Origin of the sequence: Eubacterium sp. 3_1_31 (genome assembly GCF_964249515.1) — a bacterium.
Taxonomy (GTDB): domain Bacteria; phylum Bacillota_I; class Bacilli_A; order Erysipelotrichales; family Erysipelotrichaceae; genus Longicatena; species Longicatena caecimuris.
Genome location: NZ_CAXUBY010000006.1, coordinates 1 through 56,836, shown reverse-complemented (window position 1 = coordinate 56,836; position 56,836 = coordinate 1). Strand labels below are relative to the sequence as shown.

Sequence of the window (56,836 nt, the reverse complement as noted above, 5' to 3'; positions counted from 1 at the left end):
GTTCTAAGTGAAACAAGTCCATGGCTTCTTTTGTATATTGAGAAACTTCTCCAATTTGAGCATAGCCATCTTGATTTTTTACCATGATCTGTCCTAAAGATGGCAAAGGTAAGACAGTATCTAAATTTGCTTTTTTAGCAGTTTCTACATCTTTTTGTTCTACGTTGAAAATAACGCGATTCCACTCTCCATAATGAGCAAAAGCTTGTCTTTGTTGTGTGCGTATATAGCTTAGGCAGCCATTTCCAATCAGTAACATACAGAATGTCAAAAAGAAGAGCGCGCTGCGATGAACTCTTCTTTTGGGATTATGCTTAATTTCGTCTTTAGCAAAGGTGCGATAAAAGGACATTGTTGTGTACGATTTCATGTATACATTATACACTGGTTAAAAATGTAAGATCATATTGTTAATGATTCTTAAGAAAAAATATAGTGTATTATGTTGCCTAATTATGACCTTTGAATGTCAGCTATCTTGAGCTATTTAATGTATTTTGTTATAGATAAGGAAAAGGAAAGTGAGGTAAGATGGGGAAGACACCGTTTCGTATACAGGGGAAGAGGTATACAGCGTACAATTATTTGAAGAAAATACGACAGTTAAGATAAAAGAGAAGATTACAGAAACAGCCGTTCTTACGTATTTGCATACAAAAAGTGATGCTAAAAGTTCATATGTAACGGTTAGCTTGAATTTTCTAAATGAAAACGGCGATGTTGTGCATGTTTATTACATCGTGTCACCAAAAAATGAGATAAAAGTTTATGAATAAAGGCTCGTTACGGAGCCTTTTCCTTATGTGTATTTGTAAAAGACACCTATATTTATGGTATACTAATAATATATATTAACAAAATAGCTTGAAGGTGATGAAATGAAGAAAATAGGATTGGGGATGAGTGCTGTAATTGTGGCAATTGGCTTATTTCTGTTTTGGCGATATGCTACATATGGACATTCTCAGGAACAGCCTGCCTCGAATGTACATATGCAACAGGTATTAGAAAAGTTTTATCAAAATCCGGGTAATTATAATTTCTTTGATAAAGATGGTAACAGCATGAATGCCTATATTATGAGTCGTGAAAAAGCCTTTCAATTACACCCGCAAGATGTCACAAAAGAAGTTGCACAAAAAGTCAATGATTATTCAGAAGAGGTCGTTCAAGAGCTTTTAGAATTACATAGTGATGAAGAATGGATACATGCCTTTCAAGAATATTATAAAAAACCATACATATATTCACTATATGATAAAAAAGGCGATTCTATGAAAGAATACGCCTTGAATCAAAAGGAAGCTTTTGAAAAATCCCCCCAAAAAACCATTCAGGATATTAAAAAACATATTAATGAAGTATATAAAATCGTAGAATAGTTTTATTTATCATCAATATAATGATGTATAAGGAGATAATCACGCAGAGAAGGCTCCCAGCTGGGACCAATCACTTCATCTGCGTGTTTTTTTAATTCTTCATGTCCATTGCCCATGACAACACCAATTCCTGCCTCTTGGATCATTTGCAAATCGTTCATAGAATCGCCAAAGGCCAAGTAAGCATGAGCCGGTAATTGCCAGTATTTCATCAGATGAGCGATACCTCTTGCTTTGTTTACGCTTGTCTTCATAAAATCCACACATGTTAAAGATGGATGCTGCACTTCTATGCCTTCAATACCATCAAACATATGCCAGTCAAAGCCAGGTTTTTCATAGGCACTTAACGCAACTAAAGGTTCATGATCCCACTCTCTCACAATAGGTACTTGACAATGAAATTGGTCAAACGCGGCTTTGGAATAGGCATTTAACGGTTTTGTCATAAACTCATATTTGCCATGAGAATTAATACATATATCATATTCCTTCCCTAAGGCAAAGATGCGCTCACATTGCGCTGCTGTAAAAATATCTTCAAAAATGATGTTCATTTGTTCATCATATACACTGACACCCGCACCACCAACATAGCCATCCCAGGGAAACAGTTGCAAGACTCCTAACTGCTCTGCCATTTCTTTTGCGCGTCCACTACATAAAGCTACCTTATAACCATTTGCTTTTAATTGTCTGATCGCATCCATCGTTTCCGGTAACACCTGATTGCTGTGATGGTCAAAAAAAGTACCATCAATATCAAAAAACACTGCTTTTATCTCCATCCTATCCCTCTTCTCATGGTTTTATTTTAGCATGTAAGCGATGCTTGTACAATTCTCATTTCAGCAGAAAATAGGGAGGAAATGCAATATGGTTGGAAAAAGAACAGAAAGCGTTTATCCATCTTCATAGCGAATTCATGCTGTTGCTACGCATCTTATAATTATTTTCTTATGCAAAGAAACGATTCTTTATCTGATGCAGATGGAAGCTGTTCATGATCGGTTAGCTATGCTTTTCGCTACACTTGCTTTTCCTGAATTCCTTCTTAAATACATTGCAATCAAACCATATTTCTCCTATAATTAAACCATGGAGGATGAATATGGTAAAAGGTTTGGTATTGTATGATTACGATGGTACGCTGGTAGATGAGCGTGATGCGATTTATGTACCAAGTAATATCACAAAAAAGACGATTTCCCGATTGCAGGATATGGGATATCTGTGTGTATTAGCCACAGGAAGAGCATTGAGTTATATCCCAAGCGGTGCGAAGGATTTGCATCTGGATGGTTATGTCACATGTAATGGGGCATATGTCACGGTGCATGGTAAAGTGATTCATAAAGTTATCTTTGAAGATGAGGAGCTTGCGGCATTGATTGCTTATATGGATGCGCATGGTATCAATTACATACTGGAAAGTAATGATTTCTGTTATGTAAAAGATTTAAAGGATCCAAGTTATCTGCATTTTATGGATAACTTTCAGCTTCCGGAAGACAATTTTGTCCAGTATAAGAATTTGCAGCAGGTGCATGGATGTATTTCTAAGATAACCTTAGCATTTGGCAATCGTTCATCCTTGCAAAAAAGCGAGCAGTTATTACGTCCGCATTATCAGATGAGCCTACATCGAAATTGTGACACCTTGGATATTGGGAAAAAAGCGGTGCATAAGGGTGTTGGCGCAAAAGCTATCATGGAGCATTATGGAATACCTTATGAGGCAACTTATGCTTTTGGTGATGGTGATAACGATGTGGAACTACTTGCCAGTGTGCGGTATGGCATAGCTATGCGCAAACACGATCCACTGCTGGATGATGTTGCTTATATGGTAACAGGCACAGTCAAAGAAGAAGGTATATTTGAAGCATTAAAGAAATTGGAGGTAATTTAATTATGGCAATGGTACGATTGCTCCCTGCATTTAAGGATTATTTATGGGGAGGCACAAAGTTAAAGGAAAACTACAACAAAAAAAGTGATTTAGACATTGTCGCTGAAAGCTGGGAACTTTCTACGCACAAGGATGGGCAAAGTATTGTCGACAGTGGTGAGGATCAAGGAATGCTGTTTGGCGATTATTTGCAGAAGTTGGGAAAAGAAGCACTTGGTACAAAAGGTGCGGCTTTTGAGAATTTCCCTATTTTAATTAAATTTATTGACGCAAAGGGGAACTTATCCATTCAGGTTCATCCAAATAATGAATACGCAATGCGCGTAGAAAAAGAATATGGGAAAACCGAAATGTGGTATATTCTGGATGCAGAAGAAGGGGCTTCCCTGTATTATGGAACAAATAAAGAAATCACAAAGGAAGAATTCCGTGAACGTATTGAAAATAATACATTACTAGATGTATTAAAGAGTGTCCCTGTACACAAGGGAGATGTATTCTTCATTGAGGCTGGTACCATTCATGCCATCGGTGAAGGTATCGTGATTTGTGAGATTCAGCAAAATTCAAATACGACCTATCGTGTATATGACTTTGGCCGTGTTGGTGCTGATGGAAAACCAAGAGAATTGCATATTGATAAAGCTATTGATGTATCAAATCTGACTCCATTAGAAAGTGATTTTAAGCCTTGTGGTGAAGTTAAGACATATGATGGCTATCAGGTAGCCATGATGGCATCCTGTGATTACTTTACGACTTATATTTATGAGGTAAAAAGTGAATGCAGTGTCAAGGTGGATGAAGAAAGCTTTGCTTCTTTCGTTATCGTTGATGGGGAAGGAACGATTGAAAGTGATGATACGATGCTGAGTATCCGCAAGGGAGACAGCATTTTCGCAACAGCTGGAACAGGCAGCGTAAGAGTAAAAGGAAATTGCCGTTTCATTCTGTCAAGAGTATAAGAGAGAAAGCCTTGCGCAGTTTTGCTCGCGTAAGGTTTTTTTTGAAAGGAGATTTGTATGGGTTATAAATTAATTGTTATGGATATGGATGGCACTTTGACAAACAGTAAGAAGGAAATATCTGAGGAAACCAGAACAGCTTTGATAGAAGCACAAAAACTTGGAGCTAGCATCGTGTTAGCCAGTGGGCGACCAACACCAGGTTTATATCGAGAGGCCAAGATTCTAGAAATGGATCGTTTCAAAGGGTATTTGTTAAGCTATAATGGTGCGCATGTCTGTGATTATCCCAATCAGCAGGTTATCTATAACAAGACCATAGATAAAAAGTATATTCTTCCAATTATCAATAATGCTAAAGCATTGAATCTGGGTATTATGGTGAATAAAGGTGAATATGTAGTTGTCGATGATTCGCATACTTATCAATTGGAATATGAGGCACATGCGACGAATATGAAAACAATGGTGGTAGATGATTTACGGACATTTGTTGATTTTGAGCCAAATAAATTTTTAATCAGTGCACCCCCTGAATATCTGAAGATGCAGTTTGCGGATTTTAAGCTGCCCTTTGGCGATCGCCTGAGTATTTATACATCTGCTCCTTTCTATATTGAAGTGGTATCGAATGGAATTGATAAAGGAAAGGCCCTGGCAGGAATTGCAGAACGTTTAGGAATTCAAAGAGAAGAAATCATCGCTTTTGGGGATGAGATGAATGATCTTACAATGCTGCAGTATGCCGGACATGGAGTAGCCATGGGGAATGCTGTAAAACCAATTAAATTGATTGCAAATGAAATTACGGCTAGTAATGATGAGGACGGAATTGCCAAGTCTTTGTACAAAGCTTTTCCTGAAATCAAACATCGTTAAGAATGAAAAAAAGCACGATTAGCGAAATCGTGTTTTTTTGTGGAATATGATTTTCTTTTCAATATGTGTAAGAAAAGAAGATTATCATCTGCTATGCAATGCGATAAACGAAGAGTGTACAATGGATAGAACTGATAAAGTAACAACAAGAAAAGGAGTTTGGGAAAGTGCTATGTAAAGTGATACATAATAATAGAGCATATCCAAAATGCTTTTAAAAGCGAGAAAACAGTGTGTACTACATAGGAACATCATAAAACAACATTCTTGCAGAAGGAAGCAATATATGCTTGGAATTGGCGGATATTATGCAAATTTGTGATTAATTTTGATTGATATAGATTGACATTGACTGAAATAGGCGATAAACTGTAGTTACTTAGGAGGTAATTAGGATATGTTAGCAGAAGAGCGATTTGCGGCAATACTACAGTTGCTACAGGAAAAGAAGACGGTAACAGTGAATGAACTGACGAAAACTTTGCATATATCAGAATCAACGATACGAAGAGATCTGGTGTCGTTGCATAAGATGAAAAAACTACGTAAGGTCCATGGAGGAGCAACCTTATTACAAAAGGAGTATGCACCGATAGAGAACGATGTCACACAGCGTTCCCAAGAACATATAGAGGAAAAAAGACGACTGGCACAATATGCCGCAACCTTAATAGAACCTCATGATTTTATTTATTTGGATGCTGGCAGTACGATCTTACATATGGCAGAATTTATAGAAGAAAAAGATGCTGTCTATGTGACGAATAGTTTATATCTAAGTGAACGTCTGGCAATCAAGGGGATGAAGGTTTTTATCTTAGCTGGGGAAATAAAAGCAAAGACCATGGCCGTTGTTGGTTTGGGTGCTGTCAGTGCCTTACAAAAATATAATTTTACAAAAGCGTTTTTAGGTACAAATGGCATTACCATTGAGAATGGTTTTACGACGCCGGATATGGAAGAATCTTATGTGAAATGTGAAGCGATGAAGCATGCTCAAAAATGCTATGTTTTAGCCGATGCATCAAAATTTAATCTTTGCACGGCAATGAGCACTGCCGATATCAGTGATGCAATCATCATCACTAGTAAAGGAATTCCTGATGAATATAAGGAAGAAACAGAAGTTATCGAGGTGGCAATATGATCTACACCGTTACTTTAAATCCATCAATTGATTATGTCATCACACTGGATGCCTTATGTAAGGGAGCAATCAACCGCACCAAGGAAGAAGATATTATCTATGGAGGGAAAGGAATTAACGTGTCGATGATGCTTGCACATTTAGGTATACCCTCCACTGCTTTAGGATTTTTTGCTGGTTTTACGGGAGAGGCGTTAAAAAAAGGTATTGAGCAGCAAGGAATCAGGACAGATTTTATTCCTATAGAAGATGGTTTTACCCGCATCAATGTCAAAATTCATGCGCAGGAGGAAAGTGAAATCAATGGACAGGGACCTCTTATTACCTCGGCCCATTTGCATCAGCTATATGCAAAGCTGGAACTCTTACAGCCAAATGATATCTTAGTATTATCAGGGAATTTACCAAAACAAGTGCCAGCAAATATTTATGCAGTGTTGATGGAGAAACTTCATGATAAGCAAATTGATGTAGTTGTGGATGCTTTTGGTGAACCTCTACGTCAGGCATTACCACAGCATCCATTCTTAATTAAGCCCAATCATCATGAATTACAAGAGCTGTTTCAGTTAGCGGACTTACAAGAACAAGACCTTGTCACATGTGCACGGCAATTACAAATGGAAGGAGCTAGAAATGTTATCATATCCATGGCAGATAAGGGGGCTATGTTGGTAAGTGAAACAAATGAAGTGTATCGTATAGCGAGTCCAAAGGGAAAAGTTGTTAATTCGGTAGGAGCTGGGGATTCCATGGTTGCAGGTTTTTTGTATGGTTGGTTAAAGGAAAAAACGTATGAAAAAGCTTTACGTTGGGGTGTTGCTTGTGGTAGTGCCAGTGCTTTTTGTAAAGGTATTGCCCAAAGAGCATTTGTGATGGAACAATATCAAAAAATGGAGGATGACTTGTTATGAATAGTAAAGAAAGAACTGCGTTTGCGGCATTAACCTTTATTAAGGATGGAATGCTCATTGGTTTAGGTGGGGGAACAACGATTGGAACATTGGCAAAATTTATCACAGAAAAACAATTGGCGGTAAAGGTTGTAACACCATCTTTTGAAACAGAAAAGCTTTGTGTTCGTTTAGGATTGCCACTGCTGCCGCTGCGTATGGTATCACATGTGGATGTCGCATTTGACGGTTGTGATGAAATTGACCGCCATTTGCATGCGTTAAAATCCGGTGGAGGCATTCATACAAGGGAAAAGCTGATTGCGCATATGGCAGATGAGTATATCCTTATGGCAACGGAAGACAAATTGAGTGATACCTTACGTTTTACATGTCCGATCGTTTTAGAGTTGTTAGAAGATAGCTATGCCTATGTGAAGCGCAGGGTTGAAGAATTAAAGGGAAGTTTTCATCCTCGAACAAGTGATGGAAAATACGGGCTGCTAATGAGTGATCATGGTAATGTATTAGCAGATGTGCGCTTTCCTAACGTACAAGACAGTGTGCAATTGAACCAAGAGCTAAAGAAAATTGCCGGTGTGATTGATACAAGTCTGTTAACAGAAGAAGTAACGAAAGCATTGATTGGCAAAGAGGATGGCTTTCTTTTGTTAGAGAAGGAGGTTTAAGTGATGAATTGGGGTATTTTAGGACAGGGTGTCATCGCTCATCAAATGGCACAGGCATTATTACAGGAACATGGGACTATCTATGCGGTTGCAGGACGTCATCCGAAAAAGGTAGAAGCGTTCGCAAAGCAATACACAATCGCGCACGCTTATACGATTGATGAAGTAATGCAAGATGAACATGTGGATATCGTCTATATTGCTACACCACATTCCAATCATTTTGAATATATCATGCAGGCACTTCAACATCATAAGCATGTCTTATGTGAAAAAGCTATTACAGTAAATGCACAACAACTTGAAGAGGCTATGGCTTTCGCAAAGAAACATCAGCTGATTCTGATGGAAGCGATGACTATTTTTCATATGCCGATCATGAAGAAAGAGAAAGAACGCATTGAGAGTGGAAAACTTGGAAAATTAAAAATGTTGCAGATAAATTTTGGCAGTTGTAAAGAATATGATATTACCAATCGATTCTTTGCGAAAGAGTTGGCAGGTGGAGCCTTATTGGATATCGGAACCTATGCAATAAGCCTTGCCCGTTATTTTCTGCATGCACAGCCGCATATCATTAAAACAGATATGCTTCCTTTTGAAACCGGAGTAGATGAGATGAGCGGTATCATCTTACGCAATAAAGAAGATGAAATGGCGATCATTACCTTAACAATGCGCGCAAAGCTTCCTAAACGCGCTGTTATAGCGGGTGAACTTGGTTACTTGGAGTTATGTGAATACCCTAGAGGAGATAAAGCGACGTGGAAAATGACACAAGATGGTCATGAAGAAATGATGAAGGATGGAGAAAGTGCATTGGCATTGTGTTATGAGATTCGTGATATGGAAGAGGCCGTAAGAACTGGGCAAAACGAAACTTTGCAGTTGAGCTATGATGTGACAAAGCTTTTATGGGAAGTAAGAAAACAATGGGGCATGATATATCCATTTGAATAACTACTGCATGAGCATGCTATGTAAGAAATCGTGGTGATGCGTATCATAAAGAAAATGATGTTTCCAATCCTGTAAAAAGTGTTACAATATTCATATAGGAAAAAGGAGATGGCGGTAATGAAGTACGCTGTTGTGTATTGTAGTCACACAGGAAATACAAAACGTGTGGCAGAGGCGATTGCGCAGGTTATTCCGGCAGAGGATATGCTTTATTTCGGAATTCCGGATATGGATGCGACAAAAGATGCGGATGTTATTTTTGCCGGATTCTGGACGGATAAAGGCAGCTGCCCAAGCGCATTGTTAGATTATTTTTCATCCTTGCATAATAAACAAATCGTGTTATTCGGTACATGTGGCTTTGGCGGCAGTGCAGAATACTATGATATGATCTTACAGCGAGTCAGTGCATTTATTGAAGATGATTGTACTTATGTGGATGGTTTTATGTGTCAGGGAAAAATGCCGATGGAATTAAGAGAACGCTATGAGCGAGCAAAAGAAGATCCAAAGAAAATAGAACGGATTCTCGATAATTTTGATATGGCACTATCACATCCAGATGAAAATGATCTGCGCCAGGCCAAAGCTTTTACACAAATAATTTTACGATCCATTGCATAAACGAAAACACAGGAAACCTTAAGGAGAGCTGTTTAGAAAGCATATCCATACAACAGGTTGCCTGTGTTTTTTAATTCAACTTGGGGAATACAAACAAAAGGTATTGGCAAAGACTGTGAATCTTCTTAGAAAATAAAAGTAAGCTAGCTTTTAGGATTATTCTTTATTTGTATGTGGTGATCATTCAACTGGTTTTAGAAAATCATTCTTTGCATACATGAAAATTATCCGGTAATTGCTCAACGGTGGTTGGCGCATTCATGAAAATCGTATCAAAGTCGGTTGTGTGTGCCCAGGTGGCTAAGGCTTGTACTTGCAGCTTGCTGGCATCGGCCAATATATGTGCTTTGCGACAGCGTTTTAATACAGCGGCTTTCACAGCACTGATATCTAAATCAACAGCCATGACTTCTTCACTTTCTAAATCAATGCCGCTTGCTGAGAAAAAAGCCTGATCGAAATGAAATCGATTAATATCTTCAATGGCTACAAAACCGACGCTCATATCATAATCGGGAATATAGTGACCGCCGATCAGAAATAATTCCCCTTTAAAACGTTTCGGCAATTTTCTTACCAAATAAGTACTGGCTGTTACCAATTTGATGTTTTTATCTTTCAGATAGGGCAGCATGGCAACTGGGGTTGTACCGGAATCAAGGTAAATACATTCACCATTCTTCACGATCTCAGCCGCTGCTTTTCCAATCAATTCTTTTTCAGCTAAATGAATGTTTTCTTTATTCATTACCGGTAAATCGGTACTGCTGCTTAAAGTCTGTGGTAATTCTTTACGAATCGCTCCACCGCGTTCACGCTGAATCAATCCCTGTCGCTCTAGCTCCATTAAATCACGGGTGATCGTAGATTTACTGGCGTTTAAAAATTCCATCAATTCACTAATGGTGACAAAAGATTGTTCTTCAATTACTTCCATAATGCGAAATAAACGTTCTTTGCTGAGCATAAGATCCCTGCTTTCTTTTCTTTATCATACGACACAAAGGAAGTTTTCGTCAATGGATGTCTTCAAAAGAAATCAAATTGATTCATTTTATTGGTAAATATGTGCGTATCAAGAACTTCTAACGTTTTGTATCCCTTTTATAATTCCTTGTTATCATGCTATACTATAGCTGAGATAGGAGGTTTTCTTATGGCATCAATGGAAGACTTGAAGAAACGTTTAAACTCCTCCAGCCAGTTTTTACAAAGCAACGATATGCATGTTGTTGAAGTAAAAGAAGGCTATGCTAAGGTGGAGATGATTATAGATGAACAGATTTTGAATGTTCATGGCTTTGTTCATGGCGGAGCATTGTATTCCTTAGCTGACACAGCTGCTGGAGCAGCTAGCTTTGCGACAGGGCGCGATAGTGTTACGCTTTCGGGTACCATCAATTATATAAAACCGGGAAAAGGTGGTAAGCTGATTGGCATCGCACAGGAAATATCTGCTGGAAGAACGACAGGTGTATATGAAGTGTTTATTTTTAATGATCAAGAAATCTTATTATCACGCGCAACATTTACGATGTTTTTCTTAGATGGGGAGCGCTATCGTAAGCAAAAATAAGGAAGTGTTGTTTCTATTCTTGAAAGGCTAATGCGCTTTTATACTAACAGATGGAATAGAATACTAACAATTAAGGATACAAACAGATGAAATGAAAATGATAAGGGGAAATGATATGAAGGTAATACTGCATGATTTAGCACAAGCGGAATGGAGCACGCTTGCTCTTCCTGTAGATAATAATACAAGAATCATCGATCATACCAAGGTCATCCATCCATGCGTGGGCTGCTTTGGTTGTTGGACGAAAACACCGGGGCAGTGTGTTATACAAGATGAATATCAAAAAATAGGTGCTCTTTTTGGTAACACAGACGAGTTGATGATTATTAGCCGATGTTCGTTTGGCAGCTATAGTTCTTTTATAAAAAATGTTATAGATCGCTCTATCGCATATTTTCTTCCTTTTTTCGAGATACGCCAAGGGGAAATGCACCATAAAGTAAGATATCATAATACGATACAATTCCGTGTGTTTTTTTATGGAGAAGATCTATCTGAAAATGAAAAGAAAACCGCTAAACTATTGGTAGAAGCAAATGTGCAAAATTTTAACGGCATATTAAAACAAGTTTGTTTTGTAGATAGTTATGAGAAGCTTAAAGAGCTAGTGATATAAGAAGTAACTAATTTTTATATTCATCATTTTGACATCAATATGCATTTAAAAAGTCGTAGGGAATGAGAAAGGTATGGAAAAAGATATGATTCTATTACTGAATGGTAGCTTACGCAAAAGCAAGAGTAATTCAAATCATTTTTTAAATTTATTAAAAACGCAACTAAAAGATTCATATGAAAGCGTACAACTTTATCAACGAAAAGATCTAAATGTTATGAAAGATCTGCTTCAAAAAGCGGATGCCTGTGTGATAGGTATGCCGGTATATGTAGATGGTGTTCCTGCCCAAGTCATGGAGTTTATGGAACAGATGTATCTTCGATATCAAGGACAGTTTGCACAATTACCCGTTTATGTAATAACTAACCTTGGTTTTTATGAAAGTGAACAAGGGAATGTTTTGCTGGAAATTGTAAAGAATTGGTGCAGCAAGATGGGATTTTTCTATGGAGGAGGACTTGCCATAGGAGCCGGTGAAATGCTTGGCACTTTAAAAAAGGTTCCTCTTGATCAAGGCCCCAATCAACAACTAGGAAAAGGCATCCGCCAGTTTGCTGAAGCTATTTCTGATAAGCGATGCATCGAGGATATTTATGTGGAACCAAGCTACTTTCCAAGAAGATTATATATCTTGGCGGCGCATCGAAATTGGTATAAAATGAGCAAACAAAATGGCTTGCAAAGAAAAGCATTATACCAAAGACCGGCAGTGAAATAAGCATACCGTACCATATAAAAATGAGAGGTGAAAGCATGCCATCTAGTAAAAGCTTTTTACAATATGTTTTAGAACAATTGTCTGCGCTAGAGGATATCACATATCGCGCAATGATGAAGGAATACATCATCTATTACCGTGGAAAGATCGTAGGCGGTATTTATGATGATCGATTACTTGTAAAACCGATAAAATCAGCAGTGAAGTATTTGCCGACAGCTACCTATGAACTGCCATATGCAGGGGCGAAAGCAATGCTATTGGTAAATGAAGTTGATGATAAAACTTTTTTAATGGGCCTTTTTGAGGCAATGTATGAGGAGTTGCCAGAGGTAAAAGGGAAAAAGAAAAAATAGTAATTTATTTGCACTTCATATTTATAAGATAGCGGATCATCGTGATGGTGAATCGCTTTTTTAATGAAACGCTACATTCTTACTTTATAGTGATAAGCATCTTTGTACATCAGCAGTATGGCCTTTACAAAGATTTCCTTATCATAAGAATGTTTTAGGATTGCATGTTGTAGGAAAAGTAGTGTATCATAATGCTGTTATTTAGATAGAAAGCAACAGTTAAGCAATAACTACAGATGAGGTAACAATATGCAAATCAGACAAACATTTCAAAAGTATCATTTTGTCGTTTTCTTTATACTGGTTGCAATGGAAAGCATGGCTGCGAATTTTGCCCATCCCATCACACCGACATTGATTCAACAATTACAGCTGCCGGATTATTCTTTTGGTTTATTGTATGCCGGCATGGCATTTACGAATTTCTTGTTTTCGCCATTATGGGCAAATCAGGTACATCATTTAGGCAGTAAGCGTGTATTGGGCATATGTTGCGTGGGCTATGGCGCAGGACAAATGCTGTTTGCTCTTAGTAAAACACTTCCTTTGATCATGGTTGCACGTTTATTATCCGGCTTCTTTGTTGGTGGTATCATGGTGAGCTTTTTGACTTATATCATTGCCCATGCCACACTTGAACAAAGAGGTCGCTATCTTGCTTTATCTGCCACCATCCCAACAGTTTTTGCGGCTTTTGGTTATTTGATAGGCGGTATCATGGGTGTTTATTCCTTGTTTGCGACTTTTGTTATGCAAAGTCTGACCTTGGTGGCAGCCGGAGTTCTTTTTGCTTTGTTTTTAAAAGCTGATCCCGATAAAGCAAAAACGCATACTATTTCTTTTAAAGATATCAATCCTTTTCAAGCCTTTTTGGATGCACGCCACTTTTTAAACGTGGCCATGGTGCTATTGTTTTTTGTTGTCTTTCTAACATCTTGTGCAACCACGGCATATGATCAAAATTTCAACTATTTCATTAAAGATCAGTTCGGTTTCCCATCTTCCTACAATGGCGCATTAAAAGCAGTTGTTGGTTTTGTGTCTTTATTCGCAAATACGACAATCTGTATGTGGATCATGAAACGTGGAAATGTAAAAAAAGCCCTGCGCTATGTTTTAGCGGGAGCCGGCATCTTACTTGTGATGATGACCTTTACCACGCACATGGTTCCATTCATGGTTGTCAATCTGCTTTTCTTTGCGTTTAATGCCATCTATATTCCACTATTACAGGATGTATGTGCTGGGGAAGGTAATACGGAAAACAGTCATCAGGTCATGGGTTTTTATAATGCGATGAAAAGTCTTGGCATGATTGCCGGAGCTTTGTTTGCAGGATTTATTTATGGTGCAGGAGCTCGCTTATCATTTCTTTTTGCAGGTCTTTTCTTTCTCATCAGTACCTTGATTTTTCATATCTTCAAAGCTATTGCGAATAAAGCTACTGCAAAAGCATAGCAAGTATGCTGTTTATCATCTTGACATATAAAGGCACGCATTAGGCAGCATTTCTTCTTGAAGCAATTGTTCATAGGCTTCTAGCTTGCGCATGAACAAGGCGAAAAGCTGTTCGATTTTTGCTAATTCCAGTGTAGTGCCTATGGAATGACAGGTTATCGTGTAGATATCTTGCTATGTGAAAGCTGATAGCTGAAGGGAAGGAAAATGACGTAACATGGTTAAAATTACTATTACCCTTTGTAAACCGTTTTCTTAGATAAACTAGTTTCTTGAATACATTTTTTTGGTTTTTCCTCTGGATTATCTATTTGCCATTGTTTTACATAGGTAGTCACAATAATCAAAAATGTAATACTTGAAAAGATAAAAATTGACCAAGTATTTGCTTGGTCAATCTATCCTGTTTCACTTATTAGAATTAGAAAATAGTAAATTTAATACCCATAGTTTACAAAATAAATATAATCAAAATAGCATATATAATACAAGTAAAATAAGCAAGATATAGAAGGGGATGTTTGATAATTGATTTTTCTCTTGCTATATTGATTAAGTTAGAAAAAACTATCAAAAATAAACAAAATTGAAAATAATTTATTTGTAAATTTATATCAAATTTTAATAAAATTGCTATAATTGCTACAATGAGACTTGCAAAACTTGAATATCTTAATATTGCTGAAAATAAATTTTTTCTCATAATTTTTTTTATTTATAAAAGTTAGTTTGACGAACCACAGTATAATAACTAGTAACTCTATTGATATCAGTAACTGTTCCTCCTGGTCCATAGACAAGTCATTATACTAAAAACGTTTATAACCAATCTTTTAATTTTTATCCTCCTTTTTTATTCTATAATTTAAAATTATAATAAAGTTCCCATGTTTCCACCTCTTTCTAACATTTACAGTATACAAAAGAATATTAAAAAATATAAGACTCATTTATTTGCTATATTTATGGTATGATATGAAAGTAAGCACTAAACATAACTCAGTTTTTACTTTAAAAAAATTTCACCATTTACATGAGATAATTCATGTAAGGAAAAGAGTATAAAAAAAGCGCTGATATAGAGCGCTTCACTCACGATATGGTGCAGGAGAAGAGATTTGAACTCTCACGCGATTGCTCGCACTGCCGCCTGAAGACAGCGTGTCTGCCGTTCCACCACTCCTGCTTAATTGAGTGCTTATATATAATAAACTATTTTAAAACATTTGTCTAGTAGAAAATGAAAAAATTATATCCGTAAAACAGTTTCTTTACAGTATATAATGGCGAGAAAAAACACAACGAAATTTAGCTATTTCGATTGCGCAATTGTGCATAAATAAAGGCTATATAGCAGATGATATATGATGAATTCATGAATCACACAGGATGTAGGAAAAGCCTTTGATAAGTGTAGAATGCTCTTACATGAAAGCTATGTTATAAGGATGTTTTGGCATCACCGAAAAAGAAAGTAAGTAGAAAAAAAGTCCTATTGAAAGGACTTGCTCTTTGATAAGATATTTAAGGTAACCCTAAAACATCTTTTTTGATTTTCATTGGTGCAGCCGATGAGACTTGAACTCACACGAGCATACGCCCACTACCCCCTCAAGATAGCGTGTCTGCCATTCCACCACGGCTGCTCATTTATGCTTTATAATAATACTATATTTTTTTTAATTTATCCATAGTTTTTTTAATTTTCTTATGATGCATTCCATCTTATAAAAAAGCTATCCATAATTGAAAGAAGACAAAACGCTTATGCATTGCTTGTTACAGTGCAAAGCTTGCGACGATAACGAACAAGATATGTGAAAAGCCTTACATCATAAAATTCGTCTAGAAATCACATGATGCACACACTCATCACATATTTATAGTAGATAATAGAATCCGAATAAAAGAAAGGTTGAATGTTAATGTCAAAAAATAAGATTAAAATCTCGAAAGCTAGTATCGTTTTTTATGTAGCATCTGTTGTATTTCTGGGAATTGCCGCATTTTATTTCTATATTACGTATGAATCAGTTGTTACCTACAGTCAAAGTGCCAGCTTAGAAATCAAAGATATGCTAAATGCTTATTTCAGCAATTGTGCCCCTTTCTTCGCATATGCTTTTGGTTGCTATGGTATCGGTTTTATTATCTCAAAAATTGGAAATCTAAATCAAATACTTGCATTATGCTTGGATGATGCTATCGCAGAAACCCAGGATCAGGATGTTGTTCCTACACAAACTGAAGAAACTATGCAGGATGTTGAAAGTGATGCAAATCGCGAAATTGCTACCGAAGAAGCCTAATTTCTAACGGTGCGTACTCTTCATAAAATCTTCATATAAAATTAATATTATAATCAAGAAAAAGGAGTATCCTAACAGTATGAATGGAGGGATACCGGATGAAAGAAGTTATCGAAACGTTTTTGCAAGGAAAATTAACAGCATTCTTTTGTATATTGCTGGCACTGCCATTTCTTATTATGATGGTATCCTTATCACGACGCTTTCAGCCCATGCTGATTGAAAAGGATTCCTACAAAAACGAATAGTAAAAAACCTGTATGATCGTGGTATGGCAGAATGACATCTGTGCATATTTACGAAATACAGGTTTTTTCATGTCTTCATTATTTTTCCATCTGTGCAATTACCAGCTCGGCAATCTGAACAGCATTCGTTGCCGCCCCTTTTCTAACTTGATCGCCGCAGCACCAAAAACTTAATGCGTTGGTATGGTTGCTCATATCTTCACGGATACGACCGACAAATACCAAATCTTGATCAGTGGTATCTAATGGCATAGGATATTTTTGATGTTCAGGATCATCAACTAATTTCACACCTGGAGCAGTTTGCAACAAGGCTCTGGCTTTTTCAACGCTGATTTCTTTATCGAATTCAACCATGATTGATTCGGAATGGGAACGATATACCGGAACCCGAACACATGTACAATTCACACAAAGATCAGGATTGTCCATGATCTTTCTTCCTTCATTTTGCATTTTCATTTCTTCACTGGAATATCCCGCTTCATTAAAGCCACCTATTTGAGGAATCAGATTATAGGCAATCTGATATTGGAAAGTAGAAACTTCTACTTCTTTCTCATGGGCGATTGCGCCAACTTGCTGATTCAGTTCTCGAATACCGTTTACCCCGGCTCCAGAAACTGCCTGATACGTTGATACGACCATGCGTTTTGCCTTTGCGTAGCGATGCAGTGGTGCTAAAGCTACCAAAGCAATGATCGTTGCGCAGTTTGGATTGGCGATGATGCCGTTATGTGAGGCAACGGCTTCTGGATTTACTTCTGGTATCACCAATGGTACATTGGGGTCTAAACGATAGGCTGAGCTGTTATCCACAACAACGGCACCAGCTTCTACAGCTTTCGGTAAAAAGCGCTTAGCAATATCATTCTCCGCAGCACCTAACACGATATCGATACCTTGAAAGCTTTGCTCGGTTGTTTCCTCAATGCTATACTCTTTCCCATTGATTTCCATTTTTTTACCGGCACTGCGCTTGCTGGCTAATAAATGTAATTCATTGATGGGAAAGTTTCGTTCCATTAAGATTTTGATCATTTCCTGACCAACGGCACCTGTAGCACCTAAAATAGCCACATTATATGTTCTCATATACAATCCTTCCTTTCTTTCTATCCTATTCAATAACAAAGGAATTGTAGATAGCCGAAATGGTTTTCTCAAAGTCCTTATCTTCTACACCAACAACAATGTTGATTTCATCACTGCCCTGTGCAATCATACGAATGTTGATATTATGCTTACCTAGTACGGCAAACAAACGTCCGGAAATACCGGGGCGATACATCATCTGACGACCAACAGTCGCAATCAAGGCGATGTGGTCAATGACCTTCACATTATCCGGATTGCAGGCTCTTTTGATATCGCCTACAATATCGTAGATGACATCCTTGACATCATCGCTATTTACAACAATACTAAAGGAATCAATGCCACTTGGAATATGTTCAATGGAAATGCGGTAATTTTCAAATACTTCCAATGCACGTCGAATGATACCGACTTCATCGGACATATGATTTTTATAAATAGCTACCACAGTGAAGTTTTTCTTGCCGGCAATTCCGGTAATGATCTGATCAGAATCTTTTTCTTTGATTTCCTCGACGATGATCGTTCCGCCTTCTTTCGGATGATTTGTATTTAAGATATTGATAGGTATATTTTTTTCTTTGACTGGAAAGATGGCTTCTTCATGTAGGACACTGGCACCCATGTAAGACAATTCACGCAATTCGCTATAAGTAATCGTATGAATACGTTTTGGGTGTGTCACGATGCGTGGGTCAGCCATCAAAATGCCGGATACATCTGTCCAATTTTCATACATATCGGCATTTAATAGGCGTGCTAATATAGATCCTGTAATATCACTTCCTCCACGTGCCATTGTTTTTACTGTACCATCTGGCAAAGCACCATAGAACCCTGGAATGACAAAGCAGTCATGGGATTTTAGAAAATTATCCAAACGATATTTTGTGGCATCAAAATCAATCTTGCCATCATAGCGGAAGGTGATGATATCTTTGGCATCAACAAAAGGGAAACCTAAATATTCCGCCATTAATTTTGCGGTCAGATATTCACCACGGCTTACCAGATAATCCGTAGACATCGATTTGCTTAGCTCACTTTGTAACTTAGCCAAATCCTCTTCGATAGGGTATTGTAGTCCTAAATCAGTTTTAATAGAAATAAAGCGTTCTTTAATCAAATCGAACAAGGATAGATAATCTACACTATATTTCAGATGAGCTTCTATCAGATATAATAAATCTGTTACTTTGTTGTCTTTTTTATGCTCTTTGCCACTTGCGCTGACGACAACAAAACGTCTCGCTTCATCACTTTCAATAATATGCTTAACCTTTGCAAACTGTGCGGCATTAGCGACAGATGACCCTCCAAATTTAGCAATCTTTAACATTATAATTCCTCCCTATGATCATGGATGCTTGCCATAAAGGCTGTAGCATCGTGTTTTAAGATTTCTTTCATCAGTTCATGCATATGGGCAACCTCGACATTTTTTACATGTAGATATTTATCAAAGGTACTGCTGTCATAAGATAAATGATGTAACATCGGACGTAAGGACTTATCACAGCGTACAATATAATCACGGTTACACAATGTCGTATCGTACTGCATTTCTTTTTGGAAATGCAAGACGCGATGGGCTTTGCCTTCCAGGATATCAAGGATATCTTGTACTACAGCATTGGCCGTTGCCAGTTTTCCGGCCCCTTGTCCAAAAAACTTTAAATCACCAATCGTATCACCATGCAAGGTAATCAGATTGTAATTATCCATCGTATTTGCTTCCAACTGATTTTCTTTAAATAAAATAGGCTCTACGACACAGCTGTAGGTGTCTTCTTGGCGTTTGGTTTTGGCTATCAGACGAACAGCCATACCTAAGGATTTAAAATACTGGACATCTTCTTTGGTGATGGTGCGGATCCCAAATACCGGAAAGTTATCAGGGACATGATAATCATAGGCAATGGATGCGGAAATACGCAGTTTATTACAAATATCAAAGCCATCGATATCCGCGCTAGGATCAGCTTCGGCATATCCTAAATGTTGTGCTTCCTTTAATACTTCATCAAAGGTTGCCTGGTAACGCTGCATATGATCTAGAATGAAGTTGCTGGTTCCATTAAAAATGCCGTGAATGCGATTGACCTGATCAATACGCAAGGCTTTTTCCAGACCTTGAATCCATGGAATACCACCTCCGGTGCTGGCTTCATAATAGAAGTTTACATCATTTTCACTGGCACATTCATGAAATTCTTTTACATAGGCTGCGACAACCGCTTTGTTTGCCGTGACGACATGTTTTCCGGCCTGTAATGCCTGTAGGATATAAGTATGGGCCGGCTCTAAACCTCCCATGGTTTCTACGACAACATCCAAAGCAGGATCGTTGAGTATGGTTTCAATATCATCACACATATAAGGAAGGGTTTTAGGTTTTCCTTTCCGTATCAGAATGTGTGTTACATGCAAAGCTTTCGTTTCTGGTGTTGTGGCATGCTCAATAATTTCATAAACACCACTGCCGATCGTTCCAAAACCAAGTATTGCTATATTCATGGAAATCCTCCTTTTTAAAATTTTTTGTCTTTTTAATAAAAACACTTGTTTTTATATTGCGAACATTGTATCATAGTAAAATAAGAATTGCAAGATGAAAAAAGGAGAATTAAAGATATGGAAAAAAGGATGCAGAAAATATATACAAGTACTCGTAATAAAGATATAAAGCGGACACCGAAAGAAGCTATCTTAGCTGGTATGGCGGATGATGGCGGTCTATATGTATACGATGGATTGGATGAAGTAAAGCTGCCAATCCGCGATATGATGGAAATGTCGTATGCGCAAATGGCTGAAACTATTCTGTCTGCATTACTTCCGGATTTCACGGAAGAGGAAGTGAAAAAATGTGTACAGGATGCCTATGCCAATCGTTTTGATAACGATGATATTACCCCTCTTCATATTGCCAAAGATGTACCTGTTTTGGAATTGTTCCATGGACCTACCTGTGCTTTTAAAGATGTGGGATTGCGTATGTTGCCACAATTAATGTCAACTGCTATTCAAAGCTGTAAAGGCAAAGATGTGATGATTTTAACAGCAACCAGTGGTGATACGGGAAAAGCTGCTTTGGAAGGCTTTAAAGATGTTGAACATATTGGTATCACAGTGTTCTATCCGGATCATGGTGTCAGCAATATGCAGAAATTACAAATGGTGACAACAAGTGGACAAAATACAAAAGTTTGTGCTATTCAGGGAAACTTTGATGATGCGCAATCGAATGTAAAAAAGATTTTCCAAGATCAAGAGATGAAAGAGCGTCTGAATGAGATGAATACGACATTATCTAGCGCAAACTCAATCAATATCGGCCGTTTGATACCGCAGATCGTTTATTATGTATTTGCTTATAAGGAAATGGTACGCAAAGGTAAGATTCGTTTCGGCGAAGAGATTAATTTCTGTGTACCAACCGGTAATTATGGCAATGTCTTAGCCGGCTATTATGCAAAATGTATGGGACTTCCCGTAAAACGTTTCCTGGTTGCCAGCAATGCCAACCATGTGCTGTATGATTTTTTAACCACGGGTATTTATGATCGTAACCGTTCTTTCTTTAAAACCATATCACCAAGTATGGATATTTTAATTTCCAGTAACCTGGAACGTTTGTTGTATTATAAGAGCGGAAAAGATGCAGACTATATTCATGAACTGATGAAGTCTTTAGAAGAAAAAGGTTCTTATCAGGTACGCAGTGATATATTTAAAGATATTCAAAAAGATTTTTACGGTGGCTATTGTGATGATGAAACATGTGCTGCGATCATGAAGGAGTTTTATGAGGAAAAGGGATATGTATTAGATCCTCATACAGCTGTTGGTTATAAGGTGATGAAGGATTATCAAAAAAATGATGCGACACCTTGTGTCTTACTGGCAACGGCCAGTCCGTATAAATTTGCTCCGGCAGTGGAAAACGCTATTTTCCAACAGAGCAATGAGGATGAATTTGCTTGTATGGAAGAATTACAGCGAAAAAGCGGTGCCCGTATTCCGGATTCTTTATTGTTGCTGCAAGGGGCAAAAATTCGTCATGAGGATGTAATTGATAAAGAGGATATGCGTGATTACGTAGAAAAAACAGTAAAGGAGATGTTCCATGATTAAGGTAATTGTGCCGGCAACCAGTGCTAACTTAGGTGTAGGATATGATTGTTTGGGTTTGGCATTAGATGAATATGCAACTGTTTATTTTGAAGAAATCGCTACAGGATTAGAAATCATAGGCTGTGAAGAAGCTTATTGTAATGAAGATAACTTAATTTACCAAGCCTTTTTAAAGGGGATGCAGTATTTACAGAAAAATTGTACAGGATTGCGCATTACCATGGATACCAACATTCCTTATACAAGAGGATTAGGCAGCAGTGCCACCTGCATCGTTGCCGGATTGGCTGGGGCAAATGCACTAGTAGGAAGTCCTCTTAATAAATATGAGTTATTTGATTTGGCAACACAGATGGAAGGGCACCCGGATAATATTGCACCTGCTATCTTTGGAGGTCTTTGTGTCAGCTTTATGGAAGAAGGAAAGCCGAATATGATTCGCTATGGCATCAAGAAAGATCTGTTGTTTGTCACATTGATTCCTGATTATGAAGTCAATACCAAGGCAGCACGAGAAGTCTTACCAAAACAGATGAGTTATGCGGATGCTACGTATCAGATGGGGCGCTGTGCGGCTTTAGCAAAGGCGATGGAAATCGGTAACCCGCTGATCTTGCGGAAAGCATGTACAGATAAGATGCAGGAACCATATCGCAAGCATCTGATTCCACAATATGAGGATGTAAAAAAACTATGCCAACAACAAGATATGATTACAATGTTCATCAGTGGCAGTGGATCTACGATGATTGCGTTGACACAGGAAGAAACAGATGCGAAGAAACTCATAGAACAAATACAGATGCTATATCCTACATGGGATTGTCGTTTGTTGCATGCGACCTATGATGGCGTACAATGTGAGGTGATATAATGGAAAAATATTATATAGTAGATAGTGCGATTTTACCAGATGTGCTAGATAAAGTTATAGAGGCCCGCAGCCTTTTACAAAACGGGGAAGTCAAACAGGTCAGTGAAGCTGTGAAACGTGTCGGTATCAGTAGAGGCACCTATTATAAATACAAGGATTATGTATTCCTTCCGGATAAAGGAATGAGTGCTCGTAAGGCAGTCATCTCTTTGATGTTGCATCATGATAAAGGTATTCTTTCCGAGGTGCTGAATGTGATGTCAAAAACCAATGCTAATATCTTGACCATTAACCAAAACATTCCGATTCATGGCTGGGCAAGTGTGGTTATTTCCTTTGATATCAGTGAAATGAATTCTGGTATTGATGATTTAATGCAGTTGTTAAATGAATGCCGCGGTGTTTCTAATCTGCACTTACTGGCTGTGGAATAAAGCATTCGCTATCGTATGAAGATAGAACGATGTTGATGGGTTAGAATTAAGTTTATAATCTTTATAGGATCTCTTTGCTATCCTTCCTGTGGTGATTGCATGGTGTGATAGAAGAGATCTTTTTTTATTCGTATGGAGGATACCTTTTGGTAAGAAAACTTATTTTTAAAAAGATCAAAATGCTTTTTCTTTAAAGAAGTCTTTATATTCATAATAGGGATTTTGCACAAAGGTTAACCTTTGATATAAACGAGAAATAAAAATATTTACTATCAATGAAAAGAACTTATCGTTATATAACATGTAGCAGTAAATGTTATATCATTCTTACTGAAGTGAGGAATTACAAGTTTGCTTTTTCATTAAAATATGGTACGATATAATATAGCTAAAATTAAAAAAGAGGGTTGTTTATGAACGTGGTACTTAATAAATTAAATACAATTGCCTCCTATGCAGCAGCAATTTCATTGGTCATCATTTTACTGGTAACCAGTGTCAGTATCAATTGTTTTGATTCTGATTTCTATAAGAGTGAATATAAAACATTGCAAACAGCACAGGATTTAGGCATGACGCAAAAGGACTTGAATCTTGCGACAAATACATTATTAGATTATTTGCAGGATAAGCGTGATAATATCAATGTCGAAATTACCGTGCAGGGTAGTAAGGTAGAGGCCTTTAACAGCAAAGAGGCTGCACATATGGTGGATGTTAGAAGTCTGTATCATTTTGCCCAAATTTTGCGAAACATGGCTTTTGTGATTTTGGTGGTAAGCTGCATTTATCTGCTTGTGCGATTAAAGAAAGGTGCATGGACAGTGTTAAGTATTAATTATATGAAAGCAGCGATTCTATTTGCAATCTTTTTTATCATGCTGGCAGGTTGGGCATATGTTGACTTTGATGCTTTCTGGACAGCATTTCATCATGTGGCATTCCGTAATGATTTATGGCTATTAAATCCTAGTACAGATCTGATGATCAATTTATTCCCGGCAGCCTTCTTCAGTAAGTTGGTATTCCGTATCGTCATGATGTTTGCGATAGGCTTTATAGGCTGTTTTGTGGGGGCTTATATCTATTTGCGTTATCAGTTGAAACATTATCAAGCGGAAACACAGGAGCTTTCTCATGATGCGTAAACAACTGATTTTGGCAAGTGCTTCTCCCAGACGTAAGGAACTCATGCAAGATAGCGGTCTGCCATTTCAAATCATTCCTTCAAAGAAGGAAGAAATTGTACCTCTTCATCTTCCTGCTGCACAGGCAATCGAGCAATTGGCATTACAAAAAGCCAGTGATATCTTTACGCAACATCCAGGTGCAGTTGTCATTGGCTGTGATACGATGGTCATATGGAAAGAGGAAAGATTAGGGAAACCAAAGGATCAAGCAGATGCTTTACGGATGTTAAAAATGCTTAGTAATCAGACACATGAAGTTATAACAGGCGTAGCCTTGTTAAGTAAAACGCATACGATTCTTTTCCATGAAACAACGAAGGTAACATTTTATGATTTGGAGGAGGAGTTGCTTACTGCTTATGTTGCAAGCGATGAACCTTATGATAAAGCAGGAGCTTATGGCATTCAGGGAATGGGAAAGCTGTTGGTAAAAAGCATTGAAGGTGATTATTTTAATGTGGTAGGTTTACCGATTTCCAGAGTATATCGTGAACTTCTACCATTGCTTCATGAGTAGGATGTAAAATAAGCAATAGGAATATCTTATACATAGCATAGATGATTTGAGAAATGTAAAGAAACAATCTTGTAATTTTAGAAAATGAAAAAAATGTGCTTTACCTGTTGAAAATTCTGACGATGCCTATTATAATATAATAGCTTTGAGATAAAGCACATAGTTGCCGACATAGTATAGTGGTAATACAGAGCAATGGTAATGCTCAGCGCGCAGTTCAATTCTGCGTGTCGGCACCAGGTAACAATGCAAACTGTAACATATCTGATTTCTTGGAATGTTACAGTTTTTTTATGTAGAATGAGTAAATGATCAGAACCTAATCATGAGGCATAGGTAAGAATAAGAAAAAAACGTCTTGCGACGTTGTTTATTTCAATGGCGGAGTAGGAGAGATTTGAACTCTCGCGCCAGTTTCCCGACCTATACCCTTAGCAGGGGCACCTCTTCAGCCTCTTGAGTACTACTCCAGTTCTGATTTGCATACATTTCGTTTGCCATAAAAGTATATCATAGTCATTTTTAAAAGTCTAGTCCTAAAATCAAAAAAATAGGCGCTCCTCCTACCTGTTTTCGGCCTTACAAAAAAACAGCCAAACCTTTAAATTTTGAACATTTTCATCACTATTTTACAGATTTCTCATGTTTGTGTCGTATACAAAGGTAGGAGGTGTTCGTATGTATAAAACCATTAAGCTGCGCATTCGTGCAGATCGAGAACGGAAACAAGTATTGCTTGCTTATGAAGATATTTATCACAGTGCTTTACGTAAATATGTATATCAGATGATTTTAGAAGGGAAACCTATACGCTATGATGTCAAACGTATCCATAAAGCGATTCCTAAAGAAAGTAAATGGCAGCTTTATCAGACAGCACGCAATCGCTATGCGTATTTCCTTAAGCATCACGATTGGGAATTTCATAAGTCCAGTATATGGAATCAGCGCAACTTTACTGTTTCGCAAGATACGCTTATCTTATCTTTTGGTAAAGGTTTTATTGTGGAACAGCTCGTAGTAGGGTTAGCATGTGAAAAGGTGGAGTGGGAGAAGGTTAAAGAAGGGATGATTTGTCGTATGGATATTGTTCATGATGAACAGTATTGGTTTGCCAATCTACTGCTACAATTACCGTGAATGGTTTCACTTTATCATCACTTCTTTGATTACCGTCGTAAGAATTATCTTTCATTAGCTATGGGAATACATAATAGAAAGACGTAGCAGCGATTCCTTATGATCGCATAACGCTTTTACGTTCATTCTGTTTCTGATGTACGCTTGTTTTTTAATGGCAAGCTCCTTCTTTATGTGTATGAAAGGGAATGTCTGCCATTATTTGACACGCATGCATTTACATGATAAATTAAATAAGTACCTTTTCATAAGGAGGCAGGCTATGAAAGAAGAAAAAAAGCTTACATCAACATCAGATGTGGATAAGATGAAGGAAAGTGATGAACTGATTCCGGAAGAGAATCTGGAACAGATGATGGAAGAGTTGAAAGAAGAATTAAAGGAAGATCCAGAACCACAACAAGATGGTTCTCTGGAGGATCTTTCATCAGATACCATGGAAACCGTTACGGAGGAAATAGAAACAAAGCCTGAAACGTTAGTAAAATATCGCATTTTCTTTGTTTCTGATATGGATGAAGAAGCGCGTTATTTGCATGAGATGTCTATGAGTGGGTATCACTTTAAAGAAAAAAAGGGCATTCGCTATACCTTCGAACTGGGTGAAGTAAAAAACTACTATTACCATTTAGGCTATTATGAGCATGGTCTGCGTGATGGAGATCGTTATGTGGAGAACTTTAAAGAGGCCGGATGGGAAAGCATTTATCATGAAAAGAGTGAATTTGATGGAATGTTGCATTATTTCCGCACCCTAGAGGAACCCGGTGCGCCTGAACCGGAAATCTATAGTGATCGTAAATCACGTAATGCTTTGTATAAACGACTGTTATCCAGCTGGCGCAATTTGATTACGATGATTGTTATTCTTATGGTTTTCATGTTAGGTATTTTGTTTTTCTTACTAACACATCCAACGATATATCAGGGTATTTTTATGACTATTTTCACAATTGTCGCTATTCTATTGATTGGAACCTTTATCCTTTATTTAACGATTTATATGAAAGTAAAGAAGAAGTTATTAGAGTTTAAATATCAATCATAATATCTTCTGGGTATAGCAAAGATATCAATAAAAATGAAACGTTATCCGACGTTTCTTTTTTTAAGGAAGAGTGCTATACTTTTGTACAAGAGGTACTTATGAAAACAATTTTATGCTTTCTTTTTAGCTTAGGTATATTTTTGCAGGTGGCAATGCTGGTGAATGCCGGGGTGCTGTTTTTATTGTATTTTATACTTCGGCTTTTTCACGTAAGTAAAACACAGATTCTTTCATGGTATAACCGATATCCGAAAACAGCCTTATTTATCACTTCGCTTGTGGCAGAGAGTAGTACACTTATCATATTATTGCCGATTTGCAGAGAATGGTTTGGTTTTATAGGGTATAAGCTTGAGGATGAAACGTTATTGCTATTTGCGTTATTAGAAATCCTGCCATCTTTCTATAAATTTCATAAGGTGAAAGCATTTATCGATTGAGCTTATCTTACCTTCATAGCAGGCAGTTATAATGCAAAAGATGAATCATATGGTATCACTTTTGGGTATATGTTTATGAAAGAGCAAAAAAAAACATCGTATGATGTTTTTTAGCTGCCAATTAAGAAGTCAAGAATATTCCATCCGGCATCTGTTTCGCTCTTGTATAATTCTGTAAAACCGCAACGCGTGCAGGATACGGTTACGAATTTTTTATTCTGAACATCAAATAATTTCGCAAAATTGCCGCCGGTTGCCTGAAACTGGTCGCTTTCATAAGATGTATTCCCACATTTAGGGCAGACAAATTGTTTCTTTTCCATTATAAGAACCTCCTTGAATATAAATATTATAGCATTTATCAATAAGATGGCAAAGATGAAATCATTAAGAAAAAGTAAGGAGTTTTGATTATCAAAAGAATGGCATATAAAAGGAACGATATCTTTTTGATAATCGTTCCATAGTTTTTTTATAACAATTTGGCAAAGAAATTGGTGATCTTATCGAAGAAGTTATCTTTACTTTCTTCTTTTGTGGCTTTCTTTTCTGTTTCTACTTTCTTCTCATGTTTTAGTTCTTCTGTCTTATAAATGAATTTTACTTTTGCTGTACTCTTTGTAGGGGCACCTGCAAAGGTATGCTCATTTTCAGCTTCTTTGACGATTTCATTTTTAATAGATAGCAGCTGATTCAGATCGCTCATAGATACATTGACTTCATGTTTCATTTTATCAATGCCATCCATTTTAAAGGTTTGCATACCTTTGTTTAATTCACCTGTTTTTTCGGCTAATGTGGTTGTAGCAGCGTGCAGCTGTTTTGCCCCTTTGCTAAGAGCTGTTGAACCATTTTGCAGCTTAGTAACGCCGGCATTGGCTGTTGTTAAGCCATTTACTAAGGTTTTTGATCCATTATATAATTGCGAAGCACCGCTGCTGGCAGATACCATGTTTGTATTTAAAGTCTTAATTCCGGTTTTTAATTCACCTAAATTGGCAGTTGCTGTTTTTAATTGACTGGTGCCGGCAGCTAGGGTAGCTGCACCTTCTGCAGCATCTTTCATACTATCCTGCAGCGTACCTAAATCAGTCAGCGTTGTTTTTACTAAAGTAACTGCACCGTTTAATTGAGTGGCGGCGGTATTTAATTCCGGTGCTTTTTCAGACAGCTTTGCACTTCCTAACGCAGCCGCTGCACTCAGATTACTAACATTGTGACCAGCACCATCAGCATCGCCATATAAAGCATTTTGAACACCGGAAGCATAACCTTCGGCATAAGTTGTATCTGTACAAATAGCTTTGAGTGCGTTGATTTGTTCCTGTGTCATATTTGACTTGGTTGGATCAGCGTTTTGAGCATAGAGGGTACAAGCTGTTGTCTTGGCAGCTGTTGTTTTAGCGGTTGCTTGTGCACTGGCTGCTTTCAGAGTGTCGTCATTCACAATGGTATTAATGCCTTGTATTGCCGTGTTAAGTTTCAAAGCACTATTCGCTAGTTCCGTCAATTGTGTAGGATAGGCGGCTAAATCATCTACTAATGTCTGCATCTTTTTTAAATCTACTGCCTGAATCTTGGTGTTGCCTTCACGCAAACCGGTGGATAATGTCTGCATGCCATCATTCAACTCAGATATACTGGTGACTAAGGTTGGCAGATCTTTTGTGGCAGTGGTCAGTTTTTTGGTGCCATCTTTGGCAAGAGAAAGGCCATTGCTTAAATTTTTCAAGTTGGCAGATAATTCTTTAGAACCTTTGGTTAATTTTGTAGTACCACTCTTTAAGTCATTTACACCAGTGCTTAAAGCCGGAATACTATTTACCATTTCTTTAACCTTGCTGTTTAAGGTGGCTGTGCCTTCAGCAAGCTGACTGGTTCCATTTGCTAACTTAACACTTGCCTCACTCAACTGATCAATGCCATCCAGTAATTCATCAAGTGAATTAATATCTTTCAATTTATCAAGAGGAACTTCCGGTGTTAAGGCAATCATGATAGGCCCCATCTCAAAGTCCTTTGTTTCACACTTGATGACGTATTCATCTTGGATTTTTAAGCCTTTGGTATCGTTAATACCACTACTTTTTAAGGTGTCTTCCAATCCTGGCAAAGCAACGATACCAACCATTTGATTATTGCCTTCATTCAAAATTTTTCCATTTTCACAAGTGACGTTGGAAAAGTGATCTGTGGACAGATCAATGACGCCGGCACCGATATATAAAGGATGAATATTGGTTGTTTTGCCATTGATATTCACCTGACGTGTCTGTGTGTTTTTCATGGTTATATGAATTTCCAATGGACCGCTTTTTCCAATGAGATCTTTACCATCTATTGCTTGACCATTTAGTTTATAGGTGACATTTACCTTTACTGGCAATTGTTTCGTTGTTTTTCCTTCATAATACACATCATTGCCATCAACATTCCATGTATAGGTATTTCCTTTCACAGAGGGCTGATCATCACTTTTTACATTCTTGACATCTTTAAGATCAAGTGATTCTTTAATGTTTTTAATACCATGATCATTATGCAGCCAGCTGCTTACGATTTCTTCATCAACACTTCCATCTGGATGCAACATCGCATAGACCGTTTCATCCTTTGTTGTTTGTGTATCATCGCCATCTTTGGCATACAGTGTTGTCATACAAGTATTTGCCATCATCAGACTCAATGCGGCACAAGTAACTGTTTTTACATTTTTTTTCATGTTCCTCAACCTCTTTCTTTCCTTATTTATTTCAAATTGGCTTTTGGCCAACCTTTTGTTGTTTTTTCAATCGCTTTATGGAAGATAATCAACAAGGCAGGCAATACCAGAAGAATTACCAGCATAGAGATAACAGCGCCTCGTGAAATCAGCGTACACAAGCTCTTGATCAGATCCATCTTCGCGATGAAGGATACACCGATACAGGCTGCGAAGAAGGATAAACCGGATGTGATAATACTTGGGGCCGATTTGGCTGCGGCTTCACGCGCTGCTTCAATGACCGGTTTGCCATTACTTAATTCTTCTTTATAACGCGTTGTCATCAAAATTGCATAATCAACCGTAGCACCTAATTGAATCGTTCCGATAACGATGCTGGCAATGAATGGCAACACACTACCGGTAAAGTATGGAATACCCATATTGATACAGATAGCAAATTCAATCGACGCAACGAGGATTACTGGCAATGCTAAAGATTTAAAGGTAATTACAATAATTAAGAAAATAGCTAATACGGATAGGATATTAACCATCTTAAAGTCAATATCCGTTGTTGTGATCAAGTCTCGCGTTAAGCTTCCTTCACCAGCAATCACGGCATGTTTATCATATTTGTGCATGATGTTGTCAATCTTATCTAACTGTTCGTTTTCTTCATCCGTAGCCGCACGATACGTTGAGTTGACCAAGATCATTTTTTTACCGCCATTATTTAAAATGGTTTTAACGGCTTCCGGCTCTAATTGTGTCGGAATTCTTCCGCCAATCAGACTCTCATAGGAAACGACACTGTAAACACCGTTTAGTTTTTCCACTTCATCACAGATTTCTTTAATCTGATAGTTTTCTAAATTTTCATCCACCAGTAAGAAATGGGTGGTTGTCATATGGAACTGATCCTTTAATTTATTTGTCCCAATGATGCTGGCAAAATCCTGTGGCATGTTGGCACTCAAATCATAATAGACTTTGGTATGATTTTGTGCATACCCCATCGGAATGAACAAGACTAAGAAAATTACCAGAATGCCTTTATAATGCTTTGTTAAGAAAGCAGGCAATTTCTTAGGTTCCTTCAAGATGATTGGATGTTTCCATTTTTCAATATACTTATCAAAACGCATTAACAGCGATGGCAGGATGATGATCGTGGATAAGACACCAAAGATAACACCTTTTGCCATGACAATACCAATATCTTTTCCTAAGGTCAGTTGCATGGCACATAATGCTAAGAAACCGGCAATGGTTGTAACTGAAGATGAGGTGATAGAAGTAAAGGTTGCCTGAATCGCATTTGACATTGCTTCATCACGATTGCTTGTTTTATTCTTTTCTTCCTGATAACGATGCAACAGGAAGATAGAGTAGTCCATGGTAACACCTAACTGTAAGACAAGCGCTAAGGCTTTTGTGATATAAGAAACTTCGCCGAGGAATACATTAGTACCAAAGTTATAAGCAACTGGGAAAGCAATTCCCAAGACGAAGATAAAGGGGGCAATGGATGACTCCAATCCCATAAATAAGACAATGACACACAAGATGATGGCCGTGACTCCATACAATGGTGTTTCTTTTTCACTTAAATCCTTAATATCTTCGGATACGGCAGAGAAACCACCCAAATAGCACTGCTTTTCACTATAACCTTTGATCTTATGAATGGCATCCATCGTTCTTTGCGATGCGCCATCTTCCTCAAAGGTGATAACCATCAGAGTTCCTTTATCCGAATATAACATGTCTTTGACATCTTTTGGCAAGACCTCCTTCGGGATACTGATATCTAAGATATCGCCTCGCCATAAGACATCCTTTACACCATCAATGCTTTGAATCTCTTTCTTTAATTCCGCAACGTTTTTATCCGGCATATTTTCTACTACCAGCATACCGGTGCTGGCAAGGTTGAAATCATCTGATAATGATTTTTGTCCTTTCATGGATTCTACATCCTTTGGCAGATAACTCAATAAGTCATAATTGACTTTGGTACGTGCATAACCGATCGCACTTGGAATCAGCAGCAGTACCGCAATTAACAGAATCAGATTTCTTTTTCTAACAATGAAATCAGATAACTTCTTCATACCTCCACGCTCCTATCTTTCTTTTAAGATCGTTTGATCATTTTGCGAATCGTCGTATATAGCATCGGTTTTAAATTGTCGATGCTATCCGGCTGTTTTAATACAATAGAGGAATAACATACGGTTGAAACAAGCTCTAGAATCATAAAAATCAGTTGATAGGCTTCCTGTTCTTGATAACCTAAACTGATTAAATAGCTGAGAAAATCCTCCAGATGATTCACGACCTCATATTCATCATCGCCAAGCTTACCGCCGATGACGCTCCAAGATAGATTTTTCTGGATCATCTTAATGCTGCTGGGATTGGCTTTGAAAAATTCAATGACATAATCTACAAGAAAGATCAATTCTTCGATCTTATCATCAATCTGTTCCTCTTTGGCTTTCATTAATGCTTCATCAATGATGGAAGAGCTTTTCTTCACGATTAGATGATTGATAAGTTGTACCTTATCATGAAAGTAAAGATAGAAAGTGCCCTTTGCTACATGAGCATCCTGGACAATTTGATCGATGGATATGCGGTTAAAATCCTCTTTCGCAAATAGGCGCAAGGCAGCTTCTTCAATCCTGCGGCGTTTCTCATTCTTATTCATCAGAACCTTGTTTCGCATATAGTTACACCTCTTTTCCTGAATGACTTTAAGTCATTTTTTTATGACCGTGAAAAGGATATGGCAAAAATGACGAACAGTCAATATTTTATATGCAGTAGAAAAAGAAGTTCTTTAGACAGTTCTTTTTATTTGTCTAAATACTATGCGTGAAAGGGGTTTCTGGTTATAAAAGGTGAAAACGATACTAGCGTAAATAAGAAATATATTAGTTCTTAAAAAAATGAAATACGTTATGGCGATGAAAGGAGAATAGATGGTTGTGCGTGAATATATACAATAAGTTATTATGATGGTTGTTAAAGAAAGCATATTGGTAGATGAAGGTATTTGCTGATATAGATTTGAAAATTGTATCGACATTGGTGATTTCGGTTAGCTTTTCGGTAATAAAAGTTATTTGAAAATTACGCAGCACGTGATTTGTTTGTTATGATGGTACATAAAGAATAAGACATTATACGGTAAGCTTTATTCTTGAAGGAGGGAATATCATGGAGGATATCATCGTCACAAAAGATTTAACAAAGGAATACAGAGGATATAAAGCAAATCATGCGATATCGATGTGTGTAAAAAAAGGGAGTATTTATGGGTTGATTGGGCGAAACGGCGCCGGTAAGACAACATTCATGCGAATGCTGTTGGGGTTAAGTAAACCAACCAAGGGAGAAATTCAGCTATTTGGTAAAAAGGGTAAAGAAATGAATCAGGAACGAAGCCGTATCGGTTCCATCATAGAAACACCTGCTTTTATAACCAGACTTTCTGCATATGATAATTTAATGTTGCGTGCTGATTTGTTAGGGTTAAAGGATAAAAAGAAAGCCATCCTGAGGCGTTAAAAAAGGTTGGCTTATATGAAAAACGCGGACAGAAAGTGAAAGGTTTTTCGCTAGGAATGCGGCAGAGTTTAGGTATTGCTTGCGCTATCTTAGGAGAACCGGAATTATTAATTTTAGATGAGCCCATCAATGGCTTAGATCCGATTGCGATTGCGAATGTGCGTAAGATTTTATTGGATCTGAATAAAAAAGGTACGACCATTATTATTTCCAGTCATATCTTGGGGGAAATGGAAAAGGTCGCCACATGTTATGGGTTTATCGTGGAAGGTAAGTTAGTAAAAGAAATCAGTGAAGAAGAAGTCAAAAACAACAAAGTAGATTTAGAAAAATTCTTCATTAAAATTGCCGGAGGTGAGTTAGATGCATAAGGTAGTAAAGGCGGAGTTATTTAAGCTAAAACGTAATAAAGCATATTGGTTTATCTTATTGTTATCCTTTGGTATTTATCTGGCTTTAGGTCTTATGACGGATGAGAAAATCAGCTTTCAAGATGCGATTGCTTCCTCAGCAAGCATTGTACCTTTGTTTAGTGCGCTTGTTGCCATCAGTGTAGCCCAGGCCGATTATAACGATGGAACAATGAAAAATGTCGTTAGTACTGGAATCAGTCGAACCAGCATTTATATAGGGAAATTATTGGCTGCCTATATTGGCTGTATGGGAATCTTTTTGATTGAAGCCATCATGTCGGTAGGCTTCAGTGTGTATGGCGGAGCAACGGTAACAATGGATGCTTTCTTTATCATTAAAGCTGTGTTGTTACAGGCCGTAGTCGTATTGAACTATACAGTTATCTTCTTTTTATTGGGAAGTATTATACATAGCGCCGCGTTAGCTGTATCTTTATCCTTTGCATATTATTTGTTTGGAGCTTTTGCCTTTGGTTATGTTGGAAGCTTTTTACATATCAGTGGACTTGCCGATTATGAATTAGGCAGCGTTGCTACGGCAATCGAACAAGTAAATGTTAATACAGTGACAATGTTGCATTTAGGAATCGTAACGATTATTATACTTTTCTTCGCATATATCGGAGCTTTCTGTTTCAATCGACAAGAAATCAAGTAACTGTTTTTCACCAAGATACTTTAAAAAGGAAAATCCCTTTTGTGATGTTTGACTTCACAGAAGGGATTTTGTTTTATAAGAGGAAACCTTACGATAGTGATCCTGTCGAGCATAGTTAGCATATATCATGAAACTAGCACATATCATGAAATTGGTGGGTGTTTATGAATGGATGAAAAAGAGTATTTGTATTTACAGCTTTACAGCATATGCATCTTATAGCTGTTGATGGCGAAATATCACCATGGCACTAGATAAAGAAATGCCAATCAAAAGTAGGGCAAGAAGAATAGGCACTAGATAATCGGCTGGAAGACTTTGTCCTTGTAGTAAAGAGATAGAATTTGTTATAAGAATAGCAGGCTGTATTTCCTGTAACGGAGGAAATAAAGACATGCCCATACAAATAAGGAAGAACCCTCCTGTACATAATAAAGAGCCGATGCTTGTTTTCGTAAGTACACCACCTAATAATAACAATGCCAACAGCAAGCAACCAAACAACCATATACAAAAGATGCCTAACAATAAGTGTGGCACATTTGTCAAAGGCCAAAACATGAAGTTATACAGATATGTGACAAGAAAGCTAATGCCATAACAACATGTCCATACTAGTAAAGCACTGCTGTACTTCGCTAATAGAATGGTGGTTCTGGATAAACCTTTTGTTAATAGATGAATCAATGTTCCTTTTTGCAATTCATTAGAAATCATGGTGCTAAAAACAATTAATAGGATGATGATACCAATTTGCGAAATGTTTTTATAAAACTGCGCCCATGAATCCATCACCTCAGGTTGTGGTAATTGTATTTGGATGCCATCTGGTAAAAGACTTGCCGCTACTTCAGGAAGATACCGCGCACTGATAGGGTTCAGAAATCCTAAAGCCAGAAACACCATCATAAGTACAAAGAGCTTGTAGCTGCGTAGATAGTCGTAAAATTCTTTCTTTAAAAAAGCTAGATAGGCATTCATTTTACCACCTCCATATATAGGGATTCCAAGGTAGGTTCAACGATTTCCATACGGCGCAAGGAAAGTTTTTGCTGCAATAATTCCTGATGAAGCTTGCTTTGCAGCTGTGACATATTATCATGTGTGATCTGCAATTCTGTATCCGTACAAATTTTGGTGCTAAACTGTGTTTTGGAAAGAAAATGCTGCATGGATTCAGGATTCATGAATTCTAGTTGCATCCTATTACTGGCCTTTTCCTTGATGGATTGCATACTGCCATGTCGTTGGATAATGCCATCATGAAGAATAGCGTAGGAATCACAGACACGCTCTACATCGCTTAAGATATGAGTGGAAAAAATAATGGTTGTATGATCCTTAATTTGTGTTAGTATGGATAGGATATCCTTACGTCCGATGGGATCTAAGGCAGACGTCGGTTCATCCGCAATAAGCAAATCCGGTTCATTCAACAGAGCTTGTGCAATGCCAAGACGTTGTTTCATACCGCGAGAAAATGTTGCGATACGCTTCTTGCGACTTTGCCATAAACCAGTCAATGTTAAGAGCTCTTCACTTTTTCTTTTACAATCTGCGGAAGGCATATGTGTGATTGATGCACAGAGCTGTAAATACTCATAAGGGGTTAAATAATCATAAAAGGCAGGAACATCACTCAGATAACCGATATGGCGGTTGGCTTTTGTATCACCAAAGCTTACCGTTTCTTGGCAAACTTGAATCTCACCGGCATCCCTTGGCAACAAACCTAATATAAGTTTCATAGTAGTTGTTTTACCGGCCCCATTTTGTCCGATAAAACCTAAAATACTATGTGCAGGGACGCAGAAGTCCACCCCTTTTAAGACGTCATGAGAGCCGAAGGTTTTTCTTACTTGATGAAGTTCCAATACATTCATCATTCTTCACCTCTTCCGAATACGAAATAGATAATTGGCCCGAAAAATTGTAGTAATAAGACAACGAAAATCCAGATATATCGATTACCAAAACGATAATGAGGGTGACGTAGAACATGAAATAATGCACTAAAGGCTAAGATCAATTCAATGATGATTAAAGGTAAAAGCAGTGGTAAATGATCAATTAAGGTCTGCATGTGGTTTCCTCCTTTTTCTGCAGTAAAATGCGGATACAATGTTGAAAACGGGGATCGTTTTTCATAGGTTGAAATTCTGGTAACTCGTTGATAATCTGCAATAGCGATTCAATGACAATCGTGCGATTGCGTGGCGGCTGCGTATCTAAGGCAATCTCTTTCAGCCAACTGTTTAATTCGGTGAAATAATCGTCTTGATTCTGTAATTTATCCATATTCGTTGTAGCAAGGATATCAGCCGAATGTGTCAATTCCTTAAAAGCTTCTTCGTAAAGGTGATGATGAGCATATACCTGTGCGATGGCAAGAAGGGATTGAAAGGCTGTATATGGATGGATATGCGATATCTGATACAGTTCCAAAAGACTTTTTACTTTCGCAATGGTTTTTTCGCATGCTGTTAAATCATCTATTCTCAGCATCATAAAAGAGATGGAATCTTGAATTAGAAACAACAAATGCTGGTAGGCAGATGTCTGCAAAATACGATACGCTTGTTCCATATTTCCCAATTTCTGATGACAAGCGGCAGTAAGTTCACTGTCTTGCGCAATCGGACGTGGGATTTCTCCTAACAGCTGTAAGGCATCCATGGGTTTATCGCTGGCAATGTATGCCATAATTTCCAAGGTGAGAGTTTCTTTTGTCAAGGTCGGATCCTTACATTCTTTTTCTACATAGTGACAAAGTTTTAAAGCCTCATCTAAGATCTTTGCAGGATCTTTAAATAATGTGGCATGATTCAAATACAAAACAATCATCTTATATAAGAAAGGGAAACATGCGTGGTACGTATGCAACAATTCTTCACAATGCTTCAAAGCCTCATCACTGTCGTGGGCGATTTCATCAGATAATTGATGATAGAGTTCAACAATAGCTTCTTGTGTTAACTGTGGCTCATATCCCATGAGTTCATCCACAGTGACATTGAATAGAGTGGCAAGTTGAGGAAGAAAAATGATATCCGGATAGGATGTGTTGGTTTCCCATTTTGAAACAGAAGATTTACTGACGCCGATCCAGTTGGCTAATTGATCTTGTGTGATGTTGGCTTTTCTGCGTAAGGCAGCGATATTTTCTCCAAGTTTTAGTGGTTTCATAAATTCTAACCTTCTTTCTTGGTTTCATTATAAGTGGAAGATAGGTATAAAACAATGGATTGTGTCGCAACAATAAGAAGAAAAGTTGCTTAATAGGAAACTTAGCGAAATGATTGATCGTTGTGATGCAGGTGGAATACGTAAGATTATAGTACAGATAATAGTGCTATTTTTAAAATATATCTTGCATGATTAGTTGTTTTATGGTAATATATGAATCACCGATGGAGGTTTAGCTCAGTTGGGAGAGCGTCTGCCTTACAAGCAGAGGGTCGGGGGTTCAAGTCCCTCAACCTCCACCATAAATAAACAACCCACGGCACTGCTTGAATGGCAGCGCTTTTTTAATATCGAAACCTCCATCAGCAAATAGGGAACTAAAGATCGAATGAGAAAAATAATATGAGTTTGTACATAGCTCAGAATAAACAACCCACGGCACTGCTTGAATGGAGCGCTTTTTTAATATTGAAACCTCCAACAGCAAATAGGGAACTAAAGATCGAATGAGAAAAATAACATAAGTTTGTACATAAGCTTAGGATAAACAACCTATGGCAGTGCTTTTTTAAAACCAGCCAAATGGGAACAAATTATGATATCATAATACTAAAAGAAAGAGGTGTGTTATATGGCAAAGATACTTTATGATGCAAATTATGATAAAGAACTTGTCGCAAAACGCAATCAATGTCATGATCTGTGTCACCAATATAATCAGCTACTGCCTACAGCTGTGGAAGAACGTAAGAAAGTCTTACAAGCTATCATAGGGGAAATGGAAGATGACCTAATTATTGAACAACCATTTTATTGTGATTATGGGACCAATATCCGCTTAGGGAAACAAGTGTATTTGAATATGCATACCATCATGCTGGATGCTGCTGAAATACATGTAGAAGATCATGTGTTTGTGGGCCCAAACTGTGCTTTCTATACAGCGGGTCATCCTTTCTCTATAGAAGATCGTCGAGCAGGTTTAGAGTATGCTTTGCCTATACATGTTGAAGAAGATGTTTGGATTGGTGGCAATACGGTAGTAATGGCAGGAGTCACGATAGGAAAAGGTAGTGTGATTGGGGCAGGCAGCGTAGTCACAAAAGATATTCCACCATATGTATTAGCCGCTGGAAATCCATGTCGCATCATTCGTTCTATAAAAGAAGAAGCAAAAATAAAAAGCGATTGCCAATAACTTGTGACAATCGCTTTTTTTACGCTTAACTGAAAGCTACTATACGCTACAGCCTTCTGATTTGCTTATGAAATATTAGAGAAATACTCTCTTTATCCCACTTATTGTTTGTCTAATTGTTCTTGAAGATACGCAGCGGTTGCTTCATCCGCAAATTTCAGCAGATGAAGATAATTGTTCTTGGTGATGTATTCAGTTATTCCCACATTCTCATAAGTCTTTTTCAATAATAAGGAATACAAAGGCTGGTCATCGGCTTCATGCAGATGAGCGCTGATTTCCATAAAGTAGAAATCCTGATATTCCAAGGAGATGAAATCAAAGATTTCTTCTAGATTATTACATGCAAACAGCTGTTCCTTTAGTTCTGGAGTCTTATATGTTTCCCAATCCTCTTTGTTGGTAAATGTTATATTTTGAAAAGGGAAGACATAGGTTGTATGATCATCTTTTTTCGTTTTTATATCCCCATAGCTTAGGGTATATCTCCATAAGAATTCTTTGTGGTTTTGCAGATCTAACATAGCCATTCCTTCTTTCTTTCTCATACACTTCCTTTATTATAAAGAAATTCATGATACTATACAAGTGAGTTCTTTATGAGGGATAGAAAATGAAATGATGTATATTGGATAGATAAGAATATTTTATCTTATGAAAATATTTCCTTATTTGTCCTTTTTCTTGATGTATGCTAAGATATCGAGGTATGACACTATGGAGGTAAAGTAAGTGAAAGATGCGTTAAGAGAGGAATTGCGTGAAGAGATACGATTGTTTCATGAACAGACACAGCAATTTATAAATAAGCAAATCAGCGTGAAGGATTTTAAAGGATTCAGCGGTGGTTTTGGCAGTTATGCACAGCGTGGTGCACAGACGTTTATGTTACGTCTGCGTATGAACCAAGGGGTAGTAACGAAGGATAAATTAAAGTTTTTATGTGATACCAGTGAACAGCACGGTGTTACCAAACTGCATTTTACAACTTGTCAGACGATTCAGATGCATGATTTAAGTGGAACTGAGATTCCCTATATCATGTCAGATGCTTTGGATCATGATATTGTATGTCGTGGCGGCGGTGGTGATTTTCCACGTAATGTTATGTGTTCACCACTTAGTGGTGTAGATCCGGATGAGTATTTTGATGTACGCCCTTATGCGGAATGTGTTGGGGATTATTTATTAAGCATTGTTAATAAGTTTACCTTGCCAAGAAAGCTAAAGGTAGCTTTCAGTAGTTCGGATAAGAATGAAACCCATGCCAATTTCCGTGATTTAGGATTTTGTGCAAATGCCGACCATACTTTTGATGTGTATTGTGCCGGAGGCTTGGGAAATAATCCTCGCATGGGTGTGAAGGTTGGTCATCATGTACAGCCGGATACGATTCTGTTTTATGTATCTGCCATGGTGTTGATGTTTATGGAACATGGCGATTATGTAAACCGTGCGAAAGCAAGAACACGATATTTACAGGATACACTTGGGGTAGATGGATTGGTTCAGGATTATCAGGATAAGGTAGAAAAGGCGTTGCGCGGGGAAAATTTGATGGTACATATTGAAGAACCTGTGCTAAAGAAAACAGGGGATAAAACACTGTCCGATCGTCGTGTGATTGCCCAGAAACAACAGGGGTTATATGCTGTGTATTATCATCCACTTGGCGGCTGTCTGGCACCTCAGAAATTACGTCAGATCTATGAAACTATCAAGGACATGGAAGATGTAGAATTGCGTATCACCCCACAACAAGGAGTTTATATCATCAATTGTACAGCTGATGAGGCGAAAGCGGTGCTGGCTATCACAGAGGATGGAGCACGCAATCGTTTTGAGGAAAGTGTTTCTTGCATTGGCGCATCCATATGTCAGGTAGGCTTGCGTGATTCTCAAGGTACTTTACGTGAAGCTATCATGTACTTTAGAGAAAAGGACTATCCTGCAGATGTCTTACCGCGTATCTTTATCTCCGGTTGTACCAGTTCTTGTGGAACCAATCAAATCGGAGCTATTGGTTTTCAGGGTACAGTCAAGGTGATTGATAAAAAGCCATATCCGGCTTTTCAAGTAAGTTTGTATGGGAATGATCATGCCAAAGATACCCGGTTTGGGGATATAGTAGGTGCTGTATTGGCAGATGATCTTTGTTTGTTTTTACAGGCGATTGCCGATCATGTCAGTGCGCATGGTGAATCTTATGAGGCATGGATTGCCCATAACGCTGATGAAATGGAAGCCATTTTAAAGAAGTATATCAAATAGATTAAAACAAAGAATATATAAAATAGGGTAAAAGTGTTTTTTGAATTAAGAAATGGTATCAAGTATTTTAACTTCATGCATATAAAAAGATGATGTAGATCCTACTCCCTAAACGGGGAAGACAGGAAACACCATCTTTTTTATTCTAGCAATCGTTTAGATTTCTTAACGAAGTAAGGGCAGACTTCCACTTAAACGGTTAATGCTTTTCTTAGGGCCTAACAAAGCAATTCCATAATATTCGATGGTTTCTTGTGTAGCCTTTTTCATCTTTTGAATATAGTCGTCATAGTCTAAACAACTTTGGGCAATGTTGGTAAAGTCAACGAAATAAACATCTTCCATCGTTTGGACCTTTTGGTAGATCGAAGCTAAAGTTTCCTGGTTGGCTTTAAGAATGGGCAGTGGGTACTGCACAATGCCGGGATGTTTTCCCTCAGTGCTATCATAAACATCCTCACGCGCTAATGTCGGCGCATGTTTACCTAAGGATACGCCAAGAATAGCCGCTGTATTGGCCATGATGCCAAGGGGCAAATCTTCCCATAAGATACATACACTTTTAATTTCCATAATGTTTTTTTGTATACGATCTATCTTGTAAAGCTATCGTATACTTACTCCTTCCTTTTATTACTTTTATATAATGTATTTCATAAGATTAGCAGATGTCTTTTGGGACACTTGTTTTTGCTTGTTTATGAATAGGTAATGCAGTGCTTTCTTTCTTTTGCAAATCTTGTGATAAAAATAAGCCGCATATAGTAAAGATGATTCCTATCAGTTTTTTCATACTGATGGATTCTTGTAAGATAAGAAAAGATGTTAATGCGGTAATGACAGGTACTAAGTAAATATAGACACTTGTCTGTATAGAACCTAAAATAGATACTGCCTTGTTCCAGGTCACAAAGCATAATGCCGAGGCACCAAAGCCTAAAAATAGTAAATTGCCGATTACAGGCCAACCACCATGCCAGATTTGTGAAACGTGAAAGGTATCTTGCGTTAGAATGATTGGTATCATGAAGAGTAAACCATAAAAGAAGGTTCTGCGTGTTATGCCAATGGTTGTCATATGAAAAGTAGAAAGTTTGCGACAGAGCAGAGAATAGATGGACCAAACAAGAGCTGCTAGCAAAGCCAATACATCGCCATAAGGATGAAAGGATACATCGGCATTATCCGGTATGCTGATAAGTAAGATACCAAGCATTGCCAAAGCAAATCCTATATAAAAGAAGCGCCCTTTGGAGGATTCCTTCATGATCTTTGAGCTTAAGAAAGCAGTAAAAAAAGGAGCAATCGAGATAATGACGCCGACATTGGTCGTTTGTGTATACAGCAAAGCGATATTTTCTAACAGATAATATAAGGTAATTCCGCAAAGCCCGGCACCTGCAAACCATCGTTCCAGTTTTTTATCTTCTAGTGTACAACGATGCGGATACATGATCCATAGCGTGAGATAGCCAATCACAAAGCGGGTAAATAAAATCTGTAAAGGGGTCATGTCGGTTAATAAAATTTTAGTTGAGATAAAGGTAGTGCCCCATATGAAAATGGTGAGAAAGGCACATAGATGTCCTTGTTTTCGATTATTCGTCATGCATAGCTCCTTTCAGGAAGATACGCTGGTATTGTTTTGGTGTCAGTCCGATAAACATTTTAAAAAAATTGGTAAAATGACTCTGATCACTAAAACCGGCTGCCATTGCGGCATCTTTTAAAGAGAGTCCTTTTTCTAACATCTTTTTTGCCTGATGAATACGAACAGTTTGTAAATAGCGATAACAGGATACTCCGGTTTGTCGAGTAAAGGCATTTAATAAATAAGATTTACTGAAATGCGATAGTTCGCTTAGCGTTTGCAGTGTAATGTTTTCTGCATAATGTTCTTCCATATATGCGCATAATTTTTGTATTGGTTCCTCTAGCGGTGCATCTTCTTTTTCTATTTCCATATAGTTTTCCATGAGTGGCTGCATCAAAAAGTATAATGCTTCTTCTTTCTCTAGAGTACAAGCCTGTTCCATGATTGCCTGATAAAGTGAGGATAACTGCTGGGTATATTCACAGTTTTTAATAAGCGGTGTCGTGAAATGAGGAAGCTGCTTTGTTTGAAAGAGCTCTTCCATGATCGTTTGCATGACCTCGGGCTGAATATTAACAGCTCGATAATCCAAAATGGAATCATCAAGTGGAGCGCAATGATGATTATCTAATGGATTGAATAAGATCATATCGCCTTTTTCACATACATATTCTTTATGACGGCACCACATCTGACGCTTGCCGCCTTCAATAAAGCCAATGACATAATACGGATGAAAATGGTTTGGAAACTTTTGCACAATGCCATGCAGCTGATAAGCTTCAATTTGCAAATCATTATCAAACCATACTTCACGGTGTTCCTTTTCCATAGAATACTTCCTTTCCAATGTCCTTATTTTATCATGAAGCGATAAGTATTTCTTGTAGGATATCACATAAATGCCATTTTGGCATAAAGAAAAGAGCCATTCCATAAAACGGCTCTTTTCAATGTTAAACATTACTTTTGAAACTGTGGTAAATAAGCTTTATGTGCTTCTAACAATTCATCGATGACCACATTGGCCAGTTCATCACTTGGACATAGAGGGTTCATATTTAATGCGGTCACTGCCAAATCACGGTTCCCTGTGACAGCAGCTTCAACGACCATGCGTTCAAACGACTTCATCATTTGTACATAACCATTAATGGTACATTTTAATTCACCGGTTGCGATAGGTTTAGGACCATCCGCGGTTATCCGACAGGCTACTTCAACAGCACTGTCATGAGGCAGATTGCTTATCGCTCCGTTGTTTCTTACATCTACGTACTGAATATCACCGGTATCATTATAAATAGACTGAATTAAGTTGCATGCGGCATCAGAATATCTAGCACCGCCACGTTGTTCCAGCTGTTTCGGTTTGACATCTAGTTCTTGATGGCTGTACAGGGCAAAGAGTTCTTTTTCAACCTGTGATACAACTTCGCCACGCACCGTACCTTCTTTCCATTGTTCCAGCTCTTCGTCCAGCTGTTCCTTTGTAAAGAAATAGTAATTATGATAGGGACATGGTATGGCATGTAAACCGCGTATAAAGGAAGGAGAATATGGCAAAGAGATAAAGTTTTTCATTGCAAGCGTATCTTCAGCAGTCACATTTGCATACTTTTCCACGATAGTATCCATGACAGAACTGCCATCGACAAAAACATCAGTCGCAAAGATAAAATGATTTACACCTTGTAACTCTAAGGTTACACGGTTTTCTTCAACACCGAGAATCTTGGCAATGCCAGCAACCATATTCACAGGAACATTGCATAAGCCAATCACCTTTTTAAAATCAGTATAGCGCAGTATGGCTTCAGTGACCATACCGGCAGGATTGGTAAAGTTGATCATCCATGCATTTGGGCATAGTTTCTGCATATCTTTGACAATGTCAAGAATGACGGGAATCGTACGGAAAGCTTTAAACATACCGCCGGCACCATTGGTTTCTTGACCAATCATACCATGCGATAATGGGATTCGCTCATCCTCCACGCGTGCAGGAAGACGACCGATACGCATTTGTGTTGTTACAAAGTCAGCATCCTTTAAGGCTTCTTGACGATCATAACTGAGAATGACCTTCATAGGAAGATTGGCTTTTTTAACCATTCGCTGCGCAAGAGCACCGACGGTTTCCAGCTTTTCTCTGCCTTCTTCAATATCAACTAACCAAAGTTCGCGAACCGGTAGGGTATCATAACGTTTAATGAATCCCTCCACTAATTCTGGTGTATAACTGCTGCCGCCTCCAATTGTTACAATTTTAACAGTATCTTTCTTCATAAATGCCTCCTCATCGTTGTAAAGTGGACTATACCATTTGAATGAATTGACCGTATAAACCCAAGTGGTCTATACCATAATAACATACCTGTGTAAGCGTGTCCATACGAATGTGAGGTTTTTCTTAACTTTCTTTCTTATGATGTTATTGATTCAAATAAAATCCTTTCTTTATTGTATTTTATGCGCATATAGTCACAAATATGATAGCTCAAAACTTTTTTTAAAAAAAGAAAGAAAACGGTTGCATAAATTTTTAAACGTGTTATCATAAGTGTGTAAAGTGGTATATACCAAGTGGAAAGGAGGAATTCACATGATTAAAATTCTGCTTGTTTGTTCTGCCGGAATGTCAACCAGCTTGATGGTAAACAAAATGAAAGATGCTGCCGCACAAAGAGGTATCGAAGCTGAAATTTGGGCAGTAGGTGATGCAGAAGCAGCAAATAATATTGGCAACGCTGATATTATGATGTTGGGACCTCAGGTTAGATTCCTGGAGTCAAAAATGAAGGGTATTGCCGGAGAGAAACCGGTAACTGTTATCGACATGCAGGCGTATGCGATGATGAACGGTGCGAAAGTATTAGATCAAGCACTGAAACTGCTGGGGAAATAACACAATTACCAGCTTAAATTTAACTCAAACTCAAAACGCAAAAACTCAATTAGTGAAAGGAAAGAAAAATTATGAATGCTTTTATGGATTGGATGGAAAAGCACTTTATGCCAATTGCTGCTAAAATCGGCAGTCAAAGACATTTAGTTGCTGTCCGTGATGGATTCATTTCCATCATGCCGGTTACCATGGTAGGTAGTTTGGCAGTATTGCTAAACGTATTCCTGCGCGATTTACCAAATACATGGTGGGGTGAAGGCAATGAATTTGTTGCTAATGTGCAGCAAATCATCAATGTAAACGGAAACGTTTACTTTGGCTCTATTGTTATTTTAGGTTTGTGTTTCACATTCTCATTAGGATATCATCTGGCAAAATCTTATGATGTCAACCCAATCGCCGGTGGCGTTGTTGCATTTGCTGCCGTTGTTACTTGTATGGGACAAAGTGCTATCTTTGATTATGAATTACCAGGTGTTGCAACTTCTGCACTGGATGCTTTAAAGGGTGCCGGTTTAGATGTTGCCTTAAATGATGCCGGAAAAGCCGTTGTTTTACATGGTGCCAGCGGTTGGGGCTATTTAGGTTCCAGTTATACAGGTGCTAGTGGATTGTTTACTTGTCTGATTGTTGGTATCTTATCTAGCATGATCTATATTAAATTAATGATTAAGAAAATTACGATCAAGCTTCCTGATTCTGTACCTCCAGCAGTAAGTAACGCATTTGCTGCTATCATTCCTGGTGTCATTGCTATTTACGTATTTGGTATCGTAACACAAATTTGTGTTGCTTGCACTGGCTCTTATCCAAACGACTTGATCGTTGAATATATTCAGAAACCTTTGCTTGGCTTATCGCAGGGATTCTTCAGTGTTATCCTGATTGTCTTCTTGGTACAGCTGTTCTGGTTCTTTGGTTTGCATGGTTCCAATGTTATGGCACCAGTTATCGAGGGTGTGTATACACCTGCGTTGCTGGAAAACTTGGATTTCTTCAATAAACATCATACAACTGTCGGTATGCCTTACGATTGGACACGTGGCTCCTTTGATGCTTATGCACAAATGGGTGGTTCCGGGGTAACCCTAGGTTTACTGATTGCCATCCTGATTTTCTCTAAACGAGATGATTCTAAGGCCGTTGCAAAATTAGCAGCTCCTATGGGTATCTTCAATATCAATGAACCTGTTATCTTCGGTATGCCAATTGTATTGAATCCGATTTATATCATTCCTTGGCTGATCGTTCCACCTATATGTGCAGCTATCGCTTTAGGCTTTACAATGGCTGGCATTATTCCTCCTGTATTTGTTCAGGTACCTTGGGTTATGCCTGTTGGTATCTACGCATTTATGGGAACTGGCGGTAACATTCTTGCTGCATTGGTTTCAATCTTATGTTTGGGCGTTTCCTTTGTATTATGGACACCATTCGTTATGTTGGCAAACCGTATGCAAGCAAAAGAAAACGAAGGTCAGTTTGACACAGAATAAGCAGTACACTTGCAGGGAGGGGAAAATCCCTTCTCTGCTTTTTTAAAAAAGGAGAATATAACCATGGAAGGTATTGAACTAATTTGTTTCCAGATCATTTCTGCAGTAGGTATGGCAAGAGGAAGCTACATTGAAGCAATTGATCTGGCAGAACAGGGTAAATTCGACGAAGCTGAAGCAAAAATTAAAGAAGGCGATGAATTCTTCACCGGTGGACACAGTGCACATGCACAGCTGATTCAAAAAGAAGCAAACGGTGAAAACACAGAAGTTGTATTACTGCTGGTTCATGCAGAGGATCAATTGATGTCTGCTGAATCATTTAAGATTCTGGCAGAAAAATTTATCGCATTAAATAAAAAAATTGAAAACAAATAAGGAAACTTATCAACATAAATGATGAAGAAAGAGGTAATACGTATGGAAAAGTGGGCATCTTGGCAGGTCTTTATGATCGGTATCGGATTATTATTTATTATGTTTTCACAACAAATGGCAAATCCATTTCCAATGATCATTGGAGGATTGTCGATTGTTTTGTTAGGTGTCATCATTCTGAAAAAGTCTGCCCAAAAGGAAAGGAGGAAGAATGGGAAATGGTAGAATTTCCAAAATCATTCTTCTTCGGAAGCGCAACCAGCGCTACACAATGCGAAGGTGCTCATACATCGTATGATAAAGGAGCAGATATCTGGGATCTTTGGTATGAACAAGAACCATTTAAATTTCATGATGAAATTGGTCCAGGCACAACTTCCACTTTTTATGAACACTATCAAAGTGATATCCAGCTTTTAAAAGCAACCGGACACAATTCTTTTCGGACATCTATCAGCTGGTCGCGCTTGTTCCCAAAAGGATATGGTGAAATCAATGAAGATGCTGTTCGCTTTTATAAAGATGTATTTCAAGAATTAAAGGCGAATGGTATTGAACCTTTTGTGAATTTATATCACTTTGATATGCCAGCAGCTTTGCAGGAAATCGGCGGTTGGGAAAATCGACAGGTAGTTGCATATTATCAAGTATATGCAAAAACTTGTTTTACCTTATTCCATGAAGAGGTAAAACATTGGTTTACCTTTAATGAACCTATTGTCCATGTGGAATGTGGTTATTTAAGTTGTTATCACTATCCATGTAAGGTAGATCCCAAAGCGGCAGTTCAAGTAGCATACCACACAGCACTTGCCAGTGCCCTAGCCATTCGGGAATATCACAAGATTGATAAGGAAGGCAAGATCGGTATCGTGTTAAATTTGACTCCGGCATATCCTCGAAGTGATCATCCGGCAGATGTAAAAGCGGCTACAATCGCCGAATTGTTTGCGAATAAGAGTTTTCTGGATCCTTCTGTTAAGGGTGAATATGATCCCATGTTAGTTGAAATTATTCGTAAACATGACTTAATGCCAACATATACACAAGAAGATTTGCAAGTGATTAAAGAAAATCGTGTTGACTTCTTAGGGGTTAATTATTATCAGCCGGTGCGGGTTTGTGCAAAAGCCAATATGCCTAATCCGGATGCTCCTTTTACACCAGAATATTACTTTGATCATTATGAAATGCCGGGAAGAAAGATGAATCCTTATCGTGGATGGGAAATTTATCCAAAGGGGATCTATGATATTGCGATGAATATTCGTGATAACTATGGCAACATTGAATGGATGATTACGGAAAATGGTATGGGTGTGGAAAATGAAGAACGCTTCCGTAAAGATGGAAGAATTAAAGATGACTATCGTATAGCATTCTTTAAAGACCATTTAACATGGCTGGCAAAAGGCATAAAAGAAGGCAGTCATTGTATCGGTTACCATGTCTGGACCTTTATTGATTGTTGGAGCTGGCTGAATGCCTATAAGAATCGTTATGGTTTGGTAGAACTAAACCTTGCAACACAAGAAAGAATCATTAAAAAAAGTGGTCGCTGGTTTAAAGAACTGGCAGAACACCATGGCTTTGAATAGATTTGTAATACAAGAGAGATTTATGTATAATACCTTTATAAATAAGCGTTTTTAAGGAGTGAGCAAGATGATACAGGTACAGGAATTGTTATATATTGATGCAGCTGATTTCTTCAAGCACATCGCTGAATCTGTTGCGTACGATATTTCTGAAGCAACTGGGAAAAAGGTACGTGTCAAACAGCTTCATAAAGGGTTTTCTTATAAGAAAACGATGAAGAATAAAGTAGGACGCAAAGGGGAAGTGGATATCAATATCACAGAATGGGATCCACCGCATATTTACAAAGCCGAGTTTTCCTCTTATGGAGGGGTGAACACGTTAAGCTATGAGATTGAAGATTTAGCAGACGGTCGTATCGGAGTAACCTATAGCGAAGATTTTAAAGGAAGAAACAGAAGCAGTGACTGGAACTTCAAGCTTATGAACTTGTTTTATAAAGGTAGAGCAAAAAAACGTGCAACACGACTGTTAAGAGCCGTTGAAAAATATGCACAAGAAGAAAAAGCAAAAGAAAATAAAATAGAAGATAACCAAGAAGCATAGGCTGTCAACTCAAAGGAGGCTAATCATGGCTAGATTAGGAATCTGTCTGTATCCGGAGCATTCCACTTTGGAAAAGGACAAAGAGTATATCACACTGGCGGCAAAATATGGTTTCAAAAGGATCTTTACATGTTTATTAAGTGTGGAAAAAAGCAGGGAAGAAATCGTCAAAGAATTTCGCGAACTGATGGACCATGCACACACTTATGGCATGGAAGTTATCTTGGATGTCGCGCCTTTCGTCTTTGAACGTTTAGGCGTATCCTATGATGATCTTTCTTTCTTTAAAGAAATGCATGCAGATGGCATTCGTCTGGATGAGGGATTCGATTCTTTGAAGGAAGCACAAATGACCTATAATCCAGAACATTTGAAAATTGAAATCAATGCCAGTTTAGGTACAAAATATTTAGATAACATCATGAGTCATTATCCCAATTTGGATACGATCATCACCTGTCATAACTTTTATCCACAGCGTTACAGTGGATTGAGTTATGCACACTTTGCAAAATGCAGTAGCGATATTAAGGCGCAAAATATTAAGGTGGCTGCTTTTATTTCTTCACAACAGCCCAATACCTTTGGACCTTGGCCGGTCAATGAAGGCTTATGTACCTTAGAAATGCATCGTGATTTACCGGTTGATGTTGCCGCAAGACATTTATTTGCGACACGTTTGGTAGATGATGTTATCATTGCCAATTGCTTCGCCAGTGAAGAAGAATTGGCTATATTATCCAAGATTGATCCGGGTAAATTAACCTTTAAGATTGATTTTGAGGCGGATTTACTTCCTACAGAAGAGAAAATCTTATATGAACATCCACACTTTGTCAGAGGTGATATGAGTGAATACATGGCACGAAGTACCATGCCTCGGGTAACCTTTGCGAAAGAAAGTGTGCCACCAAAGAATACAAGAGATTTGAAACGTGGCGATGTTGTCATTATCAATGATAAGTATGCACGTTACAAAGGGGAATTGCACATTGTCTTGAAAGATATGCCAAATGATGGAAGGAAAAATGTTATTGGACATATTCCAGCCAACGAAACCATGTTATTGGATTATATTAAACCATGGCTGACTTTTGGCTTTATGAAATAAGATAAAAGCTTCATCGGAAAGGGAGGTGAATGACTTGGCTACCCCACGTTACCTCGAAATTAAGCAACAGCTATTAGATGAGATCAATGGGAAACCAGTGAATTCACCGATAGCATCTGAGCGCGAACTGGCAATTCGGTTTGACGCCAGTCGTATGACCGTCCGCAATGCTGTAAATGAGCTTGTGGAAGAAGGTGTGTTATATCGCGACAAGAATAAGGGTACATTTGTCGCTGACCGTAAACTGATTAAGAAAAATCTAACTTCAGAATTATTACAGGAACATGATGCCATGGATTTCAGCGTTATTTATTTTTCTGTAAAAAAGGCCGAAGAAATGGCGCCTTACCTAGAAATAAAAGAAACGGATTATATGTTGAGAGTAGTACGCGTCAATAAGATTAATCATCGTCCATTGAGTGTAGAAGAGGTATATTTCATCCGAAGTTTGGTGAGCGACGATGAAATTAACCATTTAAAAGAGCTGCTGAATCTGAACAGTTATATTGAACAGGGGACGGTAACCCAACGATTTCATCCAATGATCGTGCCTGCACAATATGCCAATCAGTTAAAAATAAAGATTACAACACCAATCATTATGGCAGAAAGTACGATTCGCAGTAAAAATGGTAAACCTCTGGTTTACATAAAAACGTTTTATAACCCTTTCGAAAAAACAATCGAAATTACTTCATAATACCTGTTCTGCAGGTATTTTTTCTATAAAAAAGATTAAAAATCTGATCATCTGCATAAACACAGGGACTTTAAGCAATATGAATGAAAAGGCAAAAGAGATTTACCACTAATTTACTAGATTGAAAGAACCTTGATACGTCAAAGAAAATAGCATTTCATACAAGATATGAGATGTCTTTTCGTTGCTGTAACACAGCATAACTTGTCCTTTTTCTGCTTGATTATCTATCATTTTTTAGAGCATGCATTGTCAAGAGCTTGTTGCGTAAGCAATGCTTGCACTCTTGAAAAAACATGGGATAAAAAAATATATATAACATATAGCAGAAAACGGATGACGGTCTATATTGCAAATGTTATAATATTGTCAATTACCTTATTTATACGGGAGAAGAATATTATGGATTTTGCTATATTTAGATTGTTTATACGGGTTTCATTATTTGTTATAGCTTTAATTGCTTGTATTATCTATCTTATCAAAAAGAGAAAGCTTGTTTATGCGATATTTTTTGATAAAGAAGCGATAAAAAAAGAATATACTGGAAAAAACGATATAATATTTCTTCGATTGGCGAATGCCGTCTTTATGATAATTGCCATTCTTTTAATCTTATATTTGAAAGATTTTGTTTTAGATATGCCTTATATCATAAACAAACAGTATAGCTATGCAGAAGGATATGTGACTGAACAAGCTCATGGTGGTGCGGATGTATCTTCTGAAAGAAGAAGTATTTTTCTATATGATGAAGTTACAAATGATGAAATCGAATTTACAGTATTTTCTGGGTATGTTGATAAACATACTTATTTAAAAATACAGTATCTTCCACATACGAAATATGGTGCTATTTTAGAAGATAAATAACATACAATTTTTTCTTTTTTGGTAATGTGATGCTATTAGTTGAACAGACGGAGTGAGCCTGCGGCGAGCGAAGATTAAGCCCCCGTTATCTAAAAAAGGGGGCAGAAAAAACAAAAGACAATGGACATTCACAAACGGAAAAAGCTGTATTTACAAGGTAAAACTGCATTTTATAAGGTGTGATATAAAAAGTATCTATTTCACACGGCAAATATATATAAACTTATTGAGGAGGATTATGTAAATGAATATTGCAATGATTTTAATAGGTGGTCTTATTTTTCTTTCTTTTCCAGTTATTGTTTTGCAAAAAATCAAAAAAATGAAACAAGAAAATACAGACGAGGCAAAGAAAAAATTAAATTTATTTCTTATTTGTATGATGCCCGTTCCAGTAATAGCTATTGTACTTATTTTACTTGGTCTTAAAGCATTTATATAGTAAACATCAAAGCTTTATAAGTGAAATGAGGGATTCTATGGATAAAAAGGAACTTATAAAACTTTATTTACAAAATGTGGATAAAATGTTCGGATATGCCAACATGGACGCATATATTGATGAGCGATTAAAGAAATATATGAAATACTTGTCAAAGTGAAGAACCACTATTGTTGTTGAATGATTTTGAAAAAATTGATTTACCGATTATGTATTTAACAGCAGGTAAAAAAAGACTTTTGGATATTGAAAATTATAGGCAAGAAGTGGTAAAGAAAATACAAGCACTTCATTACGATCAGAGTAGTTGGTCTTAGGATAGACTGCTTTTTCTATACATCTTTTTATTGACAGGCAATTATCAAGATACGGTAGTTGCCTTTTTTGATTGGAGGAATTTTAGAATGAATGATAAAAACTTTATTGAAGAATTAAGGCAAAAACGTGCCACCCAAATAAATAAACGGTTTTATTACTTGTGGTGTTAACTGTCTAAGTAGAAAATGATACTACATCTGATAACATATGGATGTCAAAAGAGTAGGACTCACACGAAACGGTGAACTTGCTTTTTTCTATTCCTTTCGACAAATGATATGAGAACGGTTCCATTCTTTATGAATTCATACAAATGATGTGAATTGTCATGGAAATATAGCACGGACACTATAAAAATATGCAGAATTTTAGTATAATGAAAGATATTGCGCAGGAGGTAATCATATGGAACAAGAGCTGTTTGAGAAATATACGAAAACATATGGAAAACGCTTTACAAGAAAGCAAAAACATAAATTTGCAAAAGCTTTGCATGAAGACATGACGCAAGCCGGTTATGAAAAGACGATGATAAAAGGCAGCAAGCTCATCGTTATGAAAGCTGAGGATTATTTTTATGGCAATCGCAAGCGTATGAAGACGGTCATCGTTGTGCCATATGATACACCGGAACGTAAATTCTGGCATAAGGTCTTTTACTTTCCTCTTGATGGAACGAAAACCATGAATAAAACCTTAATTGCTACTTATGTACCGATTATCTTATTATATGTATTTATTTTAGCGGGGCTGTATATTGGTGGAAATTTTCTAAGTGCGCCCACAATGGCAAATTTAATGTCCTTTCTGATGTTTGTACTGGTAATCTTTTTGATCTATCTGATGGTACATGGCATCGGTAACCGCCATAATGTGAATCGTAATTCCAGTGCAGTGGCGGCTGCGGTGGCATTAGCTAAAAGTTTGGATAAAGATGAACGTCAACGTATTGCGTTTCTGTTTACGGATAAAAATAAAGGGAGCTTTTTAGGAGCGAGATGTGCTGATGAGGACTTTGTCAAGGATGGTAAGAATCCAAATGTGATTTGCTTAGACTGTATCGGTAAAGGGGATACAACAATGATTGGTTATAATCCTAGCAATCGTAAGCTGGCAATGGAAATTGCTAAGTGTTATCCAGAAAAAGGGAAACAAATAGAAACTATTAAGCTAGATGAATCTATGCGTGTACAAACTGCAATGTCTTATTTCCGTAAAGCCGTTGTGATTGCCAGTGGTACTCTTGATGAAGATCATCGTCTGTATGTGATGGGAACAGGGACCGGTAAAGATCGGGATGCTGATGCCACACAGATAACAAAAATTATCAACATGTTGCAGGCTTATATCAAAAGCCAAAAATAAGTAGAGAAGGAGGGAATGTATGTTAAGAAAAATCTTATCCCTTTTACATAACAAAATATTTATTGTCGCTGTCTTGATTCTGATACAGTTGGGAGTATTCTTTGGTATCGTTTTTCAGCTGAGCGAATACTTTGTCTGGATTTATTTTCTCTTAATTGCATTAAGCTTTATCATCAGTGTGTATGTCATTAACCGCAATGATAATCCTACCTATAAGATGACATGGGTCTTGTTGATTATGGCATTACCGGTGTTTGGTGGATTGATTTATTTATTGTTTGGCGGTCAGAAGGTGCCCAAAGAATTGCGTATTCGTGATAATCAGGCATTTAGTGAATATAAGGAAATCATATGGCAAAATGCTGAAATCATGGAAGAATTGCAAAATAGTGATACAGCAGCATTTAAACAAGCGAATTATTTATGGAAAAATGCCGGCTTTCCTATTTATAAACATACAGAAACAACCTTCTTTCCGATTGGCGAAGATAAATTTACTGTAATGGTAGAAGAATTGAAAAAAGCGGAGAAGTTCATTTTTTTAGAATACTTCATTATCGCTCCGGGTGTCATGTGGGATACGATTTTGGATATTCTGATTGAAAAGGTGAAACAAGGAGTAGAAGTACGTGTATTATATGATGATGCCGGGTGTATTACGACCTTAGCACCTGATTATTATAAGGTGTTACAAGGCTTGGGGATGAAAGCAAAAGTATTCAATCCCATTAAACCAAGACTAGCCATTCAGATGAATAATCGCGATCATCGCAAAATCTTAGTTATTGACGGTAAGGTTGGGATGACCGGTGGTATTAATCTGGCCGATGAGTATATCAATGCGAAAGAACGTTTTGGGCATTGGAAAGATTGCAGTGTCATGTTAAAAGGTGAGGCAGTCTGGAATCTGACATTAATGTTTTTGCAATTCTGGAATTATGATGAAAAGATCAAAGATAATGTATTTGATTTTAAACCGGATTTCAATGAGTTTATAGATATTGAAAATGATGGCTATGTGCAGCCATACAGTGATTCTCCGACAGACAATGAGAATGTAGGGGAATATACACATATCAATATGATCAATGGTGCCAATCGTTATGTTTATGCGACAACGCCTTATTTAGTGATTGACAATGAGATGAAAACAGCACTGACCTTAGCAGCCAAGAATGGTGTAGATGTACGTATTTTAGTACCTCACATTCCGGATAAATGGTATGTATTTGCGGTAACCAGAGCCAATTATCAGCCATTAATAGAAGCTGGTGTTAAAATCTATGAATATACGCCTGGTTTTGTCCATGGAAAGACTTTTGTCGTTGATGATGATATGGCCGTTGTGGGAACTGTTAATATGGATTATCGTTCTTATTATTTACATTATGAATGTGGTGTCTGGTTCTATCGCAGCAAGGTTGTTATGGATGTAAAACAGGATTATTTACATAGTTTGGCAAAATCACATGAAGTTACCTTGGAAGAATGCAAGAATGTGAAACTGCCAGTGCGTATCATGCGTTCCATCTTGAATTTATTTTCACCAATGATGTAACATCAGATGAGGCAAGTAGTCTCATCTTCTTTGTGCGACAGGCAGTCGCTATATTTCAACCATGTACAGGCATGGTTGAAATTCTTTCTTATTAGGGATTGTATTTACGATACGGAGTATAAACGAAATAAATGAATCCTAAAAAGATAGGTGTTACGTAGGTGAAAGTCCTACTCTGTTGAGTTCCAATGCAAGACAGAAAGTCTAAACTAATGCGGTTTCGTGAGAAATTGTATGAAGGAGTTATGGATAACCGAGAGGTCCATAGACGGATTGGCAGGCCGAAATGTAAAGTGAACTATATAGGCGGCGGGAATACTTGG

The 56,836-nt window shown here is 37.6% G+C and carries 61 protein-coding genes and 5 tRNA genes (1 of these 66 cut by a window edge); 44 read left to right on the top strand and 22 right to left on the bottom strand.

What is annotated here, in order from left to right; all coding sequences use genetic code 11:
• On the bottom strand, positions 1-259 hold the beginning of the coding sequence (locus ACESSZ_RS04175) for an ABC transporter permease (RefSeq protein WP_412293112.1). It extends 2,117 nt beyond the left edge of the window; only the first 259 of its 2,376 coding nucleotides appear in the window; it begins with the start codon at positions 257-259; the stop codon falls past the left edge of the window.
• 619 nt (positions 260-878) lie between these two features.
• On the opposite strand from ACESSZ_RS04175, the gene ACESSZ_RS04170 reads away from it, so the two are divergent.
• On the top strand, positions 879-1,382 hold the full coding sequence (locus ACESSZ_RS04170) for a hypothetical protein (RefSeq protein ID WP_008979282.1): 504 nt from the start codon (positions 879-881) through the stop codon (positions 1,380-1,382).
• 2 nt (positions 1,383-1,384) lie between these two features.
• On the opposite strand, the gene ACESSZ_RS04165 is transcribed toward ACESSZ_RS04170, so the two are convergent.
• Entirely contained in the window at positions 1,385-2,170 is a 786-nt protein-coding gene (locus tag ACESSZ_RS04165; protein ID WP_331866750.1) for an HAD family hydrolase, read from the bottom strand.
• 323 nt (positions 2,171-2,493) lie between these two features.
• On the opposite strand from ACESSZ_RS04165, the gene ACESSZ_RS04160 reads away from it, so the two are divergent.
• The 8 genes from ACESSZ_RS04160 to bilS all read left to right on the top strand — a co-directional run bounded on the left by ACESSZ_RS04160 (position 2,494) and on the right by bilS (position 9,451).
• Positions 2,494-3,294: a Cof-type HAD-IIB family hydrolase gene (locus ACESSZ_RS04160; protein ID WP_020990864.1), complete on the top strand. Its 801-nt coding sequence runs from the start codon at positions 2,494-2,496 to the stop codon at positions 3,292-3,294.
• Between the two features lie 2 nt (positions 3,295-3,296).
• Positions 3,297-4,259, top strand: a complete 963-nt coding sequence (locus tag ACESSZ_RS04155; RefSeq protein WP_008690757.1) for a type I phosphomannose isomerase catalytic subunit — start codon at positions 3,297-3,299, stop codon at positions 4,257-4,259.
• Between the two features lie 57 nt (positions 4,260-4,316).
• Positions 4,317-5,138, top strand: a complete 822-nt coding sequence (locus ACESSZ_RS04150) for a Cof-type HAD-IIB family hydrolase (protein WP_331866751.1) — start codon at positions 4,317-4,319, stop codon at positions 5,136-5,138.
• 397 nt (positions 5,139-5,535) lie between these two features.
• Positions 5,536-6,285: a DeoR/GlpR family DNA-binding transcription regulator gene (locus ACESSZ_RS04145; protein ID WP_008690759.1), complete on the top strand. Its 750-nt coding sequence runs from the start codon at positions 5,536-5,538 to the stop codon at positions 6,283-6,285.
• A complete protein-coding gene (gene pfkB, locus ACESSZ_RS04140) occupies positions 6,282-7,199 on the top strand; it encodes a 1-phosphofructokinase (RefSeq protein ID WP_117548032.1) in 918 nt (305 codons plus the stop codon). The genes ACESSZ_RS04145 and pfkB overlap by 4 nt, the downstream gene beginning before the upstream one ends.
• Positions 7,196-7,867: a ribose 5-phosphate isomerase A gene (gene rpiA, locus ACESSZ_RS04135; protein WP_331866752.1), complete on the top strand. Its 672-nt coding sequence runs from the start codon at positions 7,196-7,198 to the stop codon at positions 7,865-7,867. Before pfkB ends, rpiA begins: the two co-directional genes overlap by 4 nt.
• Positions 7,868-7,870: 3 nt before the next feature.
• On the top strand, positions 7,871-8,827 hold the full coding sequence (locus ACESSZ_RS04130) for a Gfo/Idh/MocA family protein (RefSeq protein WP_499842692.1): 957 nt from the start codon (positions 7,871-7,873) through the stop codon (positions 8,825-8,827).
• Positions 8,828-8,944: 117 nt separating this feature from the next.
• Positions 8,945-9,451 (top strand): flavodoxin family protein BilS, encoded by a 507-nt coding sequence (gene bilS, locus ACESSZ_RS04125; RefSeq protein ID WP_008690765.1) that lies wholly within the window; start codon positions 8,945-8,947, stop codon positions 9,449-9,451.
• A 202-nt stretch (positions 9,452-9,653) separates the two neighbouring features.
• On the opposite strand, the gene ACESSZ_RS04120 is transcribed toward bilS, so the two are convergent.
• A complete protein-coding gene (locus tag ACESSZ_RS04120; RefSeq protein WP_008690767.1) occupies positions 9,654-10,418 on the bottom strand; it encodes a DeoR/GlpR family DNA-binding transcription regulator in 765 nt (254 codons plus the stop codon).
• Positions 10,419-10,607: 189 nt separating this feature from the next.
• Between ACESSZ_RS04120 and ACESSZ_RS04115 the strand changes: the two genes are divergently transcribed.
• From ACESSZ_RS04115 to ACESSZ_RS04095, 5 genes are all read left to right on the top strand, one after another.
• Entirely contained in the window at positions 10,608-11,027 is a 420-nt protein-coding gene (locus tag ACESSZ_RS04115) for a PaaI family thioesterase (protein ID WP_008690769.1), read from the top strand.
• 115 nt (positions 11,028-11,142) lie between these two features.
• The gene (locus ACESSZ_RS04110) at positions 11,143-11,646 is read left to right on the top strand and encodes a flavodoxin family protein (RefSeq protein WP_008690771.1); all 504 of its coding nucleotides are present in this window, start codon (positions 11,143-11,145) and stop codon (positions 11,644-11,646) included.
• Positions 11,647-11,719: 73 nt separating this feature from the next.
• The gene (locus tag ACESSZ_RS04105; protein ID WP_008690772.1) at positions 11,720-12,367 is read left to right on the top strand and encodes an NAD(P)H-dependent oxidoreductase; all 648 of its coding nucleotides are present in this window, start codon (positions 11,720-11,722) and stop codon (positions 12,365-12,367) included.
• Positions 12,368-12,402: 35 nt separating this feature from the next.
• The gene (locus tag ACESSZ_RS04100; protein ID WP_008690773.1) at positions 12,403-12,723 is read left to right on the top strand and encodes a TfoX/Sxy family protein; all 321 of its coding nucleotides are present in this window, start codon (positions 12,403-12,405) and stop codon (positions 12,721-12,723) included.
• Between the two features lie 249 nt (positions 12,724-12,972).
• The gene (locus tag ACESSZ_RS04095; protein WP_008690774.1) at positions 12,973-14,181 is read left to right on the top strand and encodes an MFS transporter; all 1,209 of its coding nucleotides are present in this window, start codon (positions 12,973-12,975) and stop codon (positions 14,179-14,181) included.
• Positions 14,182-15,281: 1,100 nt separating this feature from the next.
• Here ACESSZ_RS04095 and ACESSZ_RS04090 read toward each other — a convergent pair.
• Together ACESSZ_RS04090 and ACESSZ_RS04085 are read right to left on the bottom strand one after the other, a co-directional pair.
• Positions 15,282-15,367, bottom strand: a tRNA-Leu gene (locus tag ACESSZ_RS04090).
• 374 nt (positions 15,368-15,741) lie between these two features.
• Positions 15,742-15,827, bottom strand: a tRNA-Leu gene (locus ACESSZ_RS04085).
• Positions 15,828-16,106: 279 nt separating this feature from the next.
• Here ACESSZ_RS04085 and ACESSZ_RS04080 point away from each other — a divergent pair.
• Positions 16,107-16,490, top strand: a complete 384-nt coding sequence (locus ACESSZ_RS04080) for a hypothetical protein (protein ID WP_008690777.1) — start codon at positions 16,107-16,109, stop codon at positions 16,488-16,490.
• Between the two features lie 98 nt (positions 16,491-16,588).
• Entirely contained in the window at positions 16,589-16,738 is a 150-nt protein-coding gene (locus ACESSZ_RS04075) for a hypothetical protein (protein ID WP_008690778.1), read from the top strand.
• Between the two features lie 78 nt (positions 16,739-16,816).
• On the opposite strand, the gene ACESSZ_RS04070 is transcribed toward ACESSZ_RS04075, so the two are convergent.
• The 3 genes from ACESSZ_RS04070 to ACESSZ_RS04060 are packed head-to-tail and all read right to left on the bottom strand — an operon-like array spanning position 16,817 to position 20,353.
• Entirely contained in the window at positions 16,817-17,833 is a 1,017-nt protein-coding gene (locus ACESSZ_RS04070) for an aspartate-semialdehyde dehydrogenase (RefSeq protein WP_008690779.1), read from the bottom strand.
• 25 nt (positions 17,834-17,858) lie between these two features.
• A complete protein-coding gene (locus ACESSZ_RS04065; RefSeq protein WP_331866754.1) occupies positions 17,859-19,175 on the bottom strand; it encodes an aspartate kinase in 1,317 nt (438 codons plus the stop codon).
• Complete coding sequence (locus tag ACESSZ_RS04060) at positions 19,175-20,353, bottom strand: homoserine dehydrogenase (RefSeq protein WP_331866755.1); 1,179 nt, start codon at positions 20,351-20,353, stop codon at positions 19,175-19,177. Before ACESSZ_RS04060 ends, ACESSZ_RS04065 begins: the two co-directional genes overlap by 1 nt.
• 117 nt (positions 20,354-20,470) lie before the next feature.
• Here ACESSZ_RS04060 and thrC point away from each other — a divergent pair, with 117 nt between their 5' ends.
• The 6 genes from thrC (at position 20,471) to ACESSZ_RS04030 (ending at position 25,227) form a co-directional block, all read left to right on the top strand.
• Complete coding sequence (gene thrC, locus ACESSZ_RS04055; protein ID WP_117548045.1) at positions 20,471-21,973, top strand: threonine synthase; 1,503 nt, start codon at positions 20,471-20,473, stop codon at positions 21,971-21,973.
• A complete protein-coding gene (gene thrB / locus ACESSZ_RS04050) occupies positions 21,966-22,847 on the top strand; it encodes a homoserine kinase (RefSeq protein ID WP_331866756.1) in 882 nt (293 codons plus the stop codon). Before thrC ends, thrB begins: the two co-directional genes overlap by 8 nt.
• Complete coding sequence (locus ACESSZ_RS04045) at positions 22,847-23,281, top strand: ACT domain-containing protein (protein ID WP_008690788.1); 435 nt, start codon at positions 22,847-22,849, stop codon at positions 23,279-23,281. Before thrB ends, ACESSZ_RS04045 begins: the two co-directional genes overlap by 1 nt.
• Positions 23,282-23,694: 413 nt before the next feature.
• A complete protein-coding gene (locus ACESSZ_RS04040) occupies positions 23,695-24,429 on the top strand; it encodes a TIGR01906 family membrane protein (RefSeq protein WP_008690791.1) in 735 nt (244 codons plus the stop codon).
• Complete coding sequence (locus ACESSZ_RS04035) at positions 24,419-24,988, top strand: Maf family protein (RefSeq protein WP_008690793.1); 570 nt, start codon at positions 24,419-24,421, stop codon at positions 24,986-24,988. The genes ACESSZ_RS04040 and ACESSZ_RS04035 overlap by 11 nt, the downstream gene beginning before the upstream one ends.
• Positions 24,989-25,153: 165 nt before the next feature.
• A tRNA-Thr gene (locus ACESSZ_RS04030) sits at positions 25,154-25,227 on the top strand.
• A gap of 140 nt (positions 25,228-25,367) precedes the next feature.
• Here the strand turns inward: ACESSZ_RS04030 and ACESSZ_RS04025 are convergent.
• Positions 25,368-25,458: transfer RNA gene (locus ACESSZ_RS04025), tRNA-Ser, on the bottom strand.
• Positions 25,459-25,666: 208 nt separating this feature from the next.
• On the opposite strand from ACESSZ_RS04025, the gene ACESSZ_RS04020 reads away from it, so the two are divergent.
• The 3 genes from ACESSZ_RS04020 to ACESSZ_RS04010 all read left to right on the top strand — a co-directional run bounded on the left by ACESSZ_RS04020 (position 25,667) and on the right by ACESSZ_RS04010 (position 27,616).
• Positions 25,667-26,128, top strand: a complete 462-nt coding sequence (locus ACESSZ_RS04020) for a hypothetical protein (protein ID WP_008686851.1) — start codon at positions 25,667-25,669, stop codon at positions 26,126-26,128.
• Positions 26,129-26,390: 262 nt separating this feature from the next.
• A complete protein-coding gene (locus ACESSZ_RS04015; RefSeq protein WP_331866757.1) occupies positions 26,391-27,176 on the top strand; it encodes a DUF2812 domain-containing protein in 786 nt (261 codons plus the stop codon).
• A 98-nt stretch (positions 27,177-27,274) separates the two neighbouring features.
• On the top strand, positions 27,275-27,616 hold the full coding sequence (locus ACESSZ_RS04010) for a hypothetical protein (protein WP_008686853.1): 342 nt from the start codon (positions 27,275-27,277) through the stop codon (positions 27,614-27,616).
• A gap of 110 nt (positions 27,617-27,726) precedes the next feature.
• On the opposite strand, the gene ACESSZ_RS04005 is transcribed toward ACESSZ_RS04010, so the two are convergent.
• The 4 genes from ACESSZ_RS04005 to ACESSZ_RS03990 all read right to left on the bottom strand — a co-directional run bounded on the left by ACESSZ_RS04005 (position 27,727) and on the right by ACESSZ_RS03990 (position 33,054).
• Complete coding sequence (locus ACESSZ_RS04005; protein ID WP_008979261.1) at positions 27,727-27,939, bottom strand: zinc ribbon domain-containing protein; 213 nt, start codon at positions 27,937-27,939, stop codon at positions 27,727-27,729.
• A gap of 149 nt (positions 27,940-28,088) precedes the next feature.
• Positions 28,089-30,338 carry a hypothetical protein gene (locus tag ACESSZ_RS04000; protein WP_331866758.1) on the bottom strand — a complete coding sequence of 750 codons (2,250 nt, stop codon included), beginning with the start codon at positions 30,336-30,338 and terminating at the stop codon, positions 28,089-28,091.
• 26 nt (positions 30,339-30,364) lie between these two features.
• Positions 30,365-32,437, bottom strand: a complete 2,073-nt coding sequence (locus ACESSZ_RS03995) for an efflux RND transporter permease subunit (protein ID WP_008686857.1) — start codon at positions 32,435-32,437, stop codon at positions 30,365-30,367.
• 23 nt (positions 32,438-32,460) lie between these two features.
• Positions 32,461-33,054, bottom strand: a complete 594-nt coding sequence (locus ACESSZ_RS03990) for a TetR/AcrR family transcriptional regulator (RefSeq protein ID WP_008686859.1) — start codon at positions 33,052-33,054, stop codon at positions 32,461-32,463.
• Positions 33,055-33,548: 494 nt separating this feature from the next.
• On the opposite strand from ACESSZ_RS03990, the gene ACESSZ_RS03985 reads away from it, so the two are divergent.
• The 3 genes from ACESSZ_RS03985 to ACESSZ_RS03975 are packed head-to-tail and all read left to right on the top strand — an operon-like array spanning position 33,549 to position 34,970.
• Positions 33,549-33,899 (top strand): ATP-binding cassette domain-containing protein, encoded by a 351-nt coding sequence (locus ACESSZ_RS03985; RefSeq protein ID WP_008686861.1) that lies wholly within the window; start codon positions 33,549-33,551, stop codon positions 33,897-33,899.
• A gap of 35 nt (positions 33,900-33,934) precedes the next feature.
• Positions 33,935-34,270, top strand: coding sequence for an AAA family ATPase (locus tag ACESSZ_RS03980; protein ID WP_008686863.1), 336 nt, complete (start codon positions 33,935-33,937; stop codon positions 34,268-34,270).
• Positions 34,263-34,970, top strand: coding sequence for an ABC transporter permease (locus ACESSZ_RS03975; protein WP_008686865.1), 708 nt, complete (start codon positions 34,263-34,265; stop codon positions 34,968-34,970). The genes ACESSZ_RS03980 and ACESSZ_RS03975 overlap by 8 nt, the downstream gene beginning before the upstream one ends.
• A 216-nt stretch (positions 34,971-35,186) precedes the next feature.
• On the opposite strand, the gene ACESSZ_RS03970 is transcribed toward ACESSZ_RS03975, so the two are convergent.
• The 4 genes from ACESSZ_RS03970 to ACESSZ_RS03955 are packed head-to-tail and all read right to left on the bottom strand — an operon-like array spanning position 35,187 to position 38,156.
• Complete coding sequence (locus tag ACESSZ_RS03970) at positions 35,187-35,951, bottom strand: ABC transporter permease (protein ID WP_008686867.1); 765 nt, start codon at positions 35,949-35,951, stop codon at positions 35,187-35,189.
• The gene (locus ACESSZ_RS03965) at positions 35,948-36,856 is read right to left on the bottom strand and encodes an ABC transporter ATP-binding protein (RefSeq protein WP_008686868.1); all 909 of its coding nucleotides are present in this window, start codon (positions 36,854-36,856) and stop codon (positions 35,948-35,950) included. Before ACESSZ_RS03965 ends, ACESSZ_RS03970 begins: the two co-directional genes overlap by 4 nt.
• Positions 36,853-37,053, bottom strand: coding sequence for a PLD nuclease N-terminal domain-containing protein (locus ACESSZ_RS03960; protein ID WP_008686870.1), 201 nt, complete (start codon positions 37,051-37,053; stop codon positions 36,853-36,855). The genes ACESSZ_RS03965 and ACESSZ_RS03960 overlap by 4 nt, the downstream gene beginning before the upstream one ends.
• Entirely contained in the window at positions 37,041-38,156 is a 1,116-nt protein-coding gene (locus tag ACESSZ_RS03955; protein WP_008686872.1) for a helix-turn-helix domain-containing protein, read from the bottom strand. The genes ACESSZ_RS03960 and ACESSZ_RS03955 overlap by 13 nt, the downstream gene beginning before the upstream one ends.
• A gap of 226 nt (positions 38,157-38,382) precedes the next feature.
• Here ACESSZ_RS03955 and ACESSZ_RS03950 point away from each other — a divergent pair.
• Positions 38,383-38,458: transfer RNA gene (locus tag ACESSZ_RS03950), tRNA-Val, on the top strand.
• Positions 38,459-38,787: 329 nt separating this feature from the next.
• Positions 38,788-39,354 carry a sugar O-acetyltransferase gene (locus tag ACESSZ_RS03945; RefSeq protein WP_008686873.1) on the top strand — a complete coding sequence of 189 codons (567 nt, stop codon included), beginning with the start codon at positions 38,788-38,790 and terminating at the stop codon, positions 39,352-39,354.
• Between the two features lie 101 nt (positions 39,355-39,455).
• Here ACESSZ_RS03945 and ACESSZ_RS03940 read toward each other — a convergent pair whose 3' ends face one another.
• Complete coding sequence (locus ACESSZ_RS03940) at positions 39,456-39,878, bottom strand: hypothetical protein (protein ID WP_008686876.1); 423 nt, start codon at positions 39,876-39,878, stop codon at positions 39,456-39,458.
• A gap of 208 nt (positions 39,879-40,086) precedes the next feature.
• On the opposite strand from ACESSZ_RS03940, the gene ACESSZ_RS03935 reads away from it, so the two are divergent.
• Positions 40,087-41,625 carry a nitrite/sulfite reductase gene (locus tag ACESSZ_RS03935; protein WP_008686878.1) on the top strand — a complete coding sequence of 513 codons (1,539 nt, stop codon included), beginning with the start codon at positions 40,087-40,089 and terminating at the stop codon, positions 41,623-41,625.
• A gap of 165 nt (positions 41,626-41,790) precedes the next feature.
• Here the strand turns inward: ACESSZ_RS03935 and ACESSZ_RS03930 are convergent, their stop codons facing one another.
• The 4 genes from ACESSZ_RS03930 to ACESSZ_RS03915 all read right to left on the bottom strand — a co-directional run bounded on the left by ACESSZ_RS03930 (position 41,791) and on the right by ACESSZ_RS03915 (position 45,508).
• On the bottom strand, positions 41,791-42,198 hold the full coding sequence (locus ACESSZ_RS03930) for a DUF2000 domain-containing protein (protein ID WP_008686880.1): 408 nt from the start codon (positions 42,196-42,198) through the stop codon (positions 41,791-41,793).
• Positions 42,199-42,286: 88 nt separating this feature from the next.
• Complete coding sequence (locus tag ACESSZ_RS03925) at positions 42,287-43,234, bottom strand: DMT family transporter (protein WP_008686882.1); 948 nt, start codon at positions 43,232-43,234, stop codon at positions 42,287-42,289.
• Entirely contained in the window at positions 43,224-44,051 is an 828-nt protein-coding gene (locus ACESSZ_RS03920) for an AraC family transcriptional regulator (protein ID WP_008686884.1), read from the bottom strand. Before ACESSZ_RS03920 ends, ACESSZ_RS03925 begins: the two co-directional genes overlap by 11 nt.
• A gap of 131 nt (positions 44,052-44,182) precedes the next feature.
• A complete protein-coding gene (locus ACESSZ_RS03915; RefSeq protein ID WP_008686885.1) occupies positions 44,183-45,508 on the bottom strand; it encodes a 6-phospho-beta-glucosidase in 1,326 nt (441 codons plus the stop codon).
• A 316-nt stretch (positions 45,509-45,824) separates the two neighbouring features.
• On the opposite strand from ACESSZ_RS03915, the gene ACESSZ_RS03910 reads away from it, so the two are divergent.
• The 13 genes from ACESSZ_RS03910 to cls all read left to right on the top strand — a co-directional run bounded on the left by ACESSZ_RS03910 (position 45,825) and on the right by cls (position 56,513).
• Entirely contained in the window at positions 45,825-46,127 is a 303-nt protein-coding gene (locus ACESSZ_RS03910; RefSeq protein ID WP_008686887.1) for a PTS sugar transporter subunit IIB, read from the top strand.
• A gap of 71 nt (positions 46,128-46,198) precedes the next feature.
• Positions 46,199-47,623, top strand: a complete 1,425-nt coding sequence (locus ACESSZ_RS03905; protein ID WP_008686890.1) for a PTS sugar transporter subunit IIC — start codon at positions 46,199-46,201, stop codon at positions 47,621-47,623.
• Positions 47,624-47,686: 63 nt separating this feature from the next.
• Positions 47,687-48,001 (top strand): PTS sugar transporter subunit IIA, encoded by a 315-nt coding sequence (locus tag ACESSZ_RS03900; RefSeq protein ID WP_008686891.1) that lies wholly within the window; start codon positions 47,687-47,689, stop codon positions 47,999-48,001.
• 42 nt (positions 48,002-48,043) lie between these two features.
• A complete protein-coding gene (locus ACESSZ_RS03895; protein WP_008686893.1) occupies positions 48,044-48,226 on the top strand; it encodes a hypothetical protein in 183 nt (60 codons plus the stop codon).
• Complete coding sequence (locus ACESSZ_RS03890; protein ID WP_008686895.1) at positions 48,220-49,599, top strand: glycoside hydrolase family 1 protein; 1,380 nt, start codon at positions 48,220-48,222, stop codon at positions 49,597-49,599. Before ACESSZ_RS03895 ends, ACESSZ_RS03890 begins: the two co-directional genes overlap by 7 nt.
• 67 nt (positions 49,600-49,666) lie before the next feature.
• On the top strand, positions 49,667-50,146 hold the full coding sequence (locus tag ACESSZ_RS03885; protein ID WP_008686897.1) for a DUF3284 domain-containing protein: 480 nt from the start codon (positions 49,667-49,669) through the stop codon (positions 50,144-50,146).
• 25 nt (positions 50,147-50,171) lie between these two features.
• Entirely contained in the window at positions 50,172-51,257 is a 1,086-nt protein-coding gene (locus ACESSZ_RS03880) for a DUF871 domain-containing protein (RefSeq protein WP_008686899.1), read from the top strand.
• 34 nt (positions 51,258-51,291) lie between these two features.
• Positions 51,292-51,957 carry a GntR family transcriptional regulator gene (locus tag ACESSZ_RS03875; RefSeq protein WP_008686902.1) on the top strand — a complete coding sequence of 222 codons (666 nt, stop codon included), beginning with the start codon at positions 51,292-51,294 and terminating at the stop codon, positions 51,955-51,957.
• A gap of 402 nt (positions 51,958-52,359) precedes the next feature.
• Positions 52,360-52,830 (top strand): hypothetical protein, encoded by a 471-nt coding sequence (locus ACESSZ_RS03870; RefSeq protein WP_008686903.1) that lies wholly within the window; start codon positions 52,360-52,362, stop codon positions 52,828-52,830.
• Between the two features lie 244 nt (positions 52,831-53,074).
• Entirely contained in the window at positions 53,075-53,272 is a 198-nt protein-coding gene (locus tag ACESSZ_RS03865) for a hypothetical protein (RefSeq protein ID WP_008686904.1), read from the top strand.
• Positions 53,273-53,309: 37 nt separating this feature from the next.
• Positions 53,310-53,432 (top strand): hypothetical protein, encoded by a 123-nt coding sequence (locus tag ACESSZ_RS03860; RefSeq protein ID WP_008686905.1) that lies wholly within the window; start codon positions 53,310-53,312, stop codon positions 53,430-53,432.
• Between the two features lie 563 nt (positions 53,433-53,995).
• Positions 53,996-54,955 (top strand): hypothetical protein, encoded by a 960-nt coding sequence (locus ACESSZ_RS03855; RefSeq protein ID WP_008686906.1) that lies wholly within the window; start codon positions 53,996-53,998, stop codon positions 54,953-54,955.
• A 19-nt stretch (positions 54,956-54,974) separates the two neighbouring features.
• Entirely contained in the window at positions 54,975-56,513 is a 1,539-nt protein-coding gene (cls, locus tag ACESSZ_RS03850; protein WP_008686907.1) for a cardiolipin synthase, read from the top strand.
• The last annotated feature ends 323 nt before the right edge of the window (positions 56,514-56,836 follow it).

Excerpts from the sequence above, each read along its gene's own strand:
- ACESSZ_RS03895 (WP_008686893.1), top strand. The coding sequence starts at position 48,044 with ATGGAAAAGTGGGCATCTTGGCAGGTCTTTATGATCGGTATCGGATTA.
- pfkB (WP_117548032.1), top strand. The coding sequence starts at position 6,282 with ATGATCTACACCGTTACTTTAAATCCATCAATTGATTATGTCATCACA.
- cls (WP_008686907.1), top strand. The coding sequence starts at position 54,975 with ATGTTAAGAAAAATCTTATCCCTTTTACATAACAAAATATTTATTGTC.
- rpiA (WP_331866752.1), top strand. The coding sequence starts at position 7,196 with ATGAATAGTAAAGAAAGAACTGCGTTTGCGGCATTAACCTTTATTAAG.
- ACESSZ_RS03890 (WP_008686895.1), top strand. The coding sequence starts at position 48,220 with ATGGTAGAATTTCCAAAATCATTCTTCTTCGGAAGCGCAACCAGCGCT.
- ACESSZ_RS04145 (WP_008690759.1), top strand. The coding sequence starts at position 5,536 with ATGTTAGCAGAAGAGCGATTTGCGGCAATACTACAGTTGCTACAGGAA.
- ACESSZ_RS04045 (WP_008690788.1), top strand. The coding sequence starts at position 22,847 with ATGGAAAAATATTATATAGTAGATAGTGCGATTTTACCAGATGTGCTA.
- ACESSZ_RS04130 (WP_499842692.1), top strand. The coding sequence starts at position 7,871 with ATGAATTGGGGTATTTTAGGACAGGGTGTCATCGCTCATCAAATGGCA.
- thrC (WP_117548045.1), top strand. The coding sequence starts at position 20,471 with ATGGAAAAAAGGATGCAGAAAATATATACAAGTACTCGTAATAAAGAT.
- ACESSZ_RS04040 (WP_008690791.1), top strand. The coding sequence starts at position 23,695 with ATGAACGTGGTACTTAATAAATTAAATACAATTGCCTCCTATGCAGCA.
- ACESSZ_RS04120 (WP_008690767.1), bottom strand. The coding sequence starts at position 10,418 with ATGCTCAGCAAAGAACGTTTATTTCGCATTATGGAAGTAATTGAAGAA.
- ACESSZ_RS03945 (WP_008686873.1), top strand. The coding sequence starts at position 38,788 with ATGGCAAAGATACTTTATGATGCAAATTATGATAAAGAACTTGTCGCA.
- ACESSZ_RS04010 (WP_008686853.1), top strand. The coding sequence starts at position 27,275 with ATGAAAACAATTTTATGCTTTCTTTTTAGCTTAGGTATATTTTTGCAG.
- ACESSZ_RS03990 (WP_008686859.1), bottom strand. The coding sequence starts at position 33,054 with ATGCGAAACAAGGTTCTGATGAATAAGAATGAGAAACGCCGCAGGATT.
- ACESSZ_RS04155 (WP_008690757.1), top strand. The coding sequence starts at position 3,297 with ATGGCAATGGTACGATTGCTCCCTGCATTTAAGGATTATTTATGGGGA.
- ACESSZ_RS04150 (WP_331866751.1), top strand. The coding sequence starts at position 4,317 with ATGGGTTATAAATTAATTGTTATGGATATGGATGGCACTTTGACAAAC.
- thrB (WP_331866756.1), top strand. The coding sequence starts at position 21,966 with ATGATTAAGGTAATTGTGCCGGCAACCAGTGCTAACTTAGGTGTAGGA.
- ACESSZ_RS04105 (WP_008690772.1), top strand. The coding sequence starts at position 11,720 with ATGGAAAAAGATATGATTCTATTACTGAATGGTAGCTTACGCAAAAGC.
- ACESSZ_RS04005 (WP_008979261.1), bottom strand. The coding sequence starts at position 27,939 with ATGGAAAAGAAACAATTTGTCTGCCCTAAATGTGGGAATACATCTTAT.
- ACESSZ_RS04170 (WP_008979282.1), top strand. The coding sequence starts at position 879 with ATGAAGAAAATAGGATTGGGGATGAGTGCTGTAATTGTGGCAATTGGC.
- ACESSZ_RS03865 (WP_008686904.1), top strand. The coding sequence starts at position 53,075 with ATGAATATTGCAATGATTTTAATAGGTGGTCTTATTTTTCTTTCTTTT.
- bilS (WP_008690765.1), top strand. The coding sequence starts at position 8,945 with ATGAAGTACGCTGTTGTGTATTGTAGTCACACAGGAAATACAAAACGT.
- ACESSZ_RS04095 (WP_008690774.1), top strand. The coding sequence starts at position 12,973 with ATGCAAATCAGACAAACATTTCAAAAGTATCATTTTGTCGTTTTCTTT.
- ACESSZ_RS03860 (WP_008686905.1), top strand. The coding sequence starts at position 53,310 with ATGGATAAAAAGGAACTTATAAAACTTTATTTACAAAATGTGGATAAA.
- ACESSZ_RS03855 (WP_008686906.1), top strand. The coding sequence starts at position 53,996 with ATGGAACAAGAGCTGTTTGAGAAATATACGAAAACATATGGAAAACGC.
- ACESSZ_RS03870 (WP_008686903.1), top strand. The coding sequence starts at position 52,360 with ATGGATTTTGCTATATTTAGATTGTTTATACGGGTTTCATTATTTGTT.
- ACESSZ_RS03910 (WP_008686887.1), top strand. The coding sequence starts at position 45,825 with ATGATTAAAATTCTGCTTGTTTGTTCTGCCGGAATGTCAACCAGCTTG.
- ACESSZ_RS03880 (WP_008686899.1), top strand. The coding sequence starts at position 50,172 with ATGGCTAGATTAGGAATCTGTCTGTATCCGGAGCATTCCACTTTGGAA.
- ACESSZ_RS03940 (WP_008686876.1), bottom strand. The coding sequence starts at position 39,878 with ATGTTAGATCTGCAAAACCACAAAGAATTCTTATGGAGATATACCCTA.
- ACESSZ_RS03985 (WP_008686861.1), top strand. The coding sequence starts at position 33,549 with ATGGAGGATATCATCGTCACAAAAGATTTAACAAAGGAATACAGAGGA.
- ACESSZ_RS04035 (WP_008690793.1), top strand. The coding sequence starts at position 24,419 with ATGATGCGTAAACAACTGATTTTGGCAAGTGCTTCTCCCAGACGTAAG.
- ACESSZ_RS03930 (WP_008686880.1), bottom strand. The coding sequence starts at position 42,198 with ATGGAAATTAAAAGTGTATGTATCTTATGGGAAGATTTGCCCCTTGGC.
- ACESSZ_RS03915 (WP_008686885.1), bottom strand. The coding sequence starts at position 45,508 with ATGAAGAAAGATACTGTTAAAATTGTAACAATTGGAGGCGGCAGCAGT.
- ACESSZ_RS04165 (WP_331866750.1), bottom strand. The coding sequence starts at position 2,170 with ATGGAGATAAAAGCAGTGTTTTTTGATATTGATGGTACTTTTTTTGAC.
- ACESSZ_RS04080 (WP_008690777.1), top strand. The coding sequence starts at position 16,107 with ATGTCAAAAAATAAGATTAAAATCTCGAAAGCTAGTATCGTTTTTTAT.
- ACESSZ_RS03965 (WP_008686868.1), bottom strand. The coding sequence starts at position 36,856 with ATGATGAATGTATTGGAACTTCATCAAGTAAGAAAAACCTTCGGCTCT.
- ACESSZ_RS04160 (WP_020990864.1), top strand. The coding sequence starts at position 2,494 with ATGGTAAAAGGTTTGGTATTGTATGATTACGATGGTACGCTGGTAGAT.
- ACESSZ_RS04115 (WP_008690769.1), top strand. The coding sequence starts at position 10,608 with ATGGCATCAATGGAAGACTTGAAGAAACGTTTAAACTCCTCCAGCCAG.
- ACESSZ_RS04070 (WP_008690779.1), bottom strand. The coding sequence starts at position 17,833 with ATGAGAACATATAATGTGGCTATTTTAGGTGCTACAGGTGCCGTTGGT.
- ACESSZ_RS03975 (WP_008686865.1), top strand. The coding sequence starts at position 34,263 with ATGCATAAGGTAGTAAAGGCGGAGTTATTTAAGCTAAAACGTAATAAA.
- ACESSZ_RS03960 (WP_008686870.1), bottom strand. The coding sequence starts at position 37,053 with ATGCAGACCTTAATTGATCATTTACCACTGCTTTTACCTTTAATCATC.
- ACESSZ_RS04020 (WP_008686851.1), top strand. The coding sequence starts at position 25,667 with ATGTATAAAACCATTAAGCTGCGCATTCGTGCAGATCGAGAACGGAAA.
- ACESSZ_RS04100 (WP_008690773.1), top strand. The coding sequence starts at position 12,403 with ATGCCATCTAGTAAAAGCTTTTTACAATATGTTTTAGAACAATTGTCT.
- ACESSZ_RS04110 (WP_008690771.1), top strand. The coding sequence starts at position 11,143 with ATGAAGGTAATACTGCATGATTTAGCACAAGCGGAATGGAGCACGCTT.
- ACESSZ_RS04015 (WP_331866757.1), top strand. The coding sequence starts at position 26,391 with ATGAAAGAAGAAAAAAAGCTTACATCAACATCAGATGTGGATAAGATG.
- ACESSZ_RS03995 (WP_008686857.1), bottom strand. The coding sequence starts at position 32,437 with ATGAAGAAGTTATCTGATTTCATTGTTAGAAAAAGAAATCTGATTCTG.
- ACESSZ_RS04075 (WP_008690778.1), top strand. The coding sequence starts at position 16,589 with ATGAAAGAAGTTATCGAAACGTTTTTGCAAGGAAAATTAACAGCATTC.
- ACESSZ_RS03885 (WP_008686897.1), top strand. The coding sequence starts at position 49,667 with ATGATACAGGTACAGGAATTGTTATATATTGATGCAGCTGATTTCTTC.
- ACESSZ_RS03900 (WP_008686891.1), top strand. The coding sequence starts at position 47,687 with ATGGAAGGTATTGAACTAATTTGTTTCCAGATCATTTCTGCAGTAGGT.
- ACESSZ_RS03970 (WP_008686867.1), bottom strand. The coding sequence starts at position 35,951 with ATGAATGCCTATCTAGCTTTTTTAAAGAAAGAATTTTACGACTATCTA.
- ACESSZ_RS04065 (WP_331866754.1), bottom strand. The coding sequence starts at position 19,175 with ATGTTAAAGATTGCTAAATTTGGAGGGTCATCTGTCGCTAATGCCGCA.
- ACESSZ_RS03905 (WP_008686890.1), top strand. The coding sequence starts at position 46,199 with ATGAATGCTTTTATGGATTGGATGGAAAAGCACTTTATGCCAATTGCT.
- ACESSZ_RS03925 (WP_008686882.1), bottom strand. The coding sequence starts at position 43,234 with ATGACGAATAATCGAAAACAAGGACATCTATGTGCCTTTCTCACCATT.
- ACESSZ_RS03920 (WP_008686884.1), bottom strand. The coding sequence starts at position 44,051 with ATGGAAAAGGAACACCGTGAAGTATGGTTTGATAATGATTTGCAAATT.
- ACESSZ_RS04000 (WP_331866758.1), bottom strand. The coding sequence starts at position 30,338 with ATGAAAAAAAATGTAAAAACAGTTACTTGTGCCGCATTGAGTCTGATG.
- ACESSZ_RS04060 (WP_331866755.1), bottom strand. The coding sequence starts at position 20,353 with ATGAATATAGCAATACTTGGTTTTGGAACGATCGGCAGTGGTGTTTAT.
- ACESSZ_RS03955 (WP_008686872.1), bottom strand. The coding sequence starts at position 38,156 with ATGAAACCACTAAAACTTGGAGAAAATATCGCTGCCTTACGCAGAAAA.